We start from the raw sequence: 57,671 nt of genomic DNA on the forward strand, positions 1-57,671 counted from the left end.
TTACTGCTTCAATTTTGAATTCTTCAGGGTATCGTTTACTGCTCATAAGCACCTCGTTAATTAGCCATTTTATCTAACTAAAAGGTGTCTACAAAATCGGTGGCTATTCAGGTGAAGTTAATCTTAACACTCAACAAGTCACCAAATGGAATGTACTTAAAGACACTCATGGAATGGTGCTGCTCGATAATTTTGAAGCCGTACAGCGTGTAATTGAGACAAGTAAAGAATATCAGGAAGCTTTACGGAAACGCGGCATTACCGATGTGAAGAAAGTGATTGCTACACCGCTAACTGTTGGATATTTTGGCGGTAAAGATGGTTTGGACAAACAACTCAATATATTAAAAGTTGTTGCTTACCTTGATGTCGGTGATGGTAACTACTGGGCGCATCCGATTGAAAATTTAGTTGCCGTAGTCGATTTAGATAAAGAAAAAATTATTAAGATTGAAGAAGGTTCAATCATTCCTGTACCAATGGCAAATCGACCTTATATGTCGAATAAGCCAGTACCAAGTAAGCTAAAACCACTCAATATTACTGAACCTGAGGGTAAGAACTTTAGCATTACAGGTCAAACCATACATTGGGGCAACTGGTGTTTGCATGTGGCCTTAGACTCTCGTGTTGGCTTACAGCTTTCAACCGTGACCTATAAAGATAAAGGCGTTAAGCGTAAAGTCATGTATGAAGGGAACTTGGGTGGAATGGTGGTTCCATATGGCGACCCGGATATCGGTTGGTACTTCAAATCCTATTTAGATTCTGGCGAATATGGTATGGGAACACTTACCTCATCTATTCTTCCGGGAACAGATGCACCAGACAACGCTGTTTTACTTGATGCTGTGATTGCAGACTATAAAGGCCAACCACAAGTAATTCCAAATGCGATTGCTGTATTTGAACGTTATGTTGGGCCTGAATATAAACATTACGAAATTTTTGGCAACCAAGATGCGAGTGAAGCCCGCCGTGAACTTGTTGTGCGCTGGATTAGTACAGTGGGGAACTACGATTACATGTTTGACTGGGTATTTGCCCAAAATGGTGTAATTGGGATTAATGCGGGTGCAACAGGTATTGAAGCTGTTAAAGGTGTTAAATCACGCACCATGCATGACAGTACCGCAAAAGAAGACACTAAATATGGAACTTTAATTGACCATAATATTGTGGGTACAACGCATCAGCACATCTATAACTTCCGCTTAGACATGGATGTAGATGGGGAAAACAACAGCTTTATGCATATGGACCCTGTGGTGAAAGCCAATAACAAAGGTGGTGTCCGTACAAGCTCAATGCAAATTGATAGTAAAGTCATTACGAATGAGCAAAATGCAGCTGAAAAATTTGATCCATCTACCATTCGCTTACTCACGAATTTCAACAAGGAAAATAAATTAGGTAATCCAGTTTCTTACCAATTAATTCCTTTTGCAGGTGGAACACACCCTGTGGCGAAAGGAGCTAATTTTTCTAAAGATGAATGGTTATTTAAACGTTTGAACTTTATGGATAAGCAAATTTGGGTGACTCAGTACAATCCAGACGAACGCTACCCTGAAGGGAAATATTCAAACCGTTCGACTCATGACACAGGATTAGGACAATTCATTGGCAACAATGAAAATATTGAAAATAAAGACCTTGTGGTGTGGATGACAACAGGTACAACCCATGTGGCACGTGCTGAAGAATGGCCAATCATGCCAACAGAATGGGTGAATACGCTTATCAAACCTTGGAACTTCTTTGACAACACCCCGACTTTAAACTTGGGTGAAGAAGAGCAAAACACACAGCACGACCATCACTAAACGGATGCGTGATCTAGAGTGGGTAACGAATCGGTTACCCACACCTGAGTACGGTTAGGCTGTTCGCAAAAAAGGAATTTCTCAATGAAAAATTTATTTTCTCAGGTTGTGAGAGGGACTCTCTTTGTCTCATTTTTTTCAACTGTGCATGCTGGTGAGCTTGAAATTAACCCAACTTTTGAAGCAACTTTTGGGGCTTTTAGTAGTGGTAAAAGCTATAACGGCGAAAACTTAGATGATGAAAGAATCAATTGGCAAGAAGGCCATCTTAAATATGGTGCTAAAGGGCAATATACCTTTAAAAACAATCAACTCTATGCAAGCTTGAGCGGTATTAGCTCGGCAACATTTGGTGATGGTGACGCAGGCCAAAATAGTAATGGCAAAGAACGTAAAACAGATGTGAATGAATGGATCATTGGTTTTAAAGACGGTACCAATAAAGATGAGTTGATGACTTATGATTTAAGTATTGGTCGACAAAATATCATGATTGGTGATGGGTTCTTTATTGCGGGTGATGCGTTAAACCTAGGAAAAGTGCCTGCGGACGGCACACTAGATCGGGGCGGAGCATATTATCTGGCAGCTCGTCGAAGCTTTGATTTTACAAGTTTGCTTCAATACAAACCGCAAGAGAATACAACGCTAAAGCTGGCTTATTTAAAATCGGACAATAAAGCACAATTTTCCCCAGAACTCTTTGTGACTGATCTGATGTATCAGCTTAAAAATAAGGGCGTTGGGTTTACCTATTTAAATGTATTGGATCTTGAAGATGCTGAACACGTTTCAGGGCGCGAAGATCTTAAAAATTATGCTTTACGTTTAAATTATCAACCTTTGCCAGAGCTGCAAGTTAAGACTGAGTTTGTAGTTCAAGATAAAAAAGATAGCCACGAAAATGCTGGCTACTTAGCGCTGAACTATAACTTTTTATCTTCAAAATATACACCCTCATTAGGCTACCGTTTTAGCCATTTTTCAGACCAATATGACACTATGTTTTATGGAAATACAGTCGGCTTTGGTACATGGTTTCAGGGCGAAGTTGCCGGAAATTATGCTGGTCCATTCAATAAAAATGCCGATATTCATCAAGTTTCTTACATGATGAATTTGAAAGAAAATTTTATGTTGGGTGCTTTGGCCTATAAGTTCAAAACAGTAAATAAATCTTTAACTAATGTAGATGGACATGAGTTAGATGTCTTTTCAGTCTGGTCGGTCAATAAAAAATTCAATGTTATTCCTTTAGTTGGGCTCTATAAACCGAAACACGATATCCATAGTGGTGGTACTCAAAACTACGATGATAAGACCAATGTGTATGCGCAGTTAATTTTGCAATACATCTATTAATAAATCCTTTTAAATGAATTGAGAGAAATAAAAATGAGTGAAGTTCAGATTTTAGAAAGCGTACAGCAATTTATGGCGCGTCAACATGGACATTTTATTGATGGAAAATTAGTTGCTGCCGAGCTTTTAGATAAAGTGGATATTGTGAATCCATCGACTGAAGAAGTGGTTGCTCAAATTAGTATTGGTAGTCAACAAGATGTAGATAGTGCGGTAAAAAGTGCTGAACATGCTTTTCAAAATGCTTGGGCTGAAACAACGCCGTATGAACGTGGCGTTAAACTGAACAAGCTAGCAGACTTAATTGAGCAATATGGTGAAGAACTTGCACAGCTTGAAACTTTGTCTACCGGAAAACTTATCAATATTTCCCGTCATCTTGAGGTCGCACAATCCGTTATTTTCTTAAGATATTTTGCGGGTTGGGCAACTAAAATTAATGGTCAAACCATGCAACCGTCTATTCCTTCTATGCAAGGTGAAAAATATACAGCCTTTACTTTAAGACAGCCTATTGGCGTGGTTGCAGGGATTGTGCCTTGGAATTTTTCACTGATGATTGGTGTTTGGAAAATTGGTTCAGCTTTAACCACTGGTTGTACGATTGTGCTTAAACCAAGTGAGTTTGCCAGCTTATCTTTATTACGCTTAGCTGAACTTGCCATTGAGGCAGGTATTCCAGTGGGTGTAATTAATGTGGTTACGGGTAAGGGGGAGACAGGACAATATTTAATTGAGTCGCCGCTCGTTAAGAAAGTCTCGTTTACAGGTTCAGTACCAACAGGTATTGCGATTGGTAAACTTGCGATGAGCAGTGATTTAACCCGTGTAAGTCTGGAGCTGGGTGGTAAAAATGCCATAGCTGTTTTGGCCGATGCAAATATTGATGAGATTTTACCGACTTTGTTGCAAGCAACTTTTGTACATCAAGGTCAAGTTTGCGCATCCCCAGAGCGTTTTTTTGTACACCGTGCAAAATATGATGAACTGGTCGAGAAACTCTCGAAAGCACTTTCTAGTTTCAAAATTGGATCGGCTATGGATGAAGGAAGTATGTTTGGTCCACTTTCTAATCAGCCACATTTTCATAAAGTGAAACATTATTTAGATATGGCTAAAGCCAAAAACCAGATTATTGCCGGTGGTGAGACTCTAGATCGATCAGGATATTTTGTACAGCCGACTTTGATTTCCTTCAAAAATACGGATGATCCTTTATTTTCAGAGGAAACTTTTGGTCCGGTGGTCGGGATAATGCCATTCGAAACTGATGAAGAACTCGTTCAACTGATGAACCACTCACGCTTTGGTTTAACCGCAAGTATCTGGACAAATGATTTGTCTAAAGCTTTGCGATTAATTCCTAAAATTGAAGCAGGCACCTTGTGGGTCAATATGCATACTTTCTTAGATCCTTCAGTTCCATTTGGCGGCGTGAAAGCTTCAGGAATTGGCAGAGAGTTTTCAGATGCATTTATTGAAGATTACACCGAATTAAAATCGGTGATGATTCGGTATTAAGTTTCTACGAGATATAAAAAAATGGCCTTTATAGGCCATTTTTTTTGAATCATTAAATTAACCTAATAAAAAATCCTTTAGGATTTTATTAAAAGCTTCTGGTTGCTCTACATTGGAAATATGAGAGGCATCTATTTCTGCAAGTTTTGATTGTGGAATGCGTTGCTGAATAAACTCACCATCTGCAACAGTCGTTACAGGGTCTTGAGTTCCAGCGATCACCAATACAGAAATTTTAATGTCTTTTAACTGCTCACGGACATCCGCTTTAGCCAAAGCCTCACAACAATTGGCATAACCCATTGCGCTGCCAGCACTTAAGTCGTTACATAGGTTGTTGACGATTGAAGCATGACTTTGGATAAAGGGATCTGTAAACCATCGCGAGGCTGCTGTAGCTGCGATCGGTTGTAAACCTTGCTCACGTACTAATTTTGCACGGTCAAGCCATGCTTGTTCTTGTCCAATTTTAGCGGCAGTATTTGCCACAACCACATGACTAAACCGGTCAGGGTAGTGAATTGCCAGCCATTGACCGGTTAAACCACCCATAGAAATTCCACAAAAAGCAGCTTTGCTAATATTTAGATGATCCAGTAAACGGACAACATCTTCACCTAATTGCTCTACAGTATATGGACCGTCAGGCGTAGATGATGAACCGTGACCACGTGTGTCATAGCAGATCACAAAAAATTGATCTTTTAACTCATTAAACTGTTTTTGCCACATGCCATAGTTGGTGCCCAAAGAATTGGAAAATACCAGAGCAGGGAAAGATGGCTCGCCAAAAGTTTGATAGTTAATTTGTGCATCGGCAGATTGAAAAGATGGCATTTGTTTCTCCTTAAAGTGCTTCAACACATTCAATAATCAAAGCAATGCCTTGTCCCACACCAATACACATTGAACACAAGGCATAACGGCCACCTGTTTGTTCAAGCTGGTTTAAGGCTGTAGTGACTAAGCGTGCACCTGATGCACCAAGTGGATGACCTAAAGCAATGGCACCACCGTTTGGATTTACCTTGTCAGAATCATCTGGCAAACCTAAATCACGGGTCACGGCCAAAGCCTGTGCAGCAAAGGCTTCATTGAGCTCAATTACATCCATCTGCTCTAAAGTCAGGTTGGCTTGTTTAAGTAATTTTTTAATGGCTGGTGCCGGAGCAAAACCCATAATGCGGGGTTCTACACCCACTGCTGTTGAAGCAATGATCTTGGCACGTGGTTTTAGATTGTAAGCTTGAACTGCCTCATCAGAAGCAATCAGTAGAGCTGCTGCACCATCATTAATGCCTGAAGCATTTCCTGCTGTTACTGTGCCATCTGCTTTAACCACAGGTTTAAGTTTGCTTAAACCTTCAAGCGTGGTTGATGCACGTGGATGCTCATCGATATCAATCACCACAGCATCACCCTTACGCTGAGGGATTTCAACTGCCACGATTTCTTTAGAAAAAAAGCCTTTGGCTTGCGCGCTTGCGGTGCGTTGTTGGCTCACCAAGGCAAACTGGTCCTGATCTGCACGATTAACGTTGAACTGTTCAGCGACGTTTTCGGCAGTCTGGGGCATGGTATCTACACCATACAATTCTTTAAGTTTAGGGTTAATGAAACGCCAGCCCATGGTGGTATCTTCAATCTTCTGGCTACGGCCAAAGGCACTGTCTGACTTACCCATCACATAGGGTGCACGGCTCATACTTTCCACACCACCTGCAATCACCAAATTCGCTTCACCTGCTTTAATGGCGCGGGCAGCAATGGCAATCGCATCGAGTGAAGAACCGCACAAACGGTTAATGGTCGTTGCCGGTACTTGATACGGTAAACCTGCAAGCAGTGCTGACATACGGCCGACATTACGGTTATCTTCACCGGCTTGGTTAGCACAACCATAGATCACATCATCGATCTGTTCCCAATCTACACTTGGGTTACGCTGCATGAGGGCTTTAATCGGCACAGCACCAAGGTCATCGGCACGGACAGGTGCAAGGCCACCGGCATAACGGCCGAATGGAGTACGGATGGCATCGATGATATAAGCGTTTTTCATTCTTACATTTCCATTTTGAAATCTATTGCTGTCATTGCCACATCGTTAGACTTTTCCAGAGTTTGCTGGCGATCATCATGGTTACTAAGTTAAAAGTAGACATGACAGAGTCTTATCGTGTTGAGTCAAATGCCAGTAGCTAATTCTTGTCACTTTTTTAAAAAAGTAACCAAAAACCTTTGTTGAACAGAGGAGGCTTCCATGCCTCCCTGTCCAACGGGCGACATCCATGTCGCCTGTCACAATAGCGAATTACGGTAAAAACCAAATTAATAAGCAAGAACCGTATTCAATGAGTTCCATTCTGTGTTTCGCGATGGCGACATGGATGTCGCCTCGTTGCTCAGCACAACAGGGATGTTGTGTCTGAGTAACAAAGGATTTTTGTTACTTTTTATCCTTAAAAAGTAAGGCATTACTTATACAAAAAACTTTTGCTTTCACTAGTAATTGGGGGCTGTATAAACCTTACCCTTGAGTTGCATCAATCAAAGTTGCACCCGTTAAAGCCTGTAACTCATCAAAGCTAAGACCTTCAACTTTCTCAATCACCTTTAAACCATCTTTGGTCACGTCAATCACACAAAGATCCGTGTAAATACGGTCAACACATTTTTTACCTGTAACCGGATAGCTCAGCTCAGCCACAATCTTCGGCTCACCTTGCTTGGTCACATGATCTGTGGTGATAAATACTTTCTTGGCACCCACAGCTAAATCCATCGCACCACCTACAGCAGGAATCGCATCGGGTGCACCCGTGTGCCAGTTCGCCAAGTCGCCATTCGCAGCAACCTGAAATGCACCAAGTACCGCAATATCAAGGTGACCACCACGCATCATCGCAAACGAGTCGCCATGGTGGAAAAAGCTACCACCTTCAAGCATGGTCACAAACTCTTTACCCGCATTAATCAGTTCTGGGTCTTCTTCACCTGCCGCTGGTGGTGGGCCAAAAGCCAATAGGCCATTTTCAGAGTGAAGAAAAATATCTTTATCGTTAGGTAAGTAGCTGGCAATCTTGGTTGGTAAGCCAATGCCTAGGTTCACATAGGCACCATCGGGAATATCTTGCGCCACACGTTGTGCAATCTGGTCACGGCTGAGTTTCTGGTAGCTCATGTTATTTCTCCTTATTGCTTACTGTGCTGGCGCTACTTGTACAACATGCTGTACAAAGATACCTGGGGTGATGATGTGCTCCGGGTCTAAACCACCTAGCTCAACCACTTCAGAAACCTGAGCAATAGTGACATCCGCAGCCATCGCCATGATTGGGCCAAAGTTACGTGCAGATTTACGGTAAACCAGATTGCCCCAGCGGTCACCCTTGTAGGCTTTAATCAAGGCAAAGTCCGCCTTGATCGGATACTCAAGTACGTAATCTTTCCCATCAATCTCACGGGTTTCTTTGCCTTCAGCCAAAAGTGTTCCAAAGCCTGTTGGGGTAAACACAGCGCCTAGGCCCATACCAGCTGCCTGAATACGACACGCCAGATTACCTTGCGGTACCACTTCAAGTTCAACCTTTCCGGCACGATACAATTCATCAAATACATAAGAATCTGACTGACGTGGGAAAGAACAGATGACTTTTTTAACTGAACCTGCTTTAAGCAGTTTCGCCAGACCATAGTCACCATTACCGGCATTGTTGCTGACAATGGTTAAGCCTTTAACACCGAGTTCAATAAGACCATCAATGAGTTCAGCGGGTTGTCCTGCGGTACCGAAACCACCAATCAGAATGGTTGCACCATCTTTAATCTGCGATAGAACCTCGCTTAGTGAGGACTTACTTTTGTCAATCATGTGAGAAACCTTAGAGCATGAGGTAACGTGATGTACTACTACCGCTAAAAATTTATTTAAATTCTTAATGGTAGTAATAAATGGAATAAATTTTGTGAGTCAAAAGCGAACTTTTAACTCACATATACTTTCAATTAAGCACTAGCACGACGACGTTCAACTTCAGTTGAAGGAGCAGCAGCGGCATCTTTAACAAGTTCGATGTTAAATGTGATGTGTTTGAAAGCGTGATCTAAACCACGGCGTTGAATTTCAGCTGGGTCAGTTACATCAACTGCTGTTGCAACTAAGCCATCACGGGTTGCGAAAGCAAAGTCGTCCCATAAGTACTCATCACCCTCAATGTTGAATTGAGTAGTCAGTTTGCGATAACCCAGTGCAGAAACGAAGTAATGAACGTGAGATGGACGGTTACCATGACGGCCTAATTTGTTAAGAAGGGCCTGAGTCGTACCTTCTGGCGGGCATCCATAGCCCACTGGCATAGTGGTTAATGCAACATACTTACCATCGGCATCAGTCAAGATAGTACGACGTAAGTTAAAGTCAGATTGAGACTTATCAAAGAATGAATAGTTACCTAAACTGTTGGCATGCCATACTTCAACTTTGGCATTTTCAATGATATTGCCATCAGTATCAGTTACGGTACCTTCAATAATTAAGGTATCGATTTTGCCTGTTTCAGTACCATCATCCATACGCGCAAAACCAACTGATTCAGGTGCGCCAGCAACATAAAGTGGACCTTCGATGGTACGAGGTGTGCCACCCGTAACGCCAGCTTTTGCATCAGCTTCATCTGCACGTAAATCAAGATAGTGCTCTAAACCTAAACCAGCTGCCAAAAGACCAAGTTCGTTTGCTTGACCAGCATCTGTGAAATATTCCAAACCTTTCCATACTTCTGAAGGTTGGATGTCTAAATCTTCGATGGCTTGAAATAAATCCCCGAGAAGGCGCACTACAATTTGTTGAACACGTGCATCAACTTCGCCTTTTGCAGTGTCGACATTCATTTGTTTTACAAGCGCATCAATTTGTTGACGGTTCATACTAAAACTCCTTAAGTATGCAATACGGTTTTGGGTGGCAGCGCTGCGGGCATTTTGTTTTGCTAGCGAATAAGTGCCGCCACGTTCCTTGTTACCTTCTGAATAATCTGCTTGGTTTTTAAATGGACTTCAGAGATCACATTTAAAAAATTCTTTTGGTTTACGAATCATCATCACGAACAGAAGACGGGTGACGATTAAGCGCCATCACTTCGATGTTCATATAAGGATAAAGTGGTAACCCCTGTAAAATATTGTGCAACTCTTCATTGCTCTCGACATCAAAAATGCTGATGTTTGAGTACTGGCCTGTAATTCGCCAGATGTGACGCCATTTGCCTTGACGCTGTAATTCTTGCGAATAGGCTTTTTCAACAGCCTTAATTTCATTTGCTTTGTCGGCTGGCATATCAAGTGGAATATGCACATCCATACGTACATGAAATAACATGGGAAACTCCTTATCCTATTGCCTCAACGACGTAACTTCTCGACTTTATCTTCATCAATTTCAATGCCTAAGCCGGGAGCCGTTGGCAAGTGCAATTCAAAGTTTTCGTAACGTAGCGGTTCTTTCAGAATTTCTTCGGTAAGCAATAACGGACCAAATAATTCAGTACCAAACGCTAATGTTTCAAAGGTTGCAAACGCATGAGCAGAAGCCATGCTACCTACAGGGCCTTCAAGCATAGTGCCGCCATAAAGATCAATTCCAGCCAAACCTGCAACCTTGGCAACTTCACACGCTTCGATCAGACCACCAGATTGTTCAATCTTCACGGCAAATACGTCTGCACCATGACTTTTTGCAATACGATATGCGCTGTCAGGACCAGTTAAAGCTTCATCCGCCATGATTGCGACATCAAAACGATGGGTGAGGCGAGCAAGTGCTTCAGTATTTTGAATAGCACAAGGCTGTTCAATTAAATCAATCCCGCCATCTTGTAGCTGTTGAATACCTTGAATACATTCCAGCTCTGACCATGCACGATTTACGTCAACGCGTACACTAATATCTGCACCGAGTGCTTTTTTAATTGCAATCACATGATCAACATCGTGTTGCAAAGGGCGTGAACCAATTTTGAGTTTGAACGTGTTATGACGTTTTAACTCAATCATTTTTCGAGCTTCAGCAATATCTTTTTCTGTGTCACCAGACGCGAGCGTCCAAAGTACAGGTAAACTATTGCGCAGACGGCCACCTAAAACTTCACTTAATGGCACGCCTAAACGTTTTGCCTGAATATCAAGTAGAGCAGTCTGAATGGCACATTTCGCGAAACGGTTACCATTAATATTCTTACGAATCAGTTTTAGTGTTTGAGCAACATTTAAATCTTTAACTGATGCGAGTAATGGTGCAAAGTAAGTATCAATATTGGCTTTGACGCTTTCAGGACTTTCTTCACCATAGTTCAGTCCACCAATGGTGGTCGCTTCACCCCAACCTACAATACCATCCGTGGTCGTAATTTTAACGAGCACCAAAGTCTGAGTACGCATGGTAGTTACAGACAACTGGTGAGGACGGATAGTTGGAATATCCACAAGTATGGTTTCTATGGTTCTATACATGAAGTTTCAACTATTTCAAACTTGTTTACATACCATAGAAGAATGTAATAGCCTAAAATAGATATAGAACGGTATTTTAAGATACTAAAAAGGTATATTAATGGAATTAAGACATCTACGTTATTTTGTTACCGTTGTTGAAGAACAAAGTCTGACAAAAGCCGCTGAGAAACTTTTTATTGCCCAGCCACCGCTCACGCGTCAAATCAAAAAACTAGAAGAAGAATTAGGTATTGATTTGTTTGTGAAAGGGTCGCGTCCATTAAAAGTGACAGAAGCAGGGCTGTTTTTTTACCAACATGCAGTACAAATTCTAACGCATACGGCTCAAGCAGCTTCTATGGCTAAAAAAATGAAGCTGGTCGAGAATGTTGTTAAAGTTGGCTATGTGAGTTCGCTTCTTTACGGGCGATTACCGCAGGTCATTTATCTATTTAGACAAAAAAATCCTGACATTCATGTCGAGCTTATTGAATGTGGTACACGAGATCAGGTCGAAGCTTTAAAGTTAGGCAAAATCGATTTAGGTTTTGGTCGATTACCTATTAGCGATCCTGCCATTAAGCGACTTCTACTTCGAAAAGAAAAATTAAAACTCGCGATTCATAAAAAACATCCTTTAAGTGAGCTCCAAGAATCAGGAATTTATTTATCTCAAATTATCAATGAGACAATTTTTTCTTATCCCACAACACCTAAGCCGAATTTTTCGACCACTATTCAAGCTTTATTTACCAAATTAGGTCTTGTTCCCGCCAAACTGACTGAAGTCCGCGAAATTCATATGGCTCTTGGCTTAGTGGCATCTGGAGAGGGTATTTGTATTATTCCAGAAAGCGCCTGTGATATTGGAATGAAGAATCTAACTTATTTAAATATCTTAGACTTAGAAGCCTATAGTCCCATTTCTCTATCGATGCGCAATATGGACCAAAGTTCATATATTCCTAAAATCTTAGATTGTATTGAAGAGATCTATAGCGAAGAAGAAGTATCCAGAAATTTAAATTTATAACTTTTTAATAAGTTTTAAATTGAATTATCATGTTATTTTAAAACTTTAAACCTATAGGTAATATTTAAAAGGATTATTAGATGAGAAAAATTTTAGGGATAGCTTCTCTTATTATGTCTACTGGTGTTGTACATGCTGAACAATTAAATGAACAAGAACAAATTTCTCCATACAGTGCTAATGTAACCTTCGCAAGTCAATATATTTCACGTGGTTTTCAACAAACTTGGGGCAAGCCTGCTTTACAAATTGGTCTAGATTATGCAAATCCGAATGGATTATTTGTGGGGACTTGGGCATCGAATGTAAGCTCTAACTATCTTCGTGATGCTTCAGTTGAGTGGGATTTTTACACAGGTTATATAAAAACTTTTGATAAGTTTTCAGCTGGAATGACGGTTTTTTATTACTATTATCCAGGAGCTAAAAGTACACCTGAAACAGGGAGTACCAGTTATAACTATGGCGAAATTGTGCCTCAAATTGGTTATGGGCCTTTGACTCTTAAATATTTCATTACCTACACTCCAGATTATGCAGGCTATAACTCAGATACGATGGGTGGCCCAGCAGGTAAACGTTCACGAGGAACAACTTATCTAGATCTAACTTTTACTCAGCCTATCAATGAGTCTTGGACTTTTGGTGCTCACTATGGCTATGAAAGAATTAAAAATTTCTCGGAAGCTAACTTTCAAGATATGAAAATCGAGCTGATTAAGGATTTAGGGGATGGCTGGACTACTGGTTTAGCGTATGCCAAAGCTTGGGACAAAGATGGTTTCTATAAAAAGTATAGTAATGGTGAACATGATGCGCCAATTTCAAATCCGATTGATTCGACATTTACTGTCTCAGTTAAAAAGGTATTCTAATTTATAAATAAAAAAGCCTGATGACTTTATTTTGAGCATCAGGCTTTAAATAGTGAATATATAAAGATTATTTTTTAATTAAATCGTAAGCCATTTTGGTGTCATCAAGCTGAACAAGTGAAGCATGGCGAGCCGAGAGCGGATCTTTATTTTCAATTGCGGTTAAAATCGCTTTATGTCTAGGTAGTGAATGGCCTTGTAAATTTGGGCGCAGACTAGTGACTTGAATGGATTGCTGCAAAGGTAAAACCAACATTTTTGACATATAAGCCAGCAAGTCATTATGAGTTGCTTTGGCAATTGCCAAATGAAATTGAATATCTGGCTCTATAAATTCTTCAACTGTTGTCGCTTTTTCCATCCCTTCATAGGCATGTTTAATACGTTCAATATCTTCTTCGTTTGCCGTACTTGCCGCAATATAAGCAAGCTCTGGTTCCAAAACGCGTCGTACGGTAGAAAGTGTTTTAAAAAATTCGTGTTCAGGCGTGGTTTGAATCAACCAAAACAATACATCTGGATCGAGTAAATGCCATTCTTCTTTCGGTCTCACCACAGTTCCAATTTTGGGTCTTGAGTAAGTTAAGCCTTTAGCGTTTAAAACACGGATTGCTTCGCGAAAGACAGGGCGGCTGACTTTATATTCCTCACATAAATCAACTTCACTCGGGAGCTTTTCATTTTCTGAAATTTCTCCAGAAACAATTTTTAATCCCAATTGTTGAACAATTAATGCATGTTGGCTTTTGCTTGGAATAGGATTTTTATAGTCAGCTTTACTCATATTTCACTATTACGACATGTTGAATATCCTATGGTATAGATGACCTTGTGTTTTAACAAGATCATCTTTTTCAAGAATAAATATTAATGAGAATGACGTGGAACTTCTGAGCCACGGCAACCGATCAAGAAATCAAAATCACAGCCCTCATCGGCTTGTAAAACATGTTCTACATAGAGCTTACGGTAACCGCCAATAAAACTTGGTGGAGCTGATGGTGCTAAATTTTCAAGACGTTGCTTAAGTTCTTCATCACTTACTTCTAGGTGAAGTTTACCTGCATAGGCATCGAGTTCAATAAAGTCACCATTTTGAACTACAGCTAAAGGTCCGCCAGCCATGGCTTCAGGGGCAACATGTAAAACCACCGTGCCATACGCTGTTCCGCTCATACGTGCGTCGGAAATACGAACCATATCGGTAATGCCTTTGGCTAAAATTTTTGGTGGTAGGCCCATATTTCCAACCTCGGCCATGCCCGGATAGCCTTTAGGGCCGGCATTTTTCATGACTAGAATACAAGTTTCATCGACATCAAGGTCTGGGTCATTAATACGGGTTTTATAATCATCAAAGTTTTCAAATACGACTGCACGACCACGGTGTTTCATCAGTTCAGGTGTGGCAGCAGATGGTTTAAGTACCGCACCTTTAGGCGCTAAATTACCGCGCAAAATACACATACCGCCATCTTGTCGAATTGGATTATCTATTTTCCGAATCACTTCATCGTTATAAATAGGTGATTGCTGACAATTTTCCCAAATGCCTTGACCATTTACGGTTAAAGCCTGTGGATGTGGCAAAAGATTGGCTTCACCCATACGACGAATCACGGCTGGCAAACCGCCGCTATAATAAAACTCTTCCATTAAAAAACGACCCGAAGGCTGTAAGTCAACAATGGTTGGCATGCCACGGCCAACACGGTTCCAATCATCAAGTTGTAAATCAACCCCAATGCGTCCAGCAATTGCTTTTAAATGAATCACGGCGTTGGTTGAACCACCAATAGCCGCATTGACTTTAATGGCATTTTCGAAAGCTTCTTTGGTTAAGATTTTGGAAAGACGTAAATCTTCATGAACCATGTCAACAATGCGCATGCCAGAAAGATGAGCCAACACATAACGTCGAGAATCTACAGCTGGAATGGCCGCATTGTGGGGTAAGGAAGTGCCTAGGGCTTCAGCCATACAAGCCATTGTAGAAGCCGTGCCCATGGTATTACATGTACCAGCTGAGCGTGACATACCAGATTCGGCAGATAAAAATTCATTTAAATCAATTTTGCCTGCTTTTAACTCTTCATGCATTTGCCAAACGATGGTACCTGCACCAATGTCTTTACCTTTGTGCTTACCATTCAGCATTGGTCCACCAGTCACTACAATGGCAGGAATATCACAACTTGCAGCTCCCATTAATAATGCAGGGGTGGTTTTGTCACAACCTGTCAGTAACACCACACCGTCAATAGGGTTACCACGAACCGCTTCTTCAACATCCATACTGGCTAAGTTACGGGTAAACATGGCGGTAGGACGTAAATTCGACTCACCATTTGAAAATACAGGAAACTCAACAGGGTAGCCGCCCGCTTCTAAAATCCCTTTTTTTACGTGTTCGGCAATTTTTCGAAAATGCGCATTACATGGGGTGAGTTCAGACCACGTATTACAAATTCCAATGATGGGTTTGCCTTGAAACTCATGATCTGGAATTCCTTGGTTCTTCATCCAGCTACGATACATAAAGCCATTTTTATCCGTTGTACCAAACCAGGCAGCCGAACGAAGAGCTTGTTTGTTATTCATACAAATTTCCCTATATAGTATTACTATTAGAATTAATTAATTTAAAAATACACCATAAATTTTATTTTTAAAAGGTTTGAAATTTAAATAGTATTACTATATTTTAAATTGAAAGGATAATTTACGAGCAAGATGCTCTATAAGTAAATAATAGGAAATGGAGTCGAACATGGATTTCGAAAAGGATGTAATACGGACGGTCACGTTTAAGCTGATACCTGCATTAGTCATACTATATCTGGTGGCATACATTGATCGGGCCGCTGTTGGGTTTGCCCATCTGCATATGGGTGCAGATGTAGGAATTGGTGATGCTGCCTATGGCCTAGGAGCTGGCTTATTTTTTATTGGATATTTTCTTTTTGAAGTTCCAAGTAATTTGCTTTTAGACAAATTTGGTGCTCGTAAATGGTTTACCCGCATTTTATTAACATGGGGCCTCATCACCATGGCCATGGCGCTTATTCAAGGCCCTAAAAGTTTTTATCTATTACGGTTTTTACTCGGTGTAGCAGAGGCAGGTTTTTTCCCTGGTGTTTTATATTTAATTACACAGTGGTATCCGGTGCGGCATCGCGGAAAAATCATGGGAATGTTTGTGCTTTCACAACCGATTGCCATGATGATTGCAGGGCCTTTAGCTGGTCTATTACTTGGAATGGATGGCATTGCAAATTTGCACGGCTGGCAATGGTTGTTTGTTGCAGTTGGCTTGCCCGCGGTTTTATTGGCTTTACCGACATTCCTGTGGTTGCCAGATAATATTGATAAAGTGAAATGGTTAAGTATTGAACAAAAACAATGGCTTACAAATGAACTTGTTAAAGATGAAGCCGAATATGACCAAACCCGACATGCCAATCCACTGCATGCCTTAAAAGACAAACGCGTACTTTTATTAGCATTGTATTACTTACCAGTGACTTTAAGTATTTACGGTTTAAATCTGTGGTTGCCTTCTATTATCAAGCAATTTGGAGGCGGTACTGATCTTCAAATTGGCTTCCTATCTAGCATTCCCTACGTTTTTGGAATTATTGGTTTGTTAATTATTCCACGTAGTACCGATCGTCTAAATGACCGCTACGGACATTTAAGTTTTCTCTACGCACTAGGCGCTTGTGCAATGTTTTTAAGTGGTTGGTTAAATTCTCCAGTCATGCAATTGGCTGCTTTGGCTGTGGTTGCGTTCTGCCTATTTTCATCTACTGCCGTGTTTTGGACATTACCGGGCCGATTCTTAACAGGCGCAAGTGCAGCGGCTGGTATTGCCTTAATCAATTCTGTCGGAAATTTAGGTGGCTATGTCGGGCCATTTGGTATCGGACTTTTAAAAGAATACACGGGAAATATGGCTGCTGGTTTGTATTTCTTATCTATCGTCATGCTTTTTGGTCTGATTTTGACTTACATCGTCTATGCCAAGCTCGAACGTCAAAAAACACAAACAGTGAATATTCAAAAGTCTTTGTAAGGAATAAAACATGCAAATTATTCAATTTGAAAATCGTGCAAATCAACGTGCTGTCGCTAAAGTAGAAGGCAACATGGCATATCCGGTTAAAGATATTCAATCGGTTCGTGATTTAGCACTTTTAGCAATCCGCAATCAAGTTTCACTGGAACAGCAAGTTGAGGCGTTAGGCTTTGAAGTGGAAACCTATGATTATTCATCTTTATTAGCAGATTTAAAGGTATTGCCGCCTTTAGATCATCCAGACCCAACGCACTGTCTGGTGTCCGGTACAGGCTTAACCCATTTAGGTTCTGCATCTGCACGCGACAAAATGCATCAACAAAATTTAAGTGATGACAGCTCGGTGACCGACACTATGCGAATATTTCAATGGGGGCTACAAAAGGGCCGTCCAGCAGAAGGTCAGATCGGTGCACAACCGGAATGGTTTTATAAAGGTGACGGTTCAATCGTGGTAAGGCCGGGAGCTGAATTACCTTTACCACCATTTGCCGAAGATGGCGGCGAAGAACCTGAAATCGCAGGCCTCTATGTTATTGGCGAAGACTTAAAGCCTTACCGAATCGGGTTTGCGCTGGGCAATGAATATTCTGACCATGTGATGGAGCGTCGTAATTATTTATATCTGGCCCATTCTAAATTGCGTTTTTGTAGTTTTGGTCCAGCTTTACGAACAGGCGAATTACCAAAACATTTAGTTGGAACCAGTCGCTTGCGTCGTGATGGACAAATCATTTGGGAAAAAGAGTTTTTGTCTGGTGAAGACAATATGTGCCATAGCTTGGCAAATCTGGAATATCACCACTTTAAGTATCAACAATTCTTAAAAGCAGGGGATGTTCATATCCATTATTTCGGTACAGCCACTCTATCTTTTGCCGATGGTATTCAAGCGCAGGTTAATGATGAGTTTGAAATAGAAATGAAAGAGTTCGGTTATCCACTCAAAAACAAAATTGCTCATATGCAACCCGAGTTACCGATCGGTTCAGTTATTACTCTCTAAGGAATATAAAAATGGTCATTGGACACAACTTTATTGGCGGTTCACGCAGCGCACAAGGTACAACCTTATTAAAAAGCATTCATGCTACGACTGGTGAAACTTTGCCTTATGAGTTTCACCATGCAACCGAGCAAGAGGTTAATCAGGCCTGTGAAGCTGCCAGTCAAGCCTTTAAGACTTACCGCCATACGTCTCCTGAACAGCGTGCTGTTTTTTTAGAAAATATTGCCGATGAACTCGATGCTTTAGGTACAGATTTTCTTGAAATTGTCTCACAGGAAACCGCTTTGCCACTTGCACGTTTGCAAGGCGAACGTGGTCGTACCAGTGGGCAAATGCGTTTATTTGCCAAAGTGTTGCGCCGTGGTGATTTTTTAGGTGCTCGTATTGATACAGCCTTGCCTGAGCGTCAGCCTTTACCTCGTCCAGACCTACGCCAGATTAAAATCGGTGTTGGCCCTGTGGCAGTCTTTGGGGCAAGTAACTTTCCGCTCGCCTTTTCAACCGCAGGTGGTGACACTGCTTCGGCACTGGCCGCAGGTTGTTCTGTAGTGGTGAAAGCCCACAGTGGGCATATGGCCACAGCGGACTTTGTTGCTCAAGCAATTGAGCGTGCCGTAGAAAAATCAAATATGCCAAAAGGCGTATTTAACATGATCTACGGTAATGGTGTGGGTGAACCTTTAGTGAAGCACCCTTTAATTCAGGCTGTGGGTTTTACTGGTTCACTACGTGGTGGTCGCGCTTTATGTGACATGGCCGCAGCCCGTCCACAACCGATTCCGGTCTTTGCTGAAATGAGTAGCATTAACCCGATGTTATTATTGCCAGAAGCCCTGAAAACCCGTGGTGAAAAAATTGCACAGGACTTGGCAGATTCAGTGGTTTTAGGCTGTGGTCAGTTCTGTACCAATCCAGGTTTAATTTTGGGAATTAAATCAGCCGAGTTTAGTCAGCTGATTAGTAACCTAACCGAAATTATGGGTGGCAAACCTGCACAGACTATGCTGAATGCCGGCACCTTGAAAAGTTATACCTCTGGTCTTGAGCACTTAACCCAGCATCAAGGTATTAAGCACTTGGCAGGTCAAACCCAGCAAGGCAATCAGGCACAGCCACAACTCTTTAAAGCCGATGTTGAGCTGTTACTGGCGGGTGACCAGCTTCTGCAAGAAGAAATCTTTGGGCCAACTACGGTCATCATTGAAGTAGCAGATAAAGCCCAACTCATTCAGGCCTTACAAAGCATGAATGGTCAGCTGACTGCGACTTTAATTGCCGACGAAGCAGACTTAACCGAGTTTGCAGATGTGGTTTCGGTGTTAGAAGAGAAAGCTGGACGATTACTCATAAATGGCTACCCAACGGGTGTTGAAGTGTGTGATGCCATGGTGCACGGCGGGCCATACCCAGCCACTTCAGATGCCCGAGGAACTTCTGTTGGAACCTTGGCAATTGACCGTTACTTAAGACCTGTGTGTTACCAAAACTATCCACAGAGTTTATTGCCAGAAGCTTTAAAAGACAGCAATCCATTGCAGATTTTAAGGCTAGTGAATGGTGAAATGACTAAAGAAGCTATCTAATCAATTAAAAAAAGAGACCACAAACTGGTCTCTTTTTTATTCTTGTTTTCTATCCCTAAGGATACTGTTCAAAAGTCTACATAAAGTTATTTTGAAAGAATTTTATTTCTTTTATTCGCATTTAAATAAGCCTGAAGTAGTTTTAAACCGATTGTATGTATAACTATTAGAAAGCCTATCTTATTTAAACTGGCATATTTGTTGCTTAATTTAATGCATCTGGTCAGACCAGTCAGACAATGCATTAAATTGGAGCGGATATGCAACTCGAAACTTTTAATCAACTAGCTTCTAGTCAGGCTCGGCTGGTATTACAAGCTTGTGTGCATATCCCAACTTGGATTTCTGAATTAATTCAGAAACGTCCTTCTTCGCTCAAATCAGGAGATTCAATAATGGCGGGTATCAGCACACATATTTTAAGTGCATCACTCGGCGAGCCAGTAACTCAAGTATTGGTGAAATTATTCGAGGAAACGAGCCATGGATATATTTTAATCGATGAACAGTTCACTGATGCAGATGGACGTATTCAAGCATTTAATGTCGACTCATTTATTCGTGGTCATTATCAATTGGTTGTTGAAGTAGGGGATTATTTTCAGGCCCTAAATACCAATAGCTTTTATCCGAGAGTCTGTATTGATTTTAAAGTCAATGATATTCACCAGCACTTTCACGTGCCTCTATTGATCAGTCCTTTCTCATATTCAACGTATCGTGGCAGCTAAATCAACCCAAGCAATATGGACATCATGAATTTAATTTGAGGAATTAACCCATGCATCAAGACAATATAAATCCAGAGAGAGATCCGCATATCTCGGCAGAACATCAATATTTAGGGATGAATAAAAACATCTTATATGGTTTGCAGCATGTGTTGACCATGTACGGTGGGATTATTGCACCGCCATTGATTATTGGTGCAGCTGCAGGTCTAGATGCTTCAGAGATTGGCTTATTGGTGGCTGCCGCCTTATTTGTGGGAGGCCTCGCCACAGTTATACAAACCATTGGCTTTAAATATTTCGGTGCAAAATTACCAATTGTGCAAGGCGTATCTTTCGCAGGGGTTGCCACTATTTTGGCAATTGTGAGTACCGGTGGGGGTTTGCCATCTGCATTTGGTGCTGTGATTGTCGCATCTCTAATTGGTTTGTTGATTACACCATTCTTTGCAAAAATTATCCGCTTCTTTCCACCTGTGGTCACAGGATGCGTCATTACCATGATTGGTATTTCGCTCACACCTGTTGCGATCCGCTGGATTATGGGAGGAAACCCGAAAGCTGAAAACTGGGGAGATCCGACTAATACTGGTTTGGCTGTAATTACGCTAGCGATTGTGATTATTTTTAGTATGTTGCAAAATCAGATTCTGCGCCGCCTTGCGATTCTTGCAGCAATCGTTTTGGGTACAGTAATTGCTTATATTGCAGGCTTTACTGACTTCTCAAGAGTAAGTACGGGTCCTATTTTTGCTTTTCCAAGTTTCTTCCATTTTGGTTCTCCTGTATTTGAATTTTCTGCCATTCTTTCCATGGTAATTGTTACTTTGGTAATCATGACTGAAACCACGGCCGATATTATTGCGATTGGTGAAATCGTTGGAACTAAAGTTGATTCAAAACGAATTGGTGATGGTCTACGTGCAGATATGCTATCGAGTGCAATTTCCCCAATCTTTGGTTCATTCATGCAAACCGCCTTTGCTCAAAATGTAGGTCTGGTTGCAATTACAGGCATTAAAAGCCGTTTTGTAGTCGCAACGGCTGGTGGAATTTTAATTATCTTGGGCTTATTACCTGTTATTGGCCGCTTTGTTGCATCAATTCCGATGCCGGTTTTAGGTGGAGCAGGCATTGTATTATTCGGTACTGTTGCTGCCAGTGGAATACGAACTCTAGCCAAAGTAGATTATAACGATCATAAAAATCTGATTATTGTCGCTACTTCACTCACAATCGGCATGATTCCAATTGTAAACCAAGAGTTTTATGCGCAATTTCCGACATGGGTAAAAACCCTATTACATTCAGGTATTAGTTCTGCGTGTATCACTGCCATTTTGCTCAATATTATTTTTAACCACTTACCGTTTAGCAAAAAGTCCGTTGATGTTGCAACTACGCCCATAAATTCAGGGCATTGATCGACACCGGTTAGGGATTAGACATTCTAATTTAACCATATTTTCATTCGCAAAAATTTAAAGGTCGCCTATTCAATGATGAATAGGTTAGGGGGATTTTGACTTTAAAAAGGTCAAAAACAGGTCTTTTGAAAGACCATAAGCGACTTTTAAACCAAATCTTACAGGGGAATTTTATGAGAAATTTTAAATTAAAATCGGCATTACTTATGCTGAGCATGGCTGCTACTGTGCCGGTATGGGCTGCTGATACCAGTCTGAATGGTCTATTTAATCTAAAGCAGGATTGTCAGACGAGTAATGATGCAATGGACCGTATAGGGGCAGCATTTGCGTGCGGCAGTATTCATGGGGTAGTCAAATCTGCATATTACTCACTTAATAATGGCTATTTTGTGAATAATTTAAATCAGGATACGACCGTCATTGGTGGGTATATTAAATATGAAACAGCACCTTTTTATGGCATACAGGCAGCTGTGGGATATGACATACAGCGCCGCCTGGATGATAAAAATGAAAATGATGAAGTGCCAGAATTAAAAGAAGATAGGGATGGTCTAGCAGAAGCTTATGTAAGCTGGAAAAACGATTTGGCTAGAGTGACGATTGGTAACCAGCGGCTAAATTTACCTTTTATGGGCGATTATGCTGACCGTCGTGTATTGATGTTTTTATATCAGGCCGCTGATGTACAGATCGGGAATAATTATGATTTCTTACGACTCACTAAAGTAAATAAATATAAAAGTTATGGCGAGGATGAGTTCAATAAAACTTCTCGTCAAAATTCAAATGTGGAAACCAATGGGGTCTGGTCGGTTGGTGCAGGGAAGCGCTTTAATTTAGCCAATGATAAAAGTTTAAAAACGCAATTTTGGTATCAAAATTATGATGACTATACGCGTCTAATTTATACCCAAGCTGATTTAGCAATTCCAAAGCTTAATTATAGTCCTCAATTTTCAATCCAGTATATTTCAGGTAAAGATCAGGGCAAAGCACTTGCTGGAGAGGTTAATAGCCAAATTTTCGGTGTGCAGGCTGCGTTTAAAGTAATGTCTAGCGCCAGTCTAAAAGTCGCGTATAACTATATAAAACCAGATCAGGGTAGTTACTTGAATGGGGCATTATTAACACCCTATGCAGCTAAAACCTCTTCAGGTGAACTTTTTGCCCAGCCATTTTTCACCAGCACTCAAGATTTAGGTGCGGGTAATGCATTGATGTTGTCTTTAGAAGGTAAATTGACAGATCAGTTGATAGCTGGCGCGCGTTATTCATTTATGGACTTAAAAGAGTCGGAAAATGTTGCGAGTCGAAATCAATCTGAATACATGTTGTTTGGTATTTATAATTTTACGGGAGCTTTAAAAGGTTTTAGTGTCAGCAATTTTACAGGTATCCAAACATCACCACGCTATGACAAAAATTTCTTACAAAACCGTTTTGCATTATCTTATAAGTTTTAACTGTGTTTTATAGCATCGAGTGCATATTTAAATCGAAATATGCACTTTTTTTATAAATTAAAAAATCCCCCTATAGAGGGGGAAAGCATTTAAATATTTAGTCGAGAGGATTGCCGATAATATTACTGATGATCCCTTGCATGATGTGAGTACCTTGTTCCTGATATAAAGATTCATACCACTCTTGAGTGATTTTCGGGTCTTTCATGTGTGTCACATCGCAACGTTTTCGGGCTCTTAACACCATTTCCTTAGTACGATCATTGCGTTTGTTTTGATAGCGGTTCAAAGCATCTTCCAAACCAAAGGTATTGATTTGTAAGGCACGAGCAAGATAAATCGCATCTTCCATGGCTTGGCAGCCACCTTGTCCAATATCCGGAGTAGTGCTATGGGCGGCATCACCTAAGAGCACAACACGTCCTTTATAGAAATTCATAAAAGGCTCGATATCATGGATCTCGACACGATTAGTTCTTTTCTCATCTAAATGCTCAATGAGTTTTTGTACTGGTTCACACCAACCACTAAAATGCATTTTAAGGTCTTGCTTATAGTGTTCACGCTGATTTGACAGTCCAGCCTCAAGCGGCACATCAAAGAAGAAATAGAAACGATTTTGTGCAAGCGGCATGAGTGATACACGTTTACCTTCGCCAATATATGTGGTCCATTGCATGGCTGGTGCAATCTGCTCATCAATATCAATCAAGCCATTCCAATTTACATAGCCAGCATAGCGACGTTCAACTTGATGGCCCAATACAAACTGCCGCGTAAGTGAATGTGTACCATCTGCACCAATCAATAGGTCGGCTGTAATCTGAGAATCATCCTGAAAATGTATGGTGACATCATTTTGATGAGCTTCAATTGCAGTCATTTTCATACCGAGTTTGATGTCTTCCAGACCAAATTGCTGCATTAATAATTGTTGTAGATCAGCTCGAGCGACAGGATAGGCACGTTGTCCTACTTCTTTATATAAAGGTAACAAACTAAATTGGGTCATGGTTTGTTGGTTAAGACCATCAAGATATGCCAAAGACTCCATTTGTCCACCTAGTTTCTGGATTTGATCCGTTAAACCAAGATAGTTGAGACATTTAACACCATTTGACCAAAGTGAGATGGCTGCACCAACAGGTAATATTTCGGCTGCTTGCTCATAGATTGTGACCTGATGACCAAATTTTTTTAAAGCGATACCAGCAGTTAAACCGCCCATACCTGCACCTACAATCGCGATATTCATTGTTCAGATCCTAAGTATTTAAGTAAGTTTCTAAACGGTTCTAAGCGAGAAGTGTGCCAATTTTATTAACTGGTTTTACTGGTCATACCAGTAATATTGCCTCATTAAAAAGCAATCTTAATAAAGTGGTATTGATGTGGTTCAAAGTATGAAGCAAAGTAGTGCATAGCACTACAAATTTGGAATTTATGATTATATTGCGCTGTTATGTCTGGAAAAATACACACCAGCACGCTGTGCGGCACCAATAATATGTGCTTGCATAGCTTTTTCAGCTGCTGCTGAGTCCTGATTAAATAAAGCTTGCAGAATTAATTCATGTTCATGAATGGTTTTAAATGCCAGATTGGGTTGAACAAAGGGTAGGATCTGACTCTTTTTAATCCATTCAGTATGTATTTTAAGTGTTTGAATAATAGATTGATTATGACTAAGTTCAATAATATGTTGATGAAATGCATAATCGAATTTAGAGGCTGCTTGCCAGTTTTGTTCTTTGATTGCACTTGCTAATGATTGGTAATGTTGCTGTAAGATGGACTTATCATCTTCAGTTAAATACTCACATGCGAGAAGTGCGCAAAAACTTTCTAGTACATAGCGTAATTGATAGAAATCTTTAAGTGATACACGATGTTCACCATCCCATTGTTCTGCGGCTTGGCTATGCTGTGAAATAACGTAAACTCCTTTGCCTGCTTTGATTTCTAATAGACCTAAAGCGGCAAGGCGGGTTAATGCTTCACGCAAAGAAGCACGGCTGATTCCTAATTGAATGGCAAGCTCACGTTGTGAGGGTAAAGCAGACCCGACTGCATAAGTATTTTGTTGAATGCGTTGATAAATGATTTCCACCGCTTGCTCAGTCACCTGAGATGATTTTCCATTGAGCATAGCTTGTGGGCTCATAAGCAACACACCATAAATATATAAATAAATAATTTGATTCTACACAAAATTTATCTATTTGTTGGTGCACGTGCTTAAAATTAGCCGTATTTTTAATAACAGATCAGACCAGTTGAACTGGATATTACGTTATTGAATAAGGATAAAAAGTTTAAGAATGATTAATGACAAGATGTATTGCTGAAACTTCAGAACGGTCAGAGACTATTTATCTCTGACCGTACACAGTACTTTTAATACTTTCCGTTGAAGTTTGCGCTAATTCTTTGTTTTAAATATTCTCTAGCTGTAATGGCCGGATATTTCTTTTGTGGTCCTTCAATGATCATATCTTCATTGGCTTGGCAGAAGAACGCCAAACTATAACGTGCCCCTTGATATTCATTTGTTTCAGGATTTTTAACACGATGAAAATTAGAAGGCAGTTGATCATCGCTCCAACGCGTGAGCATATCACCGATATTACAGGTAATTACATCATCACGTGGCTCAATGCTGGTCCATTGCTGTTGTTCCATATCTTTACCTGGACAAACTTGCAGGCCACCTTGTCCTTTACGTTGGAACAGTAGTGTTAAACAGTCAAAATCTGTATGTGCTCCTGCACGCCATAGACCTAATTGATCTTTAAGAGCAGGGTCAATTGCATAGTAGTGCAGCATTCTTAAGGTACTTTGATAGCTTTCTTGGTCTGGGTCATGAGCAAGAGTAAAGAAGTTATCGGCAAAGCCTAGTTTATAAGCAAAGCAAGATAAAATTTTCATGCCGACTTGCCAGCATGCATGTTCAAACTCCAACATGGTATCTTTAAAATTAGGTAACTCCTGTTGACTAGGATAAAGACCTTCCATACGTGGGCGGGTAATTTGATAAGACTCTTTTTGGTCTGGTGTGCTGGTCGACGGACGAATCTGTGCCTTACTTTCCCAACCTGCATTACGATTGAGTGGGTAGCGAGCTTTTATCGATTCTGGCAGATTAAAAAACTGTTGTGTCATTTCAAATGCAGTTTGAATCTGCTCAAGTGGAATGCCATGATTCGATACTTGAAAGAAACCAATATCGGTAGCTGCTGACCAGAGTTGGTCCGCAATTTCATATTTACGTTGTTCAAAATTTGATAAGTCAATGACCCGCACTTCCCGTTCAAAGGTCTCTTGACCAAAAGCTCCCATACGAGCTTCTTTTTGCAGTTCTTCTAAGCTGTAGTCATTTTTAGCTACTGGAGTCATATTGGCGCTATTCATATTTCAACCTCATATTTTGGATAATCGTGACCCAATCAAATAGATTGATATAGATGGGTCACATTCAAAAAAGAGCCACACGTTCTTAATAAAAGATAACTTTATGTAAAGAACATGAGCTGTTTTCTGAGCAATGACCCACATAGCAATTGATATTACTACTATGCTGAACGCTTCTACTCTGACATAGAGCATGTAGCACTTTTTGTGCCAATTTCTAAGGATAGGTTATGAAGTTGGGATGGGGAGAGCAATATTACATTTATAGAGGAATCAGCGATGAATAATCAAAAAGCTTTTATTCTAGAAAAGCACCTGTGAAGTGCATGAATGATGACCTAGTGCACCACTAAGCCGCATATAAAACAAATTAATTAACGCAGTTTATTCATCTAGGCATGTTTAAAAATAAGCCCAAATTAGATTATTACTATGAAAAAACAAAATGAAATCAAAATTGGCACAGAGCTTGCTAATTCATTCCTGAGTATAAGCGGTCAGTGTGTAGTAAACATGCGGGACATTGCTCTACAGCGTTTGCTGTTCCTCTTTTGGGGACAAAACCATCTTGGTTTTGAGAGAAATGTGCATTTGATACATTGATTGCCCCCCTAAAAAGAATAGCAAGATAAATCAATACAGATTTAGGGGGCTTATTTATGAATATTCAGCACTATGTAAGCAAAGGGCGACGTACTGTTATTGTGAGTGCATTATTGGGGTTAGGAACAATTTTCAGTTCAACCAGTTATGCTGCCGATAAACTTGTTCTACAAACCACGTGGTATGCACAAGCCGAGCAAGGTGGATATTATCAGGCACTTGCACAAGGGATTTATAAAAAATACGGACTCGATGTCGATATTAAAATTGGTGGGCCACAGGTCAATAATATGACCTTACTATTGTCCAAACGTGCCGACATTATAATTAATTATGATTTACAGGTCTTAAAGGGTATTGAAAGTAATTTTCCAATCAAAGCAGTTGCGGCACCATTTCAGTTTGACCCACAAGGTGTATTAACTCATAGCGATGTAAAGTCGTTGGCGGATTTAAAAGGCAAAACAATTCTTGTTTCAACCAGTGGGCAAGCAAGCTGGTGGCCATGGTTAAAGGGGAAATATAAATTAAATGCAGCGCAGGCTCGCCCTTATACCTTCAATATGCAGCCATTTTTAGCTGGGAAAAATGTGGCACAGCAAGCCTATGCAACCTCTGAAGTCTTTCAGGCAAAAAAAGCAGAACCTTCAAGTAATTTCTTTCTATTTGCTGATGCTGGCTATCCAGCTTATGGCGGTATTTTAGTTACACGTAATGATGTGATTCAAAACAAACCAGATGTTGTGCGTCGTTTTGTTCAGGCATCGATGGAAGGATGGAAAAACTATTTAGCTGATCCTCGATTAGGGAATAGTTTGATTAAAAAAGAAAATCCAAATATGAAAGATGATCTGCTGGCCTTTGCAGTAGGTCAAATGCGCAAACTCAAACTGATTGATGGAGGAGATGCCAAAACTCAAGGAATCGGGGTCATGACCGATGCGCGTTGGAAAGCCACACGAGATTTTATGGTGAACGCTGGTTTGTTAAAAGCTCAAACCAACTGGAAAACTGCTTATACCACACAGTTTGTTAAAACTGCCAAGTAGTCAGGGTTATAGGGTTAAGAAATAAGGCATTCGCGCGGAGGGGAAACTATATGAATTCTGCATTAACAATTGATACTTCTATACATGAATCTTCAAATTTTATTACGCCAATGATAATGGTCAGAGGAGTAGAAAAGACCTATCCAAATGGCACTAATGCTTTACAACGTTTGGATTTAAATATTGCACGTGGTGAGATTGTTTCATTACTTGGACCGTCAGGTTGCGGGAAAAGTACTTTACTGAAAATGTTTGCCGATCTGGAGCAACCTTCTGCGGGACTAGTGCGTTGGAATGGCAAGGCCGAGATCCAATCACAATGCAAAATGGCAATGGTCTTTCAAGAAGCAACCCTGATGCCTTGGGCTAATATTGCAGAAAATGTACGCTTACCTTTGGATTTGCAGCATATTTCGAAATCAACTAGTACACCAAAAGTTACGGCCGTGTTAAAGGCCGTTGGTTTAGAAAACTTTAGTCGGGCTTATCCACGCGAACTTTCGGGAGGTATGCAAATGCGTGCCTCTTTGGCTCGTGCATTAGTGACTGAACCAGATTTACTGTTAATGGATGAACCCTTCGGAGCTTTAGATGAATTTACTCGTCATAAACTTGACAGTGATATTCGTCAATTATGGTCTGAGCGAGATTTAACGGTGGTTTTTGTCACTCATAGCATCTATGAGGCAGTGTATTTATCTTCTCGGGTCATTGTGATGGGGGCACGACCAGGACGTGTGGTGGCTGATCTAGAAATTGAGGGGCCTTATGTGCGTGATGAAGCTTTTCGTAGTTCTGAAGTCTTTATTCAACAATGTTCACATCTATCCCAAGTATTAGCTGAGGCAAGCGGAGGGCATAGTCATGATTAAACCATTAATGGAACATCCAAAGGTACAACGTATTGCAGCTCCACTAGGGTTAGGTCTGATTTTCCTACTAGTTTGGCAGTTGAGTTTTCAACAGCTTGAAGTACCTGTATATGTCGTACCAAAACCCAGCGATATTGTTATGGCAATGATTAAAGAGTCCAGTGTGTTATTTGGAAGCTTGTTGATCACACTAAAAATTACCTTATTAGCTTTTGTCTGTGCTGTAGTCATTGGCACCTTGATTGCTTTCGTCTTTGTACAAAGCCGTGTAGTAGAAGCCTGTTTTATGCCTTATGCCATTTTATTTCAGGTGACTCCAATTGTCGCTATTGCCCCTCTGGTGATTATCTGGATTCAAAATACAACATTAGCATTAGTCGTTTGTGCCATGTTAGTTGCAGTATTTCCAATATTGACTAACACCACTTTATGTCTACGTAGCGTCAACAAAGGTTTGCTTAATCTTTTTCAGATCAATAAAGCCAGTCGTTGGCAAATTTTAATACGCTTACGTGTGCCGAATGCTTTGCCTTATTTCTTTGGTGGGTTGCGTATTTCTTCTGGTTTGGCACTTATTGGCGCCGTGGTTTCGGAGTTTGTGGCTGGAGCTGGTGGGACTAGTGCAGGTTTGGCTTACCAAATTTTGCAAGCAGGTTTTCAGCTCGATTTACCATTAATGTTTGCCGCACTATTTCTTATCACGTGCACAGGCTTGGGTTTATTTGTGCTGATGTCTTTATTAAGTCATTTCTTTTTAAGTAAATGGCATGAGAGTGAACAAGTATGAGTCCTGATCTTTCAAATAATGGTTCTTTAAATCATCGCTATTTAATCAAAAATGCTTATGCCATTTTGACAGGGTTATCGGGGGATGCAGCACGTTCTTCATTTACTGATATCCGTATTCAAGACGGTAAAATTATTGAATTGGGACAACTGACCGCACAATCGAATGAACAAATTATCGATGCGAAAGACTGTGTAATTTATCCAGCTTGGGTAAATACTCATCATCATTTATTTCAATCCTTATTGAAGGGAGAACCGCAAGGTTTAAATCAAAACCTAACCTCTTGGCTTGCCAGTACACCCTATAGATTTCGTGGTGCATTCGATGAAGCCACATTTCGGGTGGCAGTACGCATTGGGTTGATTGAATTATTAAGGTCAGGTTGTGCAACAGTAGCCGATCATCATTATCTTTACTGGCCACAAATGCCGTTCGATGGGGCTGCGATTTTATTTGATGAAGCTGAAAAGTTAGGCATGCGTTTTGTGTTATGCCGAGGTGGCGCAACTCTAACGCGTGGCTTAGAAAGCGAATTACCGCAAGCATTACGTCCTGAGAAATTTGAAGACTATATGGAGGATATAGAACTCCTAGTACAGCGATATCATCAACCAAGTTCCGATGCATTCCGGAAAATTGTGATGGCACCCACCACAGCTTTGCATTCGACCACTGCACAGCAATTAAGAGAAAGCGCCAAGATTGCTAGACAATTCGGTATCCGCATGCATAGCCATTTATCTGAAACAGTAGATTATCTGGATGCGGCTAGAGCTAAATTTGGTATGACACCTGTACAGTTTTGTGCAGAGCAGGATTGGGTTGGAAGCGATGTCTGGTTTGCCCATTTGGTTAAGCTATTGCCTGAAGAAATACAGCTGTTGGGTCAAACACAAACAGGGATTGCACATTGTCCTCAGAGTAATGCACGTTTGGGGAGTGGTATTGCCGATCTTGTCAGTTTAGAACAAGCGGGTATGACCATTTCGATTGGAGTAGATGGTGCGGGCTCGAATGAAGCCGCAGATATGTTATCTGAAACCCATGCTGCATGGTTGTTACAACGGGCCAGAAAGGGCATGTCGGCTCTACCTCAATATGAGGGTGGGTTATTTGAAGGAGGAGCAGATGCTGCAAGTATTGAGGATATCATTCGTTGGGGAACTTTAGGTGGAGCTAAGATTTTAGGTTTAGATCAAGTGGGTTCAATTGAGGTTGGACAACAGGCAGATTTAGTGGCTTATCAATTAGATGATCCGCGTTATTTCGGCTTACATGATATGGCGATTGGCCCTGTGGCAAGTGGTGGGAGAGCACATATTAAAGCCATGTTTGTGGCTGGAAAAATGGTGGTGGAAAATGATCAAATTCCTGATGTTGATATGATGGAATTAGCTTGGCAAGCGAAGCAATCGGTGAAACTGTTGCAGCAGCGTAGTGTCGAAATGGCGAAAATAGCCTAACTTAGATATGTGATTAGACTATGATATTAATAGCTTTAAGTTTATTTTAAATTAAAGGGAGGCGGTAATCATACCGCCAAAATATCAAAGAAGTTTAATCGGCAAATTAAGTATCACCTGAGCATCTTCAACAACATCTAGACGTAAAATTTTTGAAGCACCTAATTCATTTAGCAATGTAGTTAAAGGCCCCTCATTTTTCTCGAGTTGAACATTCTTTGGAAAAAGCTTTTGCGCAAAAGAAAGAATGTTGGACTGAACCTCTGTCTGGTGCCATTTCCCATCAACTACATGGAGCATAGTTGCTTTATTAATATGTGTTTCAGAATCAACATGTTTTAAAGTCGGTACAGCGGTCTTTAAGCTTAAATCCAATTTGCCATTAACATCAAAAATATCGGCTTGCACTTCTTTTGAGTTAATGTTGACGTCAATTTTAGTTAACCATTTTGGTAGCTGGTAACCATATACACCACGCACTCTGGCGATTTCAGTATCAACAGGCAAAGCTAAAACATGAGCATAAAAATGACGTTGACGCATCGATTTCATTAACTCTGCAATATGTGAACCACGAGCATTAGGCTTACGGACAACAATCGCAATCGACACTTCGTTATAAGGGTCATTGTCACAAACAGAATAGGTAAAAAACGTAACAGCAACCAACCCGTAACCCGGAAATGGTTGTAATGGCGTTAAGTCAGCAGGAAGTTTTGCTTTAATTTGCTTAATAGGTGCAAGCATGAGCAGTTGTACATTTGCACTACGATAATAAAAATTGGGTGCCCAAACAGGACCTACTCGGGATTCCACAATTTTTTTAGGTATATGACGGAAAAAATCGATGTTGCCAACAGCAGGATCTTGCGCGACTTCATCTAAATCGGGGTTCATTCTGAAACGGTCATAATAACCACCTTTGGGTACTTTGACTTTTTGTTGCCCAAATTCAACTTCAGTAAACTGTTGTTTTGTATTCATGAAAGTTCACCTTTACATTAATTGACCGAGTAGCTAATGCTGTATATTTCAAGAAGTGTTAATTTAGAATCAATACAGAAACTATAAGATTAAAGCTAACTTTAAGGTCAAGTCTTTAATTTTGAGGTGTAAAGTCTTTGACATTTAAGGGAAATAAAAACAATTAAAGATTAAAAAGATACAATATCGCCTAGCGTCTTCATATAAATTTTATTTTTAAAAGACGATTAAGATAGTTGACCTTAAAGTTAACTTTAAACTTAGTATAAATATTCAATCCTTTATAACGAATCAACAAGCAGTTTTTCACCAGGAGAACAAAGATGGGATATGTAACCACAAAAGACGGCGTAGAAATTTTCTATAAAGATTGGGGACCACGTGATGCCCAAGTTTTATTTTTTCATCATGGATGGCCTTTAAGTTCAGATGATTGGGACACACAGTTGCTTTTTTTCCTTAAAGAAGGTTTTCGTGTAGTTGCTCATGATAGACGGGGACATGGACGTTCAAGTCAGGTGTGGGATGGTCACGATATGGACCACTACGCAGATGACGTTGCAGAAGTGGTTAAACATCTGAATATTAAAAATGCAATTCACATTGGCCACTCAACGGGCGGTGGTGAAGTAGCTCATTATATTGCACGTCATGGCCAAGACAATGTTAAGAAAGCTGTTCTTGTCAGTGCAGTTCCGCCACTGATGGTTAAAACTGAAAATAATCCTGAAGGTTTACCAAAAGAAGTTTTTGATGATCTGCAAAATCAGGTTCTCACCAACCGTGCGCAATTTTTCCGAGATCTTCCATCTGGTCCGTTCTATGGTTTTAACCGACCAGATGCGAAACCATCTGAAGGTATTATTGCTAACTGGTGGCGTCAGGGTATGACGGGTAGTGCAAAAGCGCATTACGATGGTATTGTGGCGTTCTCACAAACTGACTTTACCGAAGATTTAAAGAAAATCACCATTCCTGTTTTGGTGTTACATGGTGATGACGATCAGATCGTGCCTTATAAAACGTCTGGCGTAAAATCTGCTGAGTTACTTCAAAATAGCCAACTCAAGATCTATCCGGGTTTTTCTCACGGTATGTTAACTGTAAACCATGAAGTGATTAATGCTGACTTGTTGACGTTTATTCGCGAATAATTTAAAGCTTTAAAGTTTAAAAAAGAGGCCTATTAAGTGCCTCTTTTTTTATTTATAAGTAAATGAAATTGAAAGTAATAAATATAGAAATGCTAAAAGGTATTGACATTAAAGTTAGCTTTAATCTTAAAGTAAAGCCATACTGAATGAGGTCATTCCAATGAAAGTGTTCGAAAAATTAGTATTCCCAAATGGCTCATATGTTCCAAACCGTATTGCTAAAGCGGCAATGGAAGAAAATATGGCTGATTTAAACCATGCACCATCAGAAGAATTAATGCGTTTATATCAGGCTTGGGCAAATGGTGGCGTAGGTTTAATCATTACCGGAAATGTAATGGTAGACCGCCGAGCGATGACTGGACCGGGCGGCGTAGTGCTTGAAGATGAAAAGCATCTAGATACTTTTAAAAAATGGGCACAAATTGGGCGCTTAAAAGGCGCTCAGATGTGGCTTCAAATTAACCATCCGGGTCGCCAGATGCAGGCCAATCTTGGTCAGCAGACGTGGGCACCATCAGCTATTTCACTTGATCTTGGCAAAATGTCAAATCGTTTTAACACGCCAATCGAAATGACGGAATCTATGATTGCAGAGGTGATTCAGCGTTTTGCAAACACGGCGTGTTTAGGTGAAAAAGCAGGATTTACAGGTGTAGAAATTCATGCAGCGCATGGTTATTTATTAAGCCAGTTTCTTTCTCCACTGAGCAATAAACGCCAAGATCAATGGGGTGGTTCTTTAGAAAACCGCGCTCGCATTTTAATTGAGATTGTTGAAGCTGTTCGTAAAGTGGTTTCGCCTCAGTTTACTGTTGCAGTGAAACTAAATTCAGCCGATTTCCAACGTGGTGGGTTTAGCGCTGAAGATGCTCAACAAGTGGTTAAAATGTTAAATGAGCATGCAGTCGATTTGGTTGAACTTTCAGGCGGTAGCTATGAAGCACCTGCAATGCAAGGTCAAGCACGTGATGGCCGTACACTTGCTCGTGAAGCTTACTTTTTAGAATTTGCGCAAGAGATTCGTAAAGTTGCCAAAATGCCTGTTATGGTGACAGGTGGCATACGCCGTAAACAAGTGGCAGAAAAAGTAGTTGAAAGCGGTGTAGATATGGTCGGTATTGCCACAGCTCTAGCGATTGAACCTAATTTGCCAAATGCTTGGAAACAAGGCCAGAATCTTAGCCCTGAATTAAAACCGATTACTTGGAAGAACAAAACACTTGCTTCACTTGCCAATATGGCGGTGGTCAAATTCCAGTTACGTAATTTAAGCTCTGGTAAAAAAACAAAACCAAATGTTTCACCAGCTTGGGCTTTAATTTTGCAACAATCAGCGATGTCATGCCGTACCCGCCAATACAAAAAAGGCATGCGTGACTATTCATTTGCTTCTTAATAAGTGAGTTGTGTTATGACAAATCCTAACGATTCAAACTGGATAATTTATGGAGCAAATGGCTACACGGGCGAGTTAATCGCTCGTGAAGCTGTACGCCAAGGTCTAAAACCAACTCTGGCTGGTCGTAACAACGCTAAGGTTGAAACATTAGCTCAAGAGTTGGGACTTGACTATAAAGCTTTTGGGCTGGATAACATAGATGCGGTAAGTCAACAACTCCAAGGCTTTAAACTGGTGATGCACTGTGCAGGGCCATTTTCAGCAACATCAAAACCCATGATGGAAGCTTGTATAAAGGCTGGTGCTCACTATCTAGATATTACTGGTGAAATCGCTGTATTTGAATTGGCACAGTCACTTAATAGTCAAGCTGAAAAAGCCGATGTTGTGCTTTGTCCGGGTGTCGGTTTCGATGTGATCCCGACAGATTGTGTTGCTGCTGCGCTCAAAGAAGCATTGCCAGATGCGACCCATTTAGCGCTTGGTTTTGACTCTAGAACAGGGTTCTCACCGGGTACTGCTAAAACAAGTACAGAAGGCATGGCCGAAGGCGGAAAAATTCGTAAAAACGGAAAAATTACTACCGTTCCATTAGCACATTATGTTCGGACCATTGATTTTGGTGATGGTAAAAAAAGTGCCATGAGTGTTCCATGGGGAGACGTATCTACAGCGTTCTATACAACAGGTATTCCAAACATTGAAGTGTTTGTACCCGCATTTCCCAAAATGATTTTTGGTGCGAAAATGATGAACTATTTACGCCCAGTATTAAAACTAAATGCTGTACAGAAGTTTATTAAATCGCGTATAGAAAAAACGGTTGTTGGGCCAAATGAGGAACTCCGCGCAAAAGTACCCACCTATGTTTGGGGTGAAGCAAGAAATTCACGTGGGGAAATCAAAACCGCCCGCATCCAAACGGAAAACGCTTATAGCCTTACCGTAAATGGTTCACTGACTGTAGTGAATTATTTGCTCAAAAATACCGTTAAGGGTGGTACATACACACCTGCAAAATTGATGGGTTATAATCTAGTGACCGAACTACCGGGTTCTGGTCCACTGGTCATTAATTAATAAAGCCTTTATTAAAACAGCACATTTATTGATGGTCCCGAATAAGGTTTTCGCTATCAAAAGATTGGCTGATTTTTTCTATAGTATTTGCATGAAAAAACGAATTACAGCGTTGGTCCGTAATTCGTTTTTTTAGATTTATAGATTGATACTTAAACGCTTTGGTTACTTAGTTGATACCAGTACCCATCTATACAACGCGAGAGCGATTAACTCTAATTGAAATTATGGTGTTTTTGCGTTGTCAAAATAGAGATTCATCAGACGTTCTGCATTTTGCTCACATGTAATTTCATCTGGTTTGTTATTAATAGCTTCAATCATGGTATGTAAGTTTTGCTTACTGACTTTTAGCTTTTGTTCTAAAATTTCTATTTCCTGAATTTTGGTTTCAATCGTTTGAATGAGAGCATCATGGTCCCAAGCGACAACTTTCGATGGCAAAAATGCTTTAATTTCTGCTAAAGAAAACCCGACTTGTTGAGCTTGCTGGATTAAAGAAAGTTGTTTCAAATCGTTATCAGTATATTCACGATAGCCATTCGATTTTCTTTTTGCTTTAGGCAAGAGTTTAATTTGCTCGTAATAACGAATAGTAGGGGTACTTAAACCACTTAATTTCGATAACTCGCTAATATTCATAGCTACATACTCTCTTGACATTCAAGCTAACTTTAGACTTATAGTAACACAAAAGCAAGGTTCATAACTTTACCAAGCACACACTTTCAGTAACAACTTTCTATGCTTTGATAGACGAAAGAATAGAATTATAAATATGAAAAATGAGGTGAGAAAATGTCTAAACGCATATTACACGTCGTGACCAATGTTTCACGCTATAAGGATGTAGATCAACAAACAGGACTGTGGTTAGGTGAGCTCACCCATGCCTATGACGAATTTGAAAAACAAGGTTATGTGCAAGATATTGTGAGTCCAAATGGCGGAAAAACTCCAATTGAACCAAAATCGCTTGTGCCTTTAGTAGCAGATAAATCTGTTAAAGACCGAGAAAAAGATCAGGCTTTTATTACGCTGCTGGCAAATACCTTTAAGCCTTCCGATATTAATTGGCAAGATTATGACGTGATCTATTACACAGGTGGCCATGGGGTGATGTGGGATTTTTTAGATAATCCTGAACTTCAAGAAATCACCAAAAATATTTATGAAAAAGGCGGTATTGTTTCAAGTGTTTGTCATGGCTATTGTGGCTTGCTCAATGTCAGACTTTCAAATGGTGAACGACTTATAACAGGCAAAAAATTAACAGGCTTTGCATGGAGTGAAGAGGTTTTGGCAGGGGTGGCAAAAAAAGTGCCGTACAATGCCGAAGAGTTAGCGAAAGAATATGGCGCTCGTTATGAAAAGGCTTTTATTCCTTTTGCACCATATGTCGTTCAAGATGGCAAGTTAATTACAGGTCAAAACCCTTTTTCAGCTAAAAAGACGGCTCTAGCAATAATAGAAGAGCTAGAAAAGTCATAATTTAATAATTCAAATATAAACCCTAAAAGTAGGACCAGCGATGGGCTTGCTTTTAGGGTTTTTAAATAAATGGATTGATCCTACGAGGTTAAATTTAAGGAACAATTACAAAATCAGGGTTTGCTATTGCAAAAACTGCTTCACGGTCAGCAACTGGTGGATAAATCCATACGGTATTAATTTCTTGTTTAATTTTTTTCGCTTCCTCACGCACAAATTGAACTTGTCGATCCCAACCTTCAGTATAAAGTGCACCCCAAGGACCTAAGTCAACACAAGTGACATACTTCGGTTGGCTGTATGGATGAAGTGGTAAATCAACCAATTCTGCCGCAGCGTTATAACCCGCCACACGGCCTAAGCTCATAGCATGCTGACACGACATCACATTAAAATTGCCTAAATCATCGGTTGGAACTTTTACAGTATCGCCAGTCACAAAAATGTTTTTTGCTTCAGGTGCATGTAAATAAGAATCCCCAATCAAACGGCCTAAATTATCTTTTTCACCAGCAATTTGAGAGGTGAGTGGATTAGCCCGCATACCGGCAGTCCAAATCACGGTTTCTGTTTCAATTCTTTCGCCATTAGAAAGTGTTACCCCTGATGCATCTAGTGCTGTAACTCGTAGCCCAGCTTTACCTTCCACACCAAGCTCGCTAAGAGCTTCTCGAATAACGGTAGCTGCTTGATCCCCCATAGCCGCGCCAATTTCTGTTGAGGAATCAACTAAAACTACACGGACATCAGTTTCACCTAAAATGCTACGCAGACGTTCAGGCATTTCAGTAACGGTTTCTAACCCAGTAAGACCACCACCTGCAACGACCACCGTATTACGCGCTGCATTTGCAGGTTTATTAGCTAAGTTTTTAAGATGTTGGTCTAGTTTTTCAGCATCTTCTAGTGTGCTTACGCTAAAGCCATATTCGGTAAGACCCGATATAGGCGGCATAAACGTCGTACTTCCGGTTGCCAGAATAAAACGGTCATACCTTAAGGATTGTTTGTTGTCATCGGTGGTTGAAACCTCAATTGCCTGTTGGTCGACATCAATTTTATTTACCCAACCTGCCAGAAATTTAACTCCCACCACACTTAATAACTCTGAAATATCAGGGTTCATGTTTTCAAGCACAGCTTCATAAAGACGAGGACGAATCCCAACATTCGGGCTCGGGGAAACAATCAGTACCTCAATGTTTTGTTCTTGCGACGCTAAGTGAATTGCTCTTTGTGCAGCGAGTGCAGCCCATAAGCCAGCAAAGCCAGAACCTGCAATAATAATACGCTTACTCATTTGATTATCCTTTTGATAGATTTTCGGACAACATATTCCTACTCATCACAAAATTTAAGGTGAGCGAATCCATTCTCTGATTGTCCGAAAAAATCTGAGAAGGCATTTAAAAAGGATTAAGGGTGTTTTATATTAGGGTGCGAACCCCTACTAACTTATTAGTCGGGGGTATCCCGCGATATTTTACTTTTACGCATTTTTGCTGTTCTTCCTTCGATGCGTTCATTGATCCAGCCATTTACATCACTAAAAAACACGTCAGGTGCATAACGGCCAAAACGGTCTGCAATATCGCCAAGTGTATGAGCACCTAAAGCATCTCGCATGGCTTTTTCGGCTTGTAGCATGACTGCATGTACTGCGCACACACCACTGGTTGCCCAATCTGGCGGGGCAGTGTTAAAGACTGCACATTTCCCACGAACTTCTTGGCACTCAAAAAGCGGTTTTTCACCCTCAATGGCATTCACAATATCTAAAAAACTGATTTCATGAGCAGATCGGGCGAGTAAATAGCCGCCGCGAACACCTTCTTGAGCAATAACGAGACCTGCCTTTTCAAGTTTAGGAAAAATCTTGGCCATAAAACTCGGAGAGACTCCTTGTAATTCAGCAAGGTCCTTACTACTTAAAGGTTTATCTTCATTGTTCACAAGAAAAAGAAGACAGTGAATCGCATACTCAACGCTACTAGTGATATAAGCCATTTAATTTCATAATTGATCAATTACAAACACAGACTAATGCAGTCTGTGTTTTAAGTCAATAATAAAACTAAGACAAAATCAGTCCTAGTTTTAAGTAAGCTATTTAAAAGTGTTAATTGTGAATATATCTAACTGAATAATTTAAATTTTATTAAATAAAAAAATTTTAATAATTTATAAAAAATATTTTATTGAGTTCTTTTAATCGTATGAATGTCTAATAGATGCTTAATCAAATAGTTCACAACTTATAAGTAAGATTGATGAAAGGGGATAGCCATTTATCATTTATTTTTAGAGTCTTTTAAATTATATTTATGTAGATTGTTGCAATTAAAATATTGAATAGCTTTATCCAAATAAAAATATTTTTTACATAGCATGATGAATGAATAAGAGAGTTGTTTTTGAAAACTGAATTTACTATTAGATGTATTTATGCACTTTGCCTTATTGGTGCAGGGTTCAACCATTTACAAACAGTTTTGATGCATGGTTTGTTTTGGGACTATAACAATGCGCCTTTATTTACTTGTATTTATTGGACATCTTTAACGTTTATTGATCCACTTGCAGCAATTCTTCTATTTTATAGACCTCGTATCGGCTTAATTCTAACTTTTCTTATTATATTTAGTGATGTCATTCACAACACTTGGATTACATTAAAAGTGGGGCGAGACTTGCTTAACTATATGTATATTTCCCAATTTTTATTTCTGGTTTTTGTTTTATGCACAATTAAGTTTCCTTGGAAGGCACATCAGAGAAGTTAAAATTTTAAAATTGGAGAGTAAAAGCATTCTTTTACTCTCCAAATAATTTCTTCAAACTTACGAACGCCACCAATAATTCTCAACATTTGGCTCATTTAAGTTTAAAAGTTCACCCATTTGCGGTGTGCTAATCGCTAACTCATTTTGTTGAGCCAAAGCCACGATACGTTCAAATGGATCATCCCAAGCATGAAGGGCCAAATCAAAAGTACCGTTGTGCACAGGCAGCAAATGACGTCCTTTTAAATCGATATGTGCTTGTAAAGTTTGCTCTGGTTGCATGTGAACATCAGGCCATTCGGGGTCGTAAGCACCCGTTTCTAACATGGTCAGATCGAAAGGGCCATAACGATATCCAATCTCTTTAAACCCATCAAAATAGCCCGTATCTCCACTAAAAAATACACGTAAATCATTATCAATAATCACCCACGAGGCCCAAAGCGTCGCATTGCTATCGCCCATACCACGGCCTGAAAAATGATGAGCAGGGGTAGCCACCAATTTTAGTCCATCTACATGGGTAGTATCCCACCAATCAAGTTGTTGAACTTTTTCTGCTGGAATTCCCCATTTAATGAGTGTGTCACCCACACCAAGCGGTGTTAAGAAATGCTCAACTTTATCGTGAAGTTGCATCACTGCATGGTAGTCGAGGTGGTCGTAGTGGTTATGCGACAAAATCACGCCTTTAATAGGTGGTAAGTTCGCAATGCTAATTGGTGGCTGATGGAAACGTTTTGGTCCAAGCCATTGAAAAGGCGAAGCACGCTCTGAAAACACTGGGTCGGTTAACCAAAATTCATTTTGCAGTTTTAACAAGATGGTTGAGTGGCCCAAACGAAATAGAGAGCGATCGGGCGCACTTAATAACTGTTCTTTCGACAAACTTAAAACAGGAATTTCTCTATTTGGAACGGTGTCTTTTGGTTTATTAAATAAAAACTTCCACATGAGCTGAAGCGTTTTACCAAAAGAAGGCTTGTGTTGATTTGGACGCGTATTTCTAAATTTGCCATTGTGTTGTTGAGATGGCATTAGGGGAGCAGGCAAGTCTGTTGTGTTTGAAATAGTCATTTTGTTTTTCCTTATTGGAACAAACCTATATGTATAAATAAGAACTTGGGCTAAGTGCTTATTTTGATTTATTTAAATGAGTATTTACTCACTCATTAATTCATTCAAAAATAAGGACGCCGCGCATCCTTACTTTTATCTATATTGAAACTGCATGCCAAAAGGCTTCAAAACCTGATTTGCGATAACGCTCGGCTTGAGAAGGGTCTTGGGCAATAAAATTGAGTGTAACTTCAGCAAGCGCACCTAAAATTGAAGCAATAAATAACGGTGGGTAATCTCTTAATTTTCCGTCATTAATACATTCTTGAATGTTTTGGGTGAGGTCACAAAAGGTTTGCATACCAATTTGTTTACTTTGCTCAGTAATTTGTTCCGATGTTGAAAGCTGCGCCATTACTTTACGTTTAAGGGGAGCTTCTAAACTCCAGTCCAAATAGCTTTGCCAGATATGCGACATTTGTGTTTGCAGGTCAGCGTTAGTCGGGTAACTAAGCATCATCACCTGACGCAGTTCGGCCTTTAGCGAAAGATATAACTGGTTCAGCAGTTCTTCTTTATTACTAAAATAGGTAAATAAAGTACCTTCTGCCACACCAGCAACTTTGGCAATTTTTGAGGTAGACGCACGCTCGCCAAGCTCTGCCAATGTTTCGATAGCAGCACTTAAAATTGCATTACGTTTATCTTCACTACGAGGACGAGCCATATATAAAAATATTAATTGAGTGATTACTCAATCATACATAAAAATATGAGTAGCGCAAGCGAAATAGAATTTTACTGTCATAAATTTACTATTTTATAAACTATTCATAAGCTGCAATATTTGGCTCTTACACCATACGATTTGGTGTTCATGGGACTTTTGCTGATCCCAATATAAATTCATTTGATATCCAACAATATCAATCGGTAGTGGATGCACCTTAATTTGAGGATAAGTATCTTTAAAATGAGCAATTTGACATTGAGGAATCGTGAGTAAATGGTCCATTTGTGTAATTAATCGGATTGCCGTTTCATATTGTTGGCAGCGGAAACTAATCGTTCTTTTGATACCTTGTTTAGATAAGAAAAAATCTTCAAAAACACGACCTGTAGGACGAGAGGACACTGTAATGTGTTTAGCTTCTAAATAAATTTCTTTGGTTAGGTTTGTTTTGGATAATAAGGGATGCTGTTTACGACTTATTACTACAAATTGATCTTTAGTAAGGCATTCATAACCAATGCTATCTTCAACCGAATGTTGAACATCAATCGCAAAATCGATTTTCCCCGTAGAAAGCTCATGTCTTAAGTTTTTACGATCAATGCGTACGCTATTTAACTGCAAATTAGGATTAAATTGAGTTAAGTGCTGAATAATAGAGGGTAAAAAAATTCCTTCATACTCATCATTCATAGCAATTGTGAGATGCTTTAAATCTCGTGCTGGCACAAAGTCATGTGTGCTCTGAATTGCTTGATGCATAAGTTGTAATGACTGTTCAATTTTAGGCCATAAACGTTTGGCTAAAGGTGATGGAACAACACCGTGTCCATCTCGAATAAATAATGGGTCATTAAAATGATCGCGTAAACGAGCTAATGCATGGCTAACAGCAGGTTGGCTTAGAAAAAGTTGTTCACTGGCCCGTGTTAGATTTTTTTCTTTATAAATTGCCACAAATACACGAAATAAATTCAGGTCAATACGAGCAAGAGAGGCAATATTATTATTCATTTCATTCATAGTTTGTTATTCAAACAATTCATTTTATTCATTGTAACAAGTTAGATATGGTCAGGAAATAGCATAAGAAATAGAGTGATTAATACTGTGAATTTTGAGTGTAGCGCTTGTGGTAACAGCATTTAGAAAGCGTTGATTACAACTAATTTTTATAAAACCTATGAACATAAGGAAATGATATGGCAACACATTTATTTGATTTGACTGGAAAAGTAGCCTTAGTTACAGGTGCAAGCCGTGGTATTGGTGAGGAAATTGCCAAACTTTTAGCAGAACAAGGCGCACATGTAATTGTATCTAGTCGCAAGATTGAAGATTGCCAACGTGTTGCTAATGAAATTATTGCAGCAAATGGAAAGGCGGAAGCTTTTGCTTGCCATGTGGGTAAGTTAGAAGATATTGCAGAAATTTTTGAATATATCCGTTAAGAACATGGGCGTTTAGATATTTTAGTCAACAATGCGGCCGCCAATCCCTATTTTGGTCATATTCTGGATACAGATATTGCTGCATATAACAAAACGGTTGAAGTCAATATTCGTGGATATTTCTTCATGTCTGTCGAGGCGGGCAAATTAATGAAAGAACAGGGCAGCGGTGCAATTGTTAATACCGCATCTGTAAATGCCCTGCAACCAGGAGATCGACAAGGTATTTATTCTATTACCAAAGCTGCGGTGGTGAATATGACTAAAGCCTTTGCAAAAGAATGTGGACCATTGGGCATTCGAGTGAATGCTTTATTGCCGGGTCTTACCAAGACCAAATTTGCTTCGGCGCTATTTGAAAATGAAGATATTTATAAAAGCTGGATGGACACAATTCCATTACGCCGTCACGCAGAACCGCGTGAAATGGCTGGAACTGTACTTTATTTAGTGTCAGATGCTGCGAGTTACACCAATGGTGAATGTATTGTGGTTGATGGCGGTTTAACTATTTAGGGAGGAATAGCAATGTACGAACATTATTCAGGTCAAGTGGTCTTAATCACAGGTGCGGCGAGTGGATTTGGTGCATTGCTGGCAGAGCAACTGGCGAAGTATGGTGCAAAATTAGTGTTGGGTGACTTGAATATTGAAGGGTTAAATACTGTAGTTGAACCGCTACGCCAAGCAGGAGTGGAGGTGGTTGCGCAAGTGTGTGATGTCAGCTCTGAAGCAGATGTACAGGCTTTGGTGCAAAGTGCAGTTACTCAGTTTGGTAGAATCGATGTCGGGATCAATAATGCAGGTATGAGTCCGCCTATGAAAAGCTTTATTGATACCGATGAAGCAGATCTGGATTTGAGTTTTGCCGTCAATGCCAAAGGTGTGTTCTTTGGAATGAAGCATCAAATTCGTCAGATGTTGCAACAAGGGGGTGGCATTATTCTGAATGTTGCTTCTGTTGCAGGTTTAGGTGCGGCTCCCAAATTGGCTGCCTATTCTGCGGCAAAGCATGCTGTGGTGGGATTAACCAAAACAGCAGCGGTTGAATATGCAAATAAAGGCATTCGAGTTAATGCAATTTGTCCATTTTATACAACCACTCCGATGGTGGTCGACAGTGAACTCAAAGAGAAACAAGACTTTTTAGCGCAGGCCTCGCCAATGAAGCGTCTTGGCCTTCCAAGTGAAGTGGTGGCAATGATGCTGATGATGTGTGCCAAAGAAAACTCATATCTCACAGGTCAAGCCATTGCAATTGATGGCGGCGTGACAGCTTATTAAAACATTTATTAAATACATCTTATTCATATATTTAGGAAAAAATCATGACAATTAATTTAAGCAATCGAGTGGCTATTGTTACAGGTGCAGGCGCAGGTCTAGGGCGGGAACATGCATTGTTACTGGCTCGTTTGGGTGCAAAAGTGGTCGTGAATGATCTTGGTAGCGATGTGAACGGAAAAGGTGGCTCAACCATGGCGGCCCAAAAAGTCGTGGATGAAATTATTGCGGCTGGTGGCGAGGCGATGGCAAATGGTGCTTCAGTCACTGATATTGAACAAGTTCAACAGATGGTAGATGAAACAATTGCCCGTTGGGGACGTGTAGATATTTTAATTAATAACGCTGGAATTCTTCGAGATAAAACTTTTAGCAAAATGTCCTTAGATGACTTCCGTACCGTGATTGATGTCCACTTAATGGGGGCAGTAAATTGCACTAAAGCGGTATGGGATATCATGCGCGAGCAAAAATATGGCCGTATCGTTATGACGACTTCATCCTCTGGTCTATATGGCAACTTTGGGCAGTCCAACTACAGCGCTGCAAAAATGGCATTGGTTGGACTCATGCAGACACTGGCTTTAGAGGGTGAAAAATCGAATGTTCGGGTGAACTGTCTAGCACCAACAGCTGCAACTCGTATGCTTGAAGGATTATTACCCGAAAAAGCCCTTAAAGCTCTTGCTCCAAGTGCGGTCAGTCCTGCAATCGCGACTTTGGTTAGCGAAGATGCACCTACCCGTATGATTCTTTGTGCTGGCGCAGGTAGTTTTGAAGCTGCCCACATTACCCTTACGCAAGGAATTTATTTAGGTACGGATGAACAAGTTCCGCATGTTTTAGCACAACGTTTAGCTGATGTTTCAGACCGAACAGATGAGTTTGTTCCTGTCAGAGGAGGCGCTCAGGGTGAGCTTGAGCTGAAAAAAGCTTCATTAATGGCAGGAGAATAATTTTGAAAAAAAATACATTAAGCATCGACCAACTGGTTGAGTTGCAAGGTCAAGCATTAGGTAGTTCGAAGTGGATAACCATTGGTCAAAGCATGATTAATACCTTTGCGGATGTCACACAAGATCATCAATTTATTCATGTGGATGAAGAAGCTGCTCGTCAGACACCTTTTGGTGGCACGATTGCCCATGGTTTTTTAACACTTTCTTTACTTTCAGCGATGGCCGCTCAGGTGTTGCCGACTGTTCAGGGGCAGAAATCTGGCGTGAATTATGGCATCAATAATTTGCGTTTTATTAGTCCTGTACATAGCGGTAAGCGGGTGCGGGGAAATTTTCACTTAAAAAATGTTTCCCAAAAAAATAAGGGAAGTTATCAGTTGATCATGGAAGTCACGATTGAAATCGAAGATCAGGCAAAACCAGCACTTGTGGCTGAGTGGCTTACACTTGTAAATGTATAGGAATAAACCATGAGCAATGAATTAATTCTCTCTCGCCGTGATGTCGATTTTTTGCTATTCGATTGGCTAAAAGTTGAAGAACTCAGCCAACGCGATACTTTTGCAGGGCAGGACCGTTTTGAATATACCTCTGTTTTAAACGTTTACGAGGCTTTGGCAACCGATTTATTTGCTCCTCATAATAAAAAAAATGACAGTAACGAACCTGTTTTTGATGGTGAACGTGTAACTGTCAATCCTGAAGTCGGGGTAGCACTTAAGGCTTTTGCGGATGCAGGTTTGATGAGTGCAGCGTTTCCATCAGATTGGAATGGGATGAACTTACCCAATACCATTGAGCGTGCAGGTATGGCATATCTACTCGGTGCTAATTCAGGAACAGCGGGCTACGCCTTTTTAACCATTGGTAATGCAAATTTATTAATGGCTCATGGTGAACCTGAAAAAGTTAAACCCTATGTCAACGCTATGATAGAAGGCAAATGTTTCGGAACGATGTGTTTATCTGAGCCGCAAGCAGGTTCAAGTTTGGCTGATATTCGTACACGTGCGATTAAAACAAAAGATCGTCGTTATCGTTTGTTTGGAAATAAAATGTGGATTTCAGGTGGCGAGCACGATATCTCTGACAATATTGTTCATTTGGTTTTGGCAAAAATTCCAGATGAAAATGGACAATTACCAGCAGGTGTGCAAGGCATTTCTCTGTTTACCGTACCGCGCAAATTACTCGATGAAAATGGACAGCCAAGTGAACGTAATGATGTGGTATTAGCTGGAATTAACCACAAAATGGGTTATCGGGGAACTGTGAATTGTGTGCTGAATTTTGGGGAAGGTCGTTTCACACCCGAAGGAGAAGCAGGCGCAATTGGTGAGCTAGTCGGCGAAGCTGGTAAAGGGCTGGCCTATATGTTCCATATGATGAATGAAGCCCGAATTTCGGTTGGACTTGGGGCAGCAGCATTGGGATATACAGGTTATCTTCATGCTTTAGATTATGCAAAAACTCGAGTACAAGGTCGTTCTCGTAATGAACATAATCCAAGTTCTCCACAAATCCCGCTCATTCAACATGCAGATGTACGCCGTATGCTCTTAGCCCAAAAAGCATATGTCTCAGGTGCGTTGGCACTGTGTCTATATGCAGCCCGATTAACCGATGATATCCACTCGCTTGAAGATGCCGAGCAGCGCGATCAAGCCCATCAATTACTTGATCTATTAACACCAGTGGTGAAAAGCTGGTCTTCTGAATGGGGGCTGGTGGCAAATGATTTAGCCATTCAAGTTCATGGCGGCTACGGTTATACCCGTGAATATAATGTTGAACAGTTTTATCGGGACAATCGACTCAACCCAATTCATGAAGGAACATTTGGCATTCAAGCGCTCGATTTATTAGGACGAAAAACTCGTCTTAATCAGGGACTGTCGATGAAGCTATTACATGAAAAAATCATGAATACGATTGAACAAGCCAAAGCAGAGCCTTCTTTAAAAGATCATGCAGATCAATTAGACCAAAAATGGCAACTCATCCGAAATGTAACAGAGAAATTGCATGCCTTAACCGATATAGAACTTCAACTGGCAAATGCAGCCAATTATCTGGAAGCTTTTGGGCATCTTGTGGTGGGATGGTTATGGCTTGATCAAGCGGTAGTCATTCATAAACTCATGCCGAACTCAACAGACCCCGATTTTCTGCATGGGAAGCTTGCCGCGTGTGATTATTTCTTTGGCTGGGAAATGCCGAAAATTATGAGTTGGTTAGCGGTACTTGATCCAGTAGAGACGACTCCACTCAATATGTCAGAAGAATGGTTCTAGTAAGAACCATTCCTTAACCGCGCCGTTGAATATAAAGGAGAACAACCTGATTTTATAGAAAATGCCTAATAAGAATCACTATGTAAAAACAAATATCAGGCGTTCAGTAAAGAGCGCTCTAATAAGTAAAAATAAAAATCTAGGACGGATTAAAAGATGAAAAAGAAAACATTAGTCATAGTCATGGCTTCATTTTGTACGAGCTCACTCTATGCAGCAGCATTTGATCGAACAGGACAATCAATTTCTGCATTTCTACAACCCGGTAATTATTTTGAGGCAAGTTTATCTGTTTCAGACACTTCGTTAGAAGGACAAGAAGCAGGTACAAACCCAACGCGTAATAGTATTTCTGATATTGCAAACTCTGATTATCGTCCCAGTGCAGCTTTGAAATTACAGTTAGCACCTCAGTTCTCATTTGGTTTTCTTTACGATCAGCCCTTTACTTCCGACTCTGAATATTATGGAAATAACAGCTTTGTTGCTAAGCCGAGTGATACGATTTTAGTACCAGGCATTGATTCAGCAACACTTGCCCAAAAGACCGGTGGAGAAGTCGTAACAGGGAACACCAAATCGAATTTTGTTATGCAAAATTTTAGTCTGGTATTTGGTTATCAACCGGATAAGAACTGGAATTTTTATGTAGGTCCTGTTTATCAGACATTTAAAAGTAACGTCAATTTAAGAGGTCAAGTTTTCAGTTTATATAATGGCTATGACTTTAATGCCAAAGAGGTTGGAGATTGGGGATGGTTGGCAGGATTTGGTTATCAAATTCCCGAAAAAGCCATTAAAGCCTCATTGACCTATCGTTCAGAAATTATGCATGAAGTGACTGCCAATGAAAATGCGCCACTGGTTGATATGTTAAGTACACAGCAAGGCCGTGATTTTCTTGATCAGCATTTGGCATATATGGTTTCTATAGGACAACTCACTGAATCGCGGAAGGAGGCACTCAATCGTATTGTTGCCGGCTTACCTGAAGCAGGCACATCAGGATCAACTAAGTTTAGAGCGCCAGAGTCAGTAAATTTGGAATTTCAGACCGGATTACGCAAAGGTACTTTATTGTTCGGTAACGTGCGCTGGGTTCACTGGAACGATTTTGAGTTTAAACCGTATCGTTTTGGTGAAATCTCAGAAGTTGTTGGGGTTCTATCAACGCCAAGTCGTCCAAACGGTTTTAATCTGGTTCGTTATTATGATGATCAATGGTCTGCCAACTTTGGAATTGGGCAACGCCTAAGTGATAAATGGTCGGGTTCAGTTTCTGTAGGTTGGGACTCGGGAGCAGGTGAGCGCGTGTCCACAGGTGGGCCAGCTAAAGGTTATTACAGTGTTGGTCTTGGTGCGCAATATAGTCCAACTTCAAAATACTTTATTTCAGGTGGGATGAAGTATCTATGGCTCGGTGATGCCAAAGGACAGCTTGGTGCTCAGGCAGGCAGTGAATATTATGTGGGTGAATATAAAAATAACTATTCAATCGGTTACGGTTTGAAAATTGGTTATAAATTTTAATTCAGCTATTTGATGGATCGCTTAGTTATATAAATAGTTTATTTCTGCACGAGAGTAAGCAGATTAAAAGATTAAAGAAAATATAAAAAGTGGAGTAGGAACAGTTCCATTTCTCCCTCTCATAAAAGGACAATAAGATGACAAATCAGATCTGGTTAGATGAATATAAGCAATGGAATATAGAAAGTACGATTACATTGCCGGATGAACAAACTTCACTTCTCGATTTATGGGACAACAGTTTTAATAAGTTCCAGCAAAGAAAGGCTTTTATATTTGCAGATCAATCTTTTTCTTATGCTGAAATCGATTTATATAGTCGACAAGTAGCAGCATTCTTGCAAAGTTTAGGGCTAGAAAAAGGTACACGTGTTGCCGTAATGATGCCCAATATTATTCAGTACCCGATTATTTCACTTGCCGTCATTCGTGCAGGTTACATTCTGGTCAATATTAACCCCCTCTATACAGCACGTGAGTTAAAGCATCAATTAAATGATGCTGGCGCAAAAGTCTTATTTATATTAGAGCAGTTTTTACCTGTTTATGAGGCGGTTAAAGATCAGGTGTCAGTTGAGCAGATTATTACCACCACCATGACTGAAATGTTGGTCGAGCAACCTACTGAATTAGACACCTTAGATTCTAAAAAATACGCTTTTAAGCAAATCTTATTGAAGACAAATGCCCAAGACTATATACGTCCTAAGCTTGTTCTTGAGGATACTGTGCTTTTGCAATATACGGGTGGAACAACAGGTGTCTCCAAGGGCGCAGAATTAACCCATAAAAATATTGTCGCCAACTTATTACAAAATAATGTGGTTTTTAAAAGCTATTTTGGTGACCGAGATGCTTTTGAAGATGAAATAGCGATCTGTGCCTTACCGCTTTATCATATTTTTGGTTTTACTGTCTGTTTATTGCATAGTGCAATGAATAAAGGTTATGCCACTGTTTTAGTTCCAAATCCGCGTGATTTAGATGCTCTCGTACAATGTTTTGAAAAATATCGTCCTACGGTTTTTCCTGCTGTAAATACTTTATTTAATGCACTGATTAATCATGAAGGCTTTAATAAGCTGGACCATAGCCGTTTAGAAATTACCACAGGCGGCGGTATGGCAATTTTGAAATCCACTGCCGATGGATGGGAAAAACTGACAGGGCGTATTATCCGTGAAGGATATGGCTTATCAGAAACTTCGCCTGTTGCGACCTTTAACCCCCCAATCTCTAATACTTTTAGTGGCACGATCGGTATACCTGTACCGAGCACGGATATTGCTATTTTGGATGATGAAGGTCATCAATTAGCACCCGGTGAAACTGGAGAAATTGCAATTCGTGGCCCGCAGGTTATGAAAGGTTATTGGAATTTACCTGAAGAAACGAAAGCGGTCATGACTGCTGATGGTTTCTTTAGAACGGGTGATATTGGCTTTATGAATGAAAAAGGCTACACCAAAATTATTGACCGTAAAAAAGACATGATTTTAGTTTCAGGCTTTAATGTTTTTCCGAACGAAATTGAAGAAGTTTTAGCCCAACATCCAAAAATTTTAGAAGTCGCCGTGGTTGGTATTGCAGATGAAAAATCGGGTGAAGTACCGAAAGCCTTTATTGTCAAAAAGGATGACTCTTTATCGTTTGAAGAAATTCAAATCTATGCAAAAGAAAACCTGACTGGCTACAAACAACCACGCTATATTCAATTTATCAATGAATTACCCAAGTCGAATGTGGGTAAAATTTTAAGAAAAGAACTAAAGGTTTAATAAGAACTTTTAATTAAAACCATAAATGTATGGGACTAGAAGGTCCATAAATAAATGAAAAAAGGAATGAGATTATGGGTTCAGGATTAATTACCGTATTTTTACCAATTGCACTCGCAATTATTATGGCTGGTTTGGGTCTAGAGTTGACTATAAATGACTTTAAACGCGTGCGACAACACCCAAAAGCCGTGTTTATCGCATTATTTTGCCAACTGGTTATTTTAGTCGGTATTGCATTTATTCTTTGTAAGGTTCTTGCTTTACCACCAATGCTTGCTGTTGGATTAATGCTCCTTTCTGCGTCACCGGGCGGGCCAACTGCTAATTTATTTAGTTATCTCTATAAAGGTGATATTGCTTTAAATATTACTTTAACGGCTATAAATTCGGTCATTGCTGCCTTTACACTTCCGTTAATTGTGAATTTTGCAATACAGCACTTTATGGAAAATGGGCAAAATGTAGGTTTGCAATTCTCTAAAATCATACAAGTTTTTCTTATTATTCTAGTACCCGTTGGGATTGGGATGTTAGTCCGTCATTTTGCGCCGCATACGGCCGAAAAGCTCAATAAACCTGTGCGTATCTTTGCTATCGTTTTTCTCGTATCGATCATCATATTAGCAATTGCACGAGATTACCAAAATCTGATGACGTATATTGGGCAAATTGGATTGGCAACTTTGCTGTTCTGCGTATGTAGTTTAATGGTTGGCTATTTTGTTCCAAGATTATTGGGTGTAAATAGCTTTCAGGCAAAAGCTTGCGCGTTTGAAATTGGAATTCATAACAGTACCTTAGCCATGACTATTGCTTTTACAGTAATGGCAAGCAGTATGGCCGCTATGCCAGCGGCAGTTTACTCATTATTTATGTACATTGTTGCAGCTATCTTTGGCACATTGTTAAATCGTCTAGAAAAGAAAGAGATCACGCAAATATCACCTAAAACATACTCAAAGAATCTTCAGTAATATCTGGCAGATAAAGGTATTTAATTACCACCAGATGTTGAGAGTTTGAATTAAAAGAGGAGGCCAATACCTCCTTTTTTTGTCTCAAAATTTAAAATATTTATGGCCGAGTAAGCGCAGTCACAATAAAAAGAAAGCGTTAGAGTGCTGTTATAAAAGTAAATTGTTAAGCCAATATTTAAGGTTTTCCTTAATTATGTAATTAAATGAAAAACAATAATTTAATTAAATAATTTCTAGCCAATTTCACATTGACAGCTCAAATATTGAAGATTACCATTTGCGGGCTGGCCTACATTGCCAGTCGGTTTTGACGGACCGAGTTTGTAAGACCACATCAGAGTTATTCCTTCTGAGGAATACTTATATGTGTACACCCCGTTCCCTCCCGTAGCGGTAGGACGGGAGTGGGACACCTTCGGGTGTGCTGGAGTCTTACCCAGTCCGTCAACCTGCTTCCGTTCTGCCACCATAATTTATAATGCTTTGGCAGAACTCCCAAAAGAAGGAGTTGGCTATGCACATTCATAAATTATTGGCAGTCACTGTCAAAATCTATCTCGACACAACTTAAATCAATTTAAAGAAACTTGATTGCCTATAGGCTTTTCAGGTTTTAAATCATTACGTCTAAAACTTAGCAACAATAAAATTTGAGATGTGCCAAGCACAGTCTTTACGGCTTTGCTGTGCCTTTTTTTCTCCCAGAAAAGGCACAGGCTTTTTATCTCTTTTAGCAACAACAAGAATTTATAACGGTCAAACGATGCCAACTTTAGAAAGATCTTCCAAAAAATTACAGGTTCTTCATACAGCAATAGAGCTGTTCAATCTCTATGGATTTCACAATGCGGGTGTGGACTTAATCGTCAAAAAATCCAAAATTCCTAAAGCCACTTTTTATAACTACTTTCACTCAAAACAGCGACTTATTGAAATGTGTGTATCCTTTCAAAAAAGCAAACTCAAAGAAGAAGTGCTGGCAATTATCTACTCAAGCCGTTACCGAACCTCAAGCGATAAACTCAAAGAGATTATTGTTTTACATGTCAATTTTAATAGCCTGTACTATCTATTACTTAAAGCCATTTTTGAAACTAAACACATTTACCCGCAGGCCTACCGCATAGCGCTTGAATATAGAAAATGGCTGCTTAAAGAACTTTTTGATCTGGTTTTTAGTTTGGAAACTCACGCATTAAAACCAAGTGCTGACATGGTTTTAAATTTGATTGATGGATTGATGTTTCAGATTTTAAGCTCAAAGAGTTTGGAGGAAAGGGATGTGGTTGTGGGGAGGTTTTTTACTATGAATTGAACATGGTTTTAGTTGTTTGGTTTTTGAGTATATTTAACAAAATCAAACATATATTAAAATAAAATTATTTAGAATTATTTCATCATAATTTGGGAATTTGCTTATGAAATTGTTAGGAATATTATCTATCCCTTTTATTATCTCTGCCTGTGTTACTAATCAGAATGTGCAAAAGGAAGAGACCCCAGAATGTATGAATTATCATGCAATGATGACAGCACCTATGCCAGCAGATGCAATGGAAAACTTAAAAAAAGCCTGTTACGAATCTAGAAAATAGCGTTGAGCATTTATATTTAAAAAAATTTATTAATACGAGAATATTAAGTTAAAAAATAACTGCTGACTGTTCTTATTTTAGTAGCTTGTTTTAATCTTTCGAAATCAGAAATATAAGAATGTTTTTATCAAGTATAGAACATTTAATTTAATTGTATATCTGAGGTTTCGAATGAAAAAGATCTTTTTAAATACCACACTACTAGGCTTAATGTATTTGAACATAAGTCATGGAGCCAATGCTCAAAGTACGATAGATATTCCAGAAGCTCCCTCTACTGTAAATGCGGTTTATGTTTCCCAATCGAGTAATAAAGCTTTAAATCCATCGGAAAAAATTGACCGTCTATATAACCGAAATCTTCAGCAAGAGTATGTACTGCAACGTATGACAGAACATACTTATTTTTTTCAATCTCAATTTTATGGAACGATGTTTTATGTAGGTGAAAAAGGAGTACTGTTATTTGACCCAGTTGAAAATGCTGGAGAAAAGATTTTAAAAGCGATCTCAGAAGTAACAAAATTACCTGTTACAACAATTGTCTATTCGCATGCGCACGCTGATCATATCAGCTCAGCTCCAGTAATTGTTGAAGCTTCTAAAAAGGCAGGTGTCAAAGTACGTATTATTTCATCTGATGCTACAGCAGAGCTTTTAAACCGAATTAAAAGTAAATTACCAAAACCTACTGAAACAATTCCTTTTAAAAATGGTAGTTTTAATTTTGAAGGGGTGAATGTTCAAGTACATGGTTTCAAATATGCAGCACATACTGCCGATACAGGTGTTTGGTTAATTCCAAGTGAGAAAGTTGCACATATTCCCGATCTAATAAATGCCGATCAATTACCTTATTGGGGTTTCGCTGGTGCTGAAGTTCCTCTTTATTTTGAAGAAAATTTAAAAGAATTAAAAAGTTTAAATTGGGTATTTCTGAGTGGTGGCCATGGAAATGTTGGATCTAAAGCTGATGTAGATTTCTATTTAGAATTCCTAAAAGATATGAAACAAGCAGTGGGCCAATCATATGGGGTAGTGCAGTGGGGAGTAGGAGCTCCTGATCCTCAGAAAACAAATTCACATATGGCCCAGCTACCAGCATATCTTGATGCAATAGGTAATCAGGCAACTGAATATTTACGACCAAAATATGGACAATATTATGGGTTTGAAACTTCAGTTCCAAAGAATGGTGAAATCACAGCTTTATTAATGTATGCCTATCAATAGTAAAAAATGTCTATACCTAAAATCGGGTATAGACATTTTATATATTTATTTTAATTAAATATCCTGCATTTCTTTGAGTAGAGGAGGAATTTTTTCGATTAAGAAATCAAGAAAAACCTTTGATGCTGGTAAAGCACCGCTCCGAGATGGAAAGATTAAATGAAAATTTCCAGTTGGAAGTTCCCATTCAGGTAAAACGACGATAAGTTTCTTTTCTAATATCAGGCTTTTGCATTTTAATAAAGGCAGCAAAGCAATACCTTTTCCATCGGTAGCTAAACAATTAAGCAAAGTTAAACTTGCAGCTTTGATAAATGGTTTTATAGGCAAACTTACATTTTCATTAATAGTTTGATTGCTAAAGAACCAAGTTTGATTTTCATTTTCGATATTACTTAACAATTTATGCTTACTTAAATCGCTAGGATGCGTAGGTGTACCATATTGGTTGAGATATTGTGGACTGGCGACTAATACTGATTGTGTATAACCAAGATGTCTCATCACTAAATTGTGATCGCTATCTAAGTTCTGTCGAATACGGATCCCAATATCGACAGATTCTTTAAGAATATCAACCCTCTTGTTGGTAACAATAAATTTGATTTCTACTTTTGGGTATCTATCCATAAATTCAGGAAGAATGAGAGGCATAATTCTTTCTGCAACATCTATAGGAATGCTTACAGTAATTGATCCAATCGGCTCGCCGCGTAACTGATCTATTAAGTCATAAACAGTTTGCGCTTCTAAAAGCATTGATTGTACATATTGATAAATCTGCTCGCCGATTGCAGTAAGCTTAATTTGTCTTGAGTCTCGTTGTAATAATTTAACGTTTAAATTTTTCTCTAAATTTGAGAGTCTTCGGCTTAATTTTGATTTAGATATACCTGTTTTTTGTTCTACTTTACTTAGACCACCATGTTCGACAATTAAAGCAAAAATATATAAATCATTTAAATCTTTCATCGGTGTTTTAACCTTAATGAACCAATAATTTATCTTACTTCGAACTTTATCTTTGTTGGTTGCATTTTTTGCAACATATGTTCCCGATTATAGGGCTTAAGTGGCAAATATAAAACGAATAAACTCATTTCACGACTTAAAACCCTTATAGGTATGAAATGAAACTTTTACATTTAGACTCAAGTGCTCTCGGTGAATTCTCGGCTACTCGGGAGATTGGGCAAGCAGTAGTTCAAGAGTTAAAAAAACATGGTCCTTTAGAGGTAACCTATCGCGATTTGCATGTAGAACCACTTCCACATTTTTCAAAACACTTTGATAGTTTGAGTGAAGAAGCACAAGTTGATGAACGTATTCTTCAACAATTTGAAGAAACAGATATTTTTGTACTAGGGGCACCGATGTACAACTTGAGTATTCCCACCACTTTGAAAGCATGGATTGACCGAATTTTAATTGCAGGTCGGACTTTCAGATATACAGAGAATGGGCCACAAGGCTTAGTTTCAGGTAAGAAAGTTATTATTGTGAGTGCTCGCGGTAGTGCTTATGGTGATCAATTTCCTATGGATCATCAAGAATCTTATTTAAAAGATATTTTTAATTTCTTAGGTATACAAGACGTATTTGTAGTACGTGCTGAAGGAATGGCTTTTCCAACTCGTTCTCAATCAATTAGTAAAGCAATTAATAGTATTCCACAAATGTTTGCTATTCCTGCTCCAAACTGAGAGAGAATAATTATGACTAGAATTAATAACGCAATCGAAAAAATTATCCAACATCCAAAAGTATTTGGATTTGCATCACTTCTAATGCGGGTAATGATATCTGTAATTTTTGTCTTATCCGGATTAGGAAAGATATTTCAATATTCGAGTAATGCTGGATATATGGAGTCTATGGGAGTGTCATCTGCATTATTGCCATTAGCAATTCTGGTTGAGTTTGGAGGTGGTTTCCTTGTATTGATTGGCCTTCAAACGCGACTTGCAGCATTTCTATTGTTTGGTTTCTCGTTAGTGGCAGCAGTGCTATTTCACAGTGGTTCTGATATGAACAGCCAAATTATGTTTATGAAAAACATTTCAATGGCTGGAGGTCTACTGGCTCTTGTTATCTTTGGCGCAGGTGGCCTGAGTGTAGATAAGAAACTTAAATAATTTCAGAAAGGTAAAGGTACATATTTGTATTTTTACCTTTATTTTTCTATTTAAATAATGGTTATTATCAATGAGATTATTTTTTTATCCTCATGCCTGTTCAATGGCGATTCATATTGCTTTAAAAGAAACAGGGCAAGTATTTGATACAG

Annotated in this window: 52 protein-coding genes and 2 pseudogenes (1 of these 54 running past the window's edge); 34 read left to right on the top strand and 20 right to left on the bottom strand. The window is 39.7% G+C overall.

The window, feature by feature from the left end:
- Positions 1–110 precede the first annotated feature (110 nt).
- From WBW42_RS15500 to WBW42_RS15510, 3 genes and pseudogenes are all read left to right on the top strand, one after another.
- A pseudogene (locus WBW42_RS15500) lies at positions 111–1,826 on the top strand (copper amine oxidase); the annotation flags it as partial.
- 144 nt (positions 1,827–1,970) lie between these two features.
- Positions 1,971–3,188: a hypothetical protein gene (locus WBW42_RS15505; protein WP_081404024.1), complete on the top strand. Its 1,218-nt coding sequence runs from the start codon at positions 1,971–1,973 to the stop codon at positions 3,186–3,188.
- Positions 3,189–3,221: 33 nt separating this feature from the next.
- Entirely contained in the window at positions 3,222–4,709 is a 1,488-nt protein-coding gene (locus WBW42_RS15510; RefSeq protein WP_032056025.1) for an NAD-dependent phenylacetaldehyde dehydrogenase, read from the top strand.
- 57 nt (positions 4,710–4,766) lie between these two features.
- Here the strand turns inward: WBW42_RS15510 and pcaD are convergent, their stop codons facing one another.
- From pcaD to WBW42_RS15545, 7 genes are all read right to left on the bottom strand, one after another.
- The gene (gene pcaD / locus WBW42_RS15515) at positions 4,767–5,546 is read right to left on the bottom strand and encodes a 3-oxoadipate enol-lactonase (protein WP_002120942.1); all 780 of its coding nucleotides are present in this window, start codon (positions 5,544–5,546) and stop codon (positions 4,767–4,769) included.
- Positions 5,547–5,556: 10 nt separating this feature from the next.
- Positions 5,557–6,771 (bottom strand): 3-oxoadipyl-CoA thiolase, encoded by a 1,215-nt coding sequence (gene pcaF / locus WBW42_RS15520; RefSeq protein ID WP_032056026.1) that lies wholly within the window; start codon positions 6,769–6,771, stop codon positions 5,557–5,559.
- A 468-nt stretch (positions 6,772–7,239) separates the two neighbouring features.
- A complete protein-coding gene (locus tag WBW42_RS15525; RefSeq protein ID WP_005802097.1) occupies positions 7,240–7,893 on the bottom strand; it encodes a 3-oxoacid CoA-transferase subunit B in 654 nt (217 codons plus the stop codon).
- 18 nt (positions 7,894–7,911) lie between these two features.
- Positions 7,912–8,583 (bottom strand): 3-oxoacid CoA-transferase subunit A, encoded by a 672-nt coding sequence (locus tag WBW42_RS15530; protein ID WP_005069060.1) that lies wholly within the window; start codon positions 8,581–8,583, stop codon positions 7,912–7,914.
- Between the two features lie 134 nt (positions 8,584–8,717).
- Positions 8,718–9,638 carry a catechol 1,2-dioxygenase gene (gene catA, locus WBW42_RS15535; protein WP_032056027.1) on the bottom strand — a complete coding sequence of 307 codons (921 nt, stop codon included), beginning with the start codon at positions 9,636–9,638 and terminating at the stop codon, positions 8,718–8,720.
- 160 nt (positions 9,639–9,798) lie between these two features.
- Positions 9,799–10,089: a muconolactone Delta-isomerase gene (gene catC, locus WBW42_RS15540; protein ID WP_017386076.1), complete on the bottom strand. Its 291-nt coding sequence runs from the start codon at positions 10,087–10,089 to the stop codon at positions 9,799–9,801.
- Positions 10,090–10,112: 23 nt separating this feature from the next.
- Complete coding sequence (locus WBW42_RS15545; RefSeq protein WP_025465977.1) at positions 10,113–11,219, bottom strand: muconate/chloromuconate family cycloisomerase; 1,107 nt, start codon at positions 11,217–11,219, stop codon at positions 10,113–10,115.
- A 100-nt stretch (positions 11,220–11,319) separates the two neighbouring features.
- Between WBW42_RS15545 and WBW42_RS15550 the strand changes: the two genes are divergently transcribed.
- Both WBW42_RS15550 and WBW42_RS15555 read left to right on the top strand, forming a co-directional pair.
- Positions 11,320–12,234, top strand: a complete 915-nt coding sequence (locus WBW42_RS15550) for a LysR family transcriptional regulator (RefSeq protein ID WP_032056028.1) — start codon at positions 11,320–11,322, stop codon at positions 12,232–12,234.
- A gap of 80 nt (positions 12,235–12,314) precedes the next feature.
- Entirely contained in the window at positions 12,315–13,109 is a 795-nt protein-coding gene (locus tag WBW42_RS15555) for a TorF family putative porin (protein ID WP_032056029.1), read from the top strand.
- A gap of 67 nt (positions 13,110–13,176) precedes the next feature.
- On the opposite strand, the gene WBW42_RS15560 is transcribed toward WBW42_RS15555, so the two are convergent.
- Together WBW42_RS15560 and WBW42_RS15565 are read right to left on the bottom strand one after the other, a co-directional pair.
- On the bottom strand, positions 13,177–13,893 hold the full coding sequence (locus tag WBW42_RS15560) for a FadR/GntR family transcriptional regulator (RefSeq protein WP_005069141.1): 717 nt from the start codon (positions 13,891–13,893) through the stop codon (positions 13,177–13,179).
- An 83-nt stretch (positions 13,894–13,976) separates the two neighbouring features.
- Positions 13,977–15,710, bottom strand: a complete 1,734-nt coding sequence (locus WBW42_RS15565) for an IlvD/Edd family dehydratase (RefSeq protein WP_032056030.1) — start codon at positions 15,708–15,710, stop codon at positions 13,977–13,979.
- A 169-nt stretch (positions 15,711–15,879) separates the two neighbouring features.
- Here WBW42_RS15565 and abaQ point away from each other — a divergent pair, with 169 nt between their 5' ends.
- From abaQ to WBW42_RS15595, 6 genes are all read left to right on the top strand, one after another.
- Positions 15,880–17,184 (top strand): multidrug efflux MFS transporter AbaQ, encoded by a 1,305-nt coding sequence (abaQ, locus tag WBW42_RS15570; RefSeq protein WP_032056031.1) that lies wholly within the window; start codon positions 15,880–15,882, stop codon positions 17,182–17,184.
- A gap of 10 nt (positions 17,185–17,194) precedes the next feature.
- Positions 17,195–18,193, top strand: coding sequence for an AraD1 family protein (gene araD1, locus WBW42_RS15575; RefSeq protein ID WP_032056032.1), 999 nt, complete (start codon positions 17,195–17,197; stop codon positions 18,191–18,193).
- An 11-nt stretch (positions 18,194–18,204) separates the two neighbouring features.
- Positions 18,205–19,779 carry an aldehyde dehydrogenase (NADP(+)) gene (locus WBW42_RS15580; protein ID WP_032056033.1) on the top strand — a complete coding sequence of 525 codons (1,575 nt, stop codon included), beginning with the start codon at positions 18,205–18,207 and terminating at the stop codon, positions 19,777–19,779.
- 395 nt (positions 19,780–20,174) lie between these two features.
- Complete coding sequence (uraH, locus tag WBW42_RS15585; protein ID WP_002113914.1) at positions 20,175–20,510, top strand: hydroxyisourate hydrolase; 336 nt, start codon at positions 20,175–20,177, stop codon at positions 20,508–20,510.
- 50 nt (positions 20,511–20,560) lie between these two features.
- Positions 20,561–21,934, top strand: a complete 1,374-nt coding sequence (locus tag WBW42_RS15590; protein ID WP_002113838.1) for a nucleobase:cation symporter-2 family protein — start codon at positions 20,561–20,563, stop codon at positions 21,932–21,934.
- A gap of 176 nt (positions 21,935–22,110) precedes the next feature.
- Positions 22,111–23,406, top strand: a complete 1,296-nt coding sequence (locus WBW42_RS15595; RefSeq protein ID WP_032056034.1) for a hypothetical protein — start codon at positions 22,111–22,113, stop codon at positions 23,404–23,406.
- A gap of 97 nt (positions 23,407–23,503) precedes the next feature.
- On the opposite strand, the gene hpxO is transcribed toward WBW42_RS15595, so the two are convergent.
- The 3 genes from hpxO to WBW42_RS15610 form a co-directional block, all read right to left on the bottom strand.
- On the bottom strand, positions 23,504–24,661 hold the full coding sequence (gene hpxO, locus WBW42_RS15600) for an FAD-dependent urate hydroxylase HpxO (RefSeq protein ID WP_032056035.1): 1,158 nt from the start codon (positions 24,659–24,661) through the stop codon (positions 23,504–23,506).
- A gap of 192 nt (positions 24,662–24,853) precedes the next feature.
- Positions 24,854–25,570 (bottom strand): FadR/GntR family transcriptional regulator, encoded by a 717-nt coding sequence (locus tag WBW42_RS15605; protein ID WP_032056036.1) that lies wholly within the window; start codon positions 25,568–25,570, stop codon positions 24,854–24,856.
- 233 nt (positions 25,571–25,803) lie between these two features.
- Entirely contained in the window at positions 25,804–26,817 is a 1,014-nt protein-coding gene (locus WBW42_RS15610; RefSeq protein WP_032056037.1) for an isopenicillin N synthase family dioxygenase, read from the bottom strand.
- Positions 26,818–27,476: 659 nt separating this feature from the next.
- Here WBW42_RS15610 and WBW42_RS15615 point away from each other — a divergent pair.
- Genes WBW42_RS15615 through WBW42_RS15630 form a run of 4 tightly spaced genes read left to right on the top strand, consistent with a single transcriptional unit; the run spans position 27,477 to position 31,594 of the window.
- The gene (locus WBW42_RS15615) at positions 27,477–28,469 is read left to right on the top strand and encodes an ABC transporter substrate-binding protein (protein WP_005069156.1); all 993 of its coding nucleotides are present in this window, start codon (positions 27,477–27,479) and stop codon (positions 28,467–28,469) included.
- Between the two features lie 50 nt (positions 28,470–28,519).
- Positions 28,520–29,341 carry an ABC transporter ATP-binding protein gene (locus tag WBW42_RS15620; protein WP_032056038.1) on the top strand — a complete coding sequence of 274 codons (822 nt, stop codon included), beginning with the start codon at positions 28,520–28,522 and terminating at the stop codon, positions 29,339–29,341.
- The gene (locus WBW42_RS15625; RefSeq protein WP_032056039.1) at positions 29,334–30,128 is read left to right on the top strand and encodes an ABC transporter permease; all 795 of its coding nucleotides are present in this window, start codon (positions 29,334–29,336) and stop codon (positions 30,126–30,128) included. Before WBW42_RS15620 ends, WBW42_RS15625 begins: the two co-directional genes overlap by 8 nt.
- Positions 30,125–31,594, top strand: a complete 1,470-nt coding sequence (locus WBW42_RS15630) for an amidohydrolase family protein (RefSeq protein ID WP_032056040.1) — start codon at positions 30,125–30,127, stop codon at positions 31,592–31,594. Before WBW42_RS15625 ends, WBW42_RS15630 begins: the two co-directional genes overlap by 4 nt.
- 84 nt (positions 31,595–31,678) lie before the next feature.
- On the opposite strand, the gene WBW42_RS15635 is transcribed toward WBW42_RS15630, so the two are convergent.
- The gene (locus WBW42_RS15635; protein WP_032056041.1) at positions 31,679–32,578 is read right to left on the bottom strand and encodes an acetoacetate decarboxylase family protein; all 900 of its coding nucleotides are present in this window, start codon (positions 32,576–32,578) and stop codon (positions 31,679–31,681) included.
- 323 nt (positions 32,579–32,901) lie between these two features.
- Between WBW42_RS15635 and WBW42_RS15640 the strand changes: the two genes are divergently transcribed.
- The 3 genes from WBW42_RS15640 (at position 32,902) to WBW42_RS15650 (ending at position 36,214) form a co-directional block, all read left to right on the top strand.
- Entirely contained in the window at positions 32,902–33,732 is an 831-nt protein-coding gene (locus WBW42_RS15640; RefSeq protein WP_002113902.1) for an alpha/beta fold hydrolase, read from the top strand.
- Between the two features lie 160 nt (positions 33,733–33,892).
- Positions 33,893–35,131, top strand: coding sequence for an NADH:flavin oxidoreductase/NADH oxidase family protein (locus WBW42_RS15645; protein ID WP_032056042.1), 1,239 nt, complete (start codon positions 33,893–33,895; stop codon positions 35,129–35,131).
- A 15-nt stretch (positions 35,132–35,146) separates the two neighbouring features.
- Complete coding sequence (locus tag WBW42_RS15650; protein ID WP_032056043.1) at positions 35,147–36,214, top strand: saccharopine dehydrogenase family protein; 1,068 nt, start codon at positions 35,147–35,149, stop codon at positions 36,212–36,214.
- Positions 36,215–36,439: 225 nt separating this feature from the next.
- Here WBW42_RS15650 and WBW42_RS15655 read toward each other — a convergent pair whose 3' ends face one another.
- On the bottom strand, positions 36,440–36,856 hold the full coding sequence (locus WBW42_RS15655) for a MerR family transcriptional regulator (RefSeq protein ID WP_002113932.1): 417 nt from the start codon (positions 36,854–36,856) through the stop codon (positions 36,440–36,442).
- A 156-nt stretch (positions 36,857–37,012) separates the two neighbouring features.
- On the opposite strand from WBW42_RS15655, the gene WBW42_RS15660 reads away from it, so the two are divergent.
- Positions 37,013–37,705, top strand: a complete 693-nt coding sequence (locus WBW42_RS15660; RefSeq protein WP_002113715.1) for a type 1 glutamine amidotransferase domain-containing protein — start codon at positions 37,013–37,015, stop codon at positions 37,703–37,705.
- Between the two features lie 94 nt (positions 37,706–37,799).
- On the opposite strand, the gene WBW42_RS15665 is transcribed toward WBW42_RS15660, so the two are convergent.
- A complete protein-coding gene (locus WBW42_RS15665) occupies positions 37,800–39,005 on the bottom strand; it encodes an NAD(P)/FAD-dependent oxidoreductase (RefSeq protein WP_017386087.1) in 1,206 nt (401 codons plus the stop codon).
- Positions 39,006–39,163: 158 nt separating this feature from the next.
- Complete coding sequence (locus tag WBW42_RS15670; RefSeq protein WP_032056044.1) at positions 39,164–39,712, bottom strand: RrF2 family transcriptional regulator; 549 nt, start codon at positions 39,710–39,712, stop codon at positions 39,164–39,166.
- Between the two features lie 407 nt (positions 39,713–40,119).
- On the opposite strand from WBW42_RS15670, the gene WBW42_RS15675 reads away from it, so the two are divergent.
- Positions 40,120–40,488, top strand: a complete 369-nt coding sequence (locus WBW42_RS15675) for a hypothetical protein (RefSeq protein WP_032056045.1) — start codon at positions 40,120–40,122, stop codon at positions 40,486–40,488.
- Between the two features lie 57 nt (positions 40,489–40,545).
- On the opposite strand, the gene WBW42_RS15680 is transcribed toward WBW42_RS15675, so the two are convergent.
- The 3 genes from WBW42_RS15680 to WBW42_RS15690 all read right to left on the bottom strand — a co-directional run bounded on the left by WBW42_RS15680 (position 40,546) and on the right by WBW42_RS15690 (position 43,303).
- Positions 40,546–41,565: an MBL fold metallo-hydrolase gene (locus tag WBW42_RS15680; protein WP_017403376.1), complete on the bottom strand. Its 1,020-nt coding sequence runs from the start codon at positions 41,563–41,565 to the stop codon at positions 40,546–40,548.
- Between the two features lie 139 nt (positions 41,566–41,704).
- Positions 41,705–42,274, bottom strand: a complete 570-nt coding sequence (locus tag WBW42_RS15685; RefSeq protein WP_000113715.1) for a TetR/AcrR family transcriptional regulator — start codon at positions 42,272–42,274, stop codon at positions 41,705–41,707.
- Between the two features lie 93 nt (positions 42,275–42,367).
- Positions 42,368–43,303: a LysR family transcriptional regulator gene (locus WBW42_RS15690; protein ID WP_032056047.1), complete on the bottom strand. Its 936-nt coding sequence runs from the start codon at positions 43,301–43,303 to the stop codon at positions 42,368–42,370.
- 179 nt (positions 43,304–43,482) lie between these two features.
- Here WBW42_RS15690 and WBW42_RS15695 point away from each other — a divergent pair.
- The 11 genes and pseudogenes from WBW42_RS15695 to WBW42_RS15745 all read left to right on the top strand — a co-directional run bounded on the left by WBW42_RS15695 (position 43,483) and on the right by WBW42_RS15745 (position 55,384).
- Positions 43,483–44,247 (top strand): annotated as a pseudogene (locus WBW42_RS15695) (SDR family oxidoreductase).
- Between the two features lie 12 nt (positions 44,248–44,259).
- Positions 44,260–45,015, top strand: coding sequence for an SDR family NAD(P)-dependent oxidoreductase (locus WBW42_RS15700; protein ID WP_032056049.1), 756 nt, complete (start codon positions 44,260–44,262; stop codon positions 45,013–45,015).
- 44 nt (positions 45,016–45,059) lie between these two features.
- The gene (locus WBW42_RS15705) at positions 45,060–45,971 is read left to right on the top strand and encodes an SDR family NAD(P)-dependent oxidoreductase (RefSeq protein ID WP_032056051.1); all 912 of its coding nucleotides are present in this window, start codon (positions 45,060–45,062) and stop codon (positions 45,969–45,971) included.
- Between the two features lie 2 nt (positions 45,972–45,973).
- Positions 45,974–46,435 carry a MaoC family dehydratase gene (locus WBW42_RS15710; RefSeq protein WP_032056053.1) on the top strand — a complete coding sequence of 154 codons (462 nt, stop codon included), beginning with the start codon at positions 45,974–45,976 and terminating at the stop codon, positions 46,433–46,435.
- 9 nt (positions 46,436–46,444) lie between these two features.
- Positions 46,445–48,268, top strand: coding sequence for an acyl-CoA dehydrogenase (locus WBW42_RS15715; RefSeq protein ID WP_284105339.1), 1,824 nt, complete (start codon positions 46,445–46,447; stop codon positions 48,266–48,268).
- A gap of 156 nt (positions 48,269–48,424) precedes the next feature.
- On the top strand, positions 48,425–49,798 hold the full coding sequence (locus WBW42_RS15720) for a long-chain fatty acid transporter (RefSeq protein ID WP_032056057.1): 1,374 nt from the start codon (positions 48,425–48,427) through the stop codon (positions 49,796–49,798).
- A gap of 137 nt (positions 49,799–49,935) precedes the next feature.
- Positions 49,936–51,576, top strand: coding sequence for an AMP-binding protein (locus tag WBW42_RS15725; RefSeq protein WP_032056059.1), 1,641 nt, complete (start codon positions 49,936–49,938; stop codon positions 51,574–51,576).
- Positions 51,577–51,650: 74 nt separating this feature from the next.
- Positions 51,651–52,553, top strand: coding sequence for a bile acid:sodium symporter family protein (locus WBW42_RS15730; protein ID WP_032057751.1), 903 nt, complete (start codon positions 51,651–51,653; stop codon positions 52,551–52,553).
- A 766-nt stretch (positions 52,554–53,319) separates the two neighbouring features.
- Positions 53,320–53,871, top strand: coding sequence for a TetR/AcrR family transcriptional regulator (locus tag WBW42_RS15735; protein ID WP_032070701.1), 552 nt, complete (start codon positions 53,320–53,322; stop codon positions 53,869–53,871).
- A 103-nt stretch (positions 53,872–53,974) separates the two neighbouring features.
- Complete coding sequence (locus tag WBW42_RS15740; protein ID WP_017403367.1) at positions 53,975–54,151, top strand: hypothetical protein; 177 nt, start codon at positions 53,975–53,977, stop codon at positions 54,149–54,151.
- A 171-nt stretch (positions 54,152–54,322) separates the two neighbouring features.
- A complete protein-coding gene (locus WBW42_RS15745; RefSeq protein WP_017403366.1) occupies positions 54,323–55,384 on the top strand; it encodes an MBL fold metallo-hydrolase in 1,062 nt (353 codons plus the stop codon).
- Positions 55,385–55,438: 54 nt separating this feature from the next.
- On the opposite strand, the gene WBW42_RS15750 is transcribed toward WBW42_RS15745, so the two are convergent.
- Positions 55,439–56,356, bottom strand: a complete 918-nt coding sequence (locus WBW42_RS15750; RefSeq protein WP_000654049.1) for a LysR substrate-binding domain-containing protein — start codon at positions 56,354–56,356, stop codon at positions 55,439–55,441.
- Between the two features lie 158 nt (positions 56,357–56,514).
- Between WBW42_RS15750 and WBW42_RS15755 the strand changes: the two genes are divergently transcribed.
- From WBW42_RS15755 to WBW42_RS15765, 3 genes are all read left to right on the top strand, one after another.
- Positions 56,515–57,087 carry an FMN-dependent NADH-azoreductase gene (locus tag WBW42_RS15755; RefSeq protein ID WP_017403365.1) on the top strand — a complete coding sequence of 191 codons (573 nt, stop codon included), beginning with the start codon at positions 56,515–56,517 and terminating at the stop codon, positions 57,085–57,087.
- 12 nt (positions 57,088–57,099) lie between these two features.
- The gene (locus WBW42_RS15760; protein WP_017403364.1) at positions 57,100–57,519 is read left to right on the top strand and encodes a DoxX family protein; all 420 of its coding nucleotides are present in this window, start codon (positions 57,100–57,102) and stop codon (positions 57,517–57,519) included.
- Positions 57,520–57,589: 70 nt separating this feature from the next.
- Positions 57,590–57,671: the start of a glutathione S-transferase family protein gene (locus tag WBW42_RS15765; RefSeq protein ID WP_017403363.1), read on the top strand. 530 nt of this gene lie beyond the right edge of the window; 82 of the gene's 612 nt are visible here — the first part of the coding sequence; it begins with the start codon at positions 57,590–57,592; its stop codon lies off the right edge, out of view.

The organism is Acinetobacter sp. LT1, assembly GCF_059800965.1.

What these genes read in the sequence shown, in the direction of transcription:
- WBW42_RS15555 (WP_032056029.1), top strand. Translation starts at nt 12,315, where the DNA reads ATGAGAAAAATTTTAGGGATAGCTTCTCTTATTATGTCTACTGGTGTT.
- WBW42_RS15735 (WP_032070701.1), top strand. Translation starts at nt 53,320, where the DNA reads ATGCCAACTTTAGAAAGATCTTCCAAAAAATTACAGGTTCTTCATACA.
- WBW42_RS15645 (WP_032056042.1), top strand. Translation starts at nt 33,893, where the DNA reads ATGAAAGTGTTCGAAAAATTAGTATTCCCAAATGGCTCATATGTTCCA.
- WBW42_RS15635 (WP_032056041.1), bottom strand. Translation starts at nt 32,578, where the DNA reads ATGAATACAAAACAACAGTTTACTGAAGTTGAATTTGGGCAACAAAAA.
- WBW42_RS15590 (WP_002113838.1), top strand. Translation starts at nt 20,561, where the DNA reads ATGCATCAAGACAATATAAATCCAGAGAGAGATCCGCATATCTCGGCA.
- WBW42_RS15760 (WP_017403364.1), top strand. Translation starts at nt 57,100, where the DNA reads ATGACTAGAATTAATAACGCAATCGAAAAAATTATCCAACATCCAAAA.
- uraH (WP_002113914.1), top strand. Translation starts at nt 20,175, where the DNA reads ATGGCGGGTATCAGCACACATATTTTAAGTGCATCACTCGGCGAGCCA.
- WBW42_RS15685 (WP_000113715.1), bottom strand. Translation starts at nt 42,274, where the DNA reads ATGGCTCGTCCTCGTAGTGAAGATAAACGTAATGCAATTTTAAGTGCT.
- WBW42_RS15755 (WP_017403365.1), top strand. Translation starts at nt 56,515, where the DNA reads ATGAAACTTTTACATTTAGACTCAAGTGCTCTCGGTGAATTCTCGGCT.
- WBW42_RS15740 (WP_017403367.1), top strand. Translation starts at nt 53,975, where the DNA reads ATGAAATTGTTAGGAATATTATCTATCCCTTTTATTATCTCTGCCTGT.
- WBW42_RS15545 (WP_025465977.1), bottom strand. Translation starts at nt 11,219, where the DNA reads ATGTATAGAACCATAGAAACCATACTTGTGGATATTCCAACTATCCGT.
- pcaD (WP_002120942.1), bottom strand. Translation starts at nt 5,546, where the DNA reads ATGCCATCTTTTCAATCTGCCGATGCACAAATTAACTATCAAACTTTT.
- WBW42_RS15680 (WP_017403376.1), bottom strand. Translation starts at nt 41,565, where the DNA reads ATGACTATTTCAAACACAACAGACTTGCCTGCTCCCCTAATGCCATCT.
- WBW42_RS15750 (WP_000654049.1), bottom strand. Translation starts at nt 56,356, where the DNA reads ATGAAAGATTTAAATGATTTATATATTTTTGCTTTAATTGTCGAACAT.
- abaQ (WP_032056031.1), top strand. Translation starts at nt 15,880, where the DNA reads ATGGATTTCGAAAAGGATGTAATACGGACGGTCACGTTTAAGCTGATA.
- WBW42_RS15560 (WP_005069141.1), bottom strand. Translation starts at nt 13,893, where the DNA reads ATGAGTAAAGCTGACTATAAAAATCCTATTCCAAGCAAAAGCCAACAT.
- catA (WP_032056027.1), bottom strand. Translation starts at nt 9,638, where the DNA reads ATGAACCGTCAACAAATTGATGCGCTTGTAAAACAAATGAATGTCGAC.
- WBW42_RS15630 (WP_032056040.1), top strand. Translation starts at nt 30,125, where the DNA reads ATGAGTCCTGATCTTTCAAATAATGGTTCTTTAAATCATCGCTATTTA.
- WBW42_RS15510 (WP_032056025.1), top strand. Translation starts at nt 3,222, where the DNA reads ATGAGTGAAGTTCAGATTTTAGAAAGCGTACAGCAATTTATGGCGCGT.
- WBW42_RS15730 (WP_032057751.1), top strand. Translation starts at nt 51,651, where the DNA reads ATGGGTTCAGGATTAATTACCGTATTTTTACCAATTGCACTCGCAATT.
- WBW42_RS15595 (WP_032056034.1), top strand. Translation starts at nt 22,111, where the DNA reads ATGAGAAATTTTAAATTAAAATCGGCATTACTTATGCTGAGCATGGCT.
- WBW42_RS15580 (WP_032056033.1), top strand. Translation starts at nt 18,205, where the DNA reads ATGGTCATTGGACACAACTTTATTGGCGGTTCACGCAGCGCACAAGGT.
- WBW42_RS15620 (WP_032056038.1), top strand. Translation starts at nt 28,520, where the DNA reads ATGAATTCTGCATTAACAATTGATACTTCTATACATGAATCTTCAAAT.
- WBW42_RS15650 (WP_032056043.1), top strand. Translation starts at nt 35,147, where the DNA reads ATGACAAATCCTAACGATTCAAACTGGATAATTTATGGAGCAAATGGC.
- WBW42_RS15640 (WP_002113902.1), top strand. Translation starts at nt 32,902, where the DNA reads ATGGGATATGTAACCACAAAAGACGGCGTAGAAATTTTCTATAAAGAT.
- WBW42_RS15565 (WP_032056030.1), bottom strand. Translation starts at nt 15,710, where the DNA reads ATGAATAACAAACAAGCTCTTCGTTCGGCTGCCTGGTTTGGTACAACG.
- WBW42_RS15605 (WP_032056036.1), bottom strand. Translation starts at nt 25,570, where the DNA reads ATGAGCCCACAAGCTATGCTCAATGGAAAATCATCTCAGGTGACTGAG.
- araD1 (WP_032056032.1), top strand. Translation starts at nt 17,195, where the DNA reads ATGCAAATTATTCAATTTGAAAATCGTGCAAATCAACGTGCTGTCGCT.
- WBW42_RS15745 (WP_017403366.1), top strand. Translation starts at nt 54,323, where the DNA reads ATGAAAAAGATCTTTTTAAATACCACACTACTAGGCTTAATGTATTTG.
- pcaF (WP_032056026.1), bottom strand. Translation starts at nt 6,771, where the DNA reads ATGAAAAACGCTTATATCATCGATGCCATCCGTACTCCATTCGGCCGT.
- WBW42_RS15530 (WP_005069060.1), bottom strand. Translation starts at nt 8,583, where the DNA reads ATGATTGACAAAAGTAAGTCCTCACTAAGCGAGGTTCTATCGCAGATT.
- WBW42_RS15690 (WP_032056047.1), bottom strand. Translation starts at nt 43,303, where the DNA reads ATGAATGAAATGAATAATAATATTGCCTCTCTTGCTCGTATTGACCTG.
- WBW42_RS15550 (WP_032056028.1), top strand. Translation starts at nt 11,320, where the DNA reads ATGGAATTAAGACATCTACGTTATTTTGTTACCGTTGTTGAAGAACAA.
- WBW42_RS15670 (WP_032056044.1), bottom strand. Translation starts at nt 39,712, where the DNA reads ATGGCTTATATCACTAGTAGCGTTGAGTATGCGATTCACTGTCTTCTT.
- WBW42_RS15700 (WP_032056049.1), top strand. Translation starts at nt 44,260, where the DNA reads ATGTACGAACATTATTCAGGTCAAGTGGTCTTAATCACAGGTGCGGCG.
- WBW42_RS15655 (WP_002113932.1), bottom strand. Translation starts at nt 36,856, where the DNA reads ATGAATATTAGCGAGTTATCGAAATTAAGTGGTTTAAGTACCCCTACT.
- WBW42_RS15660 (WP_002113715.1), top strand. Translation starts at nt 37,013, where the DNA reads ATGTCTAAACGCATATTACACGTCGTGACCAATGTTTCACGCTATAAG.
- WBW42_RS15615 (WP_005069156.1), top strand. Translation starts at nt 27,477, where the DNA reads ATGAATATTCAGCACTATGTAAGCAAAGGGCGACGTACTGTTATTGTG.
- hpxO (WP_032056035.1), bottom strand. Translation starts at nt 24,661, where the DNA reads ATGAATATCGCGATTGTAGGTGCAGGTATGGGCGGTTTAACTGCTGGT.
- catC (WP_017386076.1), bottom strand. Translation starts at nt 10,089, where the DNA reads ATGTTATTTCATGTACGTATGGATGTGCATATTCCACTTGATATGCCA.
- WBW42_RS15625 (WP_032056039.1), top strand. Translation starts at nt 29,334, where the DNA reads ATGATTAAACCATTAATGGAACATCCAAAGGTACAACGTATTGCAGCT.
- WBW42_RS15715 (WP_284105339.1), top strand. Translation starts at nt 46,445, where the DNA reads ATGAGCAATGAATTAATTCTCTCTCGCCGTGATGTCGATTTTTTGCTA.
- WBW42_RS15725 (WP_032056059.1), top strand. Translation starts at nt 49,936, where the DNA reads ATGACAAATCAGATCTGGTTAGATGAATATAAGCAATGGAATATAGAA.
- WBW42_RS15525 (WP_005802097.1), bottom strand. Translation starts at nt 7,893, where the DNA reads ATGAGCTACCAGAAACTCAGCCGTGACCAGATTGCACAACGTGTGGCG.
- WBW42_RS15720 (WP_032056057.1), top strand. Translation starts at nt 48,425, where the DNA reads ATGAAAAAGAAAACATTAGTCATAGTCATGGCTTCATTTTGTACGAGC.
- WBW42_RS15610 (WP_032056037.1), bottom strand. Translation starts at nt 26,817, where the DNA reads ATGAATAGCGCCAATATGACTCCAGTAGCTAAAAATGACTACAGCTTA.
- WBW42_RS15665 (WP_017386087.1), bottom strand. Translation starts at nt 39,005, where the DNA reads ATGAGTAAGCGTATTATTATTGCAGGTTCTGGCTTTGCTGGCTTATGG.
- WBW42_RS15705 (WP_032056051.1), top strand. Translation starts at nt 45,060, where the DNA reads ATGACAATTAATTTAAGCAATCGAGTGGCTATTGTTACAGGTGCAGGC.